Origin of the sequence: Micromonospora sp. NPDC048842 (assembly GCF_040649935.1) — a bacterium.
GTDB lineage: Bacteria > Actinomycetota > Actinomycetes > Mycobacteriales > Micromonosporaceae > Micromonospora > Micromonospora hortensis.
On sequence record NZ_JBEZGK010000031.1, the window covers coordinates 1 to 54,683 of the forward strand.

At 72.0% G+C, this 54,683-nt stretch carries 61 protein-coding genes and 2 pseudogenes; 30 read left to right on the forward strand and 33 right to left on the reverse strand.

The window, feature by feature from the left end; translation table 11 throughout:
- Positions 1-321: 321 nt before the first annotated feature.
- Positions 322-1,662, forward strand: coding sequence for an MFS transporter (locus AB0C19_RS29450; RefSeq protein ID WP_357190543.1), 1,341 nt, complete (start codon positions 322-324; stop codon positions 1,660-1,662).
- Positions 1,663-1,708: 46 nt separating this feature from the next.
- On the opposite strand, the gene AB0C19_RS29455 is transcribed toward AB0C19_RS29450, so the two are convergent.
- From AB0C19_RS29455 to AB0C19_RS29470, 4 genes are all read right to left on the reverse strand, one after another.
- A complete protein-coding gene (locus AB0C19_RS29455; RefSeq protein WP_357190545.1) occupies positions 1,709-2,095 on the reverse strand; it encodes a VOC family protein in 387 nt (128 codons plus the stop codon).
- A complete protein-coding gene (locus AB0C19_RS29460) occupies positions 2,092-2,817 on the reverse strand; it encodes a DUF4287 domain-containing protein (protein WP_357190547.1) in 726 nt (241 codons plus the stop codon). The genes AB0C19_RS29455 and AB0C19_RS29460 overlap by 4 nt, the downstream gene beginning before the upstream one ends.
- A 188-nt stretch (positions 2,818-3,005) precedes the next feature.
- Entirely contained in the window at positions 3,006-3,422 is a 417-nt protein-coding gene (locus tag AB0C19_RS29465) for a YchJ family protein (protein ID WP_357190548.1), read from the reverse strand.
- Positions 3,423-3,446: 24 nt separating this feature from the next.
- Positions 3,447-4,214, reverse strand: a complete 768-nt coding sequence (locus tag AB0C19_RS29470) for an SGNH/GDSL hydrolase family protein (protein ID WP_357190681.1) — start codon at positions 4,212-4,214, stop codon at positions 3,447-3,449.
- A gap of 89 nt (positions 4,215-4,303) precedes the next feature.
- Here AB0C19_RS29470 and AB0C19_RS29475 point away from each other — a divergent pair, with 89 nt between their 5' ends.
- Entirely contained in the window at positions 4,304-5,014 is a 711-nt protein-coding gene (locus AB0C19_RS29475; protein WP_357190550.1) for an MBL fold metallo-hydrolase, read from the forward strand.
- 18 nt (positions 5,015-5,032) lie between these two features.
- Here the strand turns inward: AB0C19_RS29475 and AB0C19_RS29480 are convergent, their stop codons facing one another.
- The 4 genes from AB0C19_RS29480 to AB0C19_RS29495 all read right to left on the reverse strand — a co-directional run bounded on the left by AB0C19_RS29480 (position 5,033) and on the right by AB0C19_RS29495 (position 8,663).
- Positions 5,033-6,133 carry a magnesium and cobalt transport protein CorA gene (locus AB0C19_RS29480; protein ID WP_357190552.1) on the reverse strand — a complete coding sequence of 367 codons (1,101 nt, stop codon included), beginning with the start codon at positions 6,131-6,133 and terminating at the stop codon, positions 5,033-5,035.
- Positions 6,134-6,235: 102 nt separating this feature from the next.
- Positions 6,236-6,847, reverse strand: coding sequence for a class F sortase (locus tag AB0C19_RS29485; RefSeq protein WP_357190554.1), 612 nt, complete (start codon positions 6,845-6,847; stop codon positions 6,236-6,238).
- Positions 6,848-6,933: 86 nt separating this feature from the next.
- Positions 6,934-7,419: a hypothetical protein gene (locus AB0C19_RS29490; protein ID WP_091406610.1), complete on the reverse strand. Its 486-nt coding sequence runs from the start codon at positions 7,417-7,419 to the stop codon at positions 6,934-6,936.
- A 416-nt stretch (positions 7,420-7,835) separates the two neighbouring features.
- Complete coding sequence (locus tag AB0C19_RS29495; protein ID WP_357190557.1) at positions 7,836-8,663, reverse strand: metalloregulator ArsR/SmtB family transcription factor; 828 nt, start codon at positions 8,661-8,663, stop codon at positions 7,836-7,838.
- A 124-nt stretch (positions 8,664-8,787) separates the two neighbouring features.
- Between AB0C19_RS29495 and AB0C19_RS29500 the strand changes: the two genes are divergently transcribed.
- Positions 8,788-10,068, forward strand: a complete 1,281-nt coding sequence (locus AB0C19_RS29500) for a lycopene cyclase family protein (protein ID WP_357190559.1) — start codon at positions 8,788-8,790, stop codon at positions 10,066-10,068.
- Positions 10,069-10,078: 10 nt separating this feature from the next.
- Positions 10,079-10,552, forward strand: a complete 474-nt coding sequence (gene rnhA / locus AB0C19_RS29505) for a ribonuclease HI (RefSeq protein WP_091406604.1) — start codon at positions 10,079-10,081, stop codon at positions 10,550-10,552.
- Positions 10,553-10,559: 7 nt separating this feature from the next.
- On the opposite strand, the gene AB0C19_RS29510 is transcribed toward rnhA, so the two are convergent.
- The 3 genes from AB0C19_RS29510 to AB0C19_RS29520 all read right to left on the reverse strand — a co-directional run bounded on the left by AB0C19_RS29510 (position 10,560) and on the right by AB0C19_RS29520 (position 12,920).
- Positions 10,560-10,796, reverse strand: a complete 237-nt coding sequence (locus AB0C19_RS29510; protein ID WP_357190561.1) for a preprotein translocase YidC — start codon at positions 10,794-10,796, stop codon at positions 10,560-10,562.
- A 72-nt stretch (positions 10,797-10,868) separates the two neighbouring features.
- The gene (locus AB0C19_RS29515; RefSeq protein ID WP_357190563.1) at positions 10,869-11,750 is read right to left on the reverse strand and encodes a pentapeptide repeat-containing protein; all 882 of its coding nucleotides are present in this window, start codon (positions 11,748-11,750) and stop codon (positions 10,869-10,871) included.
- A gap of 72 nt (positions 11,751-11,822) precedes the next feature.
- Positions 11,823-12,920: a DUF5919 domain-containing protein gene (locus AB0C19_RS29520; protein WP_357190565.1), complete on the reverse strand. Its 1,098-nt coding sequence runs from the start codon at positions 12,918-12,920 to the stop codon at positions 11,823-11,825.
- Positions 12,921-13,101: 181 nt separating this feature from the next.
- On the opposite strand from AB0C19_RS29520, the gene AB0C19_RS29525 reads away from it, so the two are divergent.
- Positions 13,102-13,710, forward strand: coding sequence for a hypothetical protein (locus tag AB0C19_RS29525; protein ID WP_357190567.1), 609 nt, complete (start codon positions 13,102-13,104; stop codon positions 13,708-13,710).
- Between the two features lie 19 nt (positions 13,711-13,729).
- Here the strand turns inward: AB0C19_RS29525 and AB0C19_RS29530 are convergent, their stop codons facing one another.
- Entirely contained in the window at positions 13,730-14,536 is an 807-nt protein-coding gene (locus AB0C19_RS29530) for an SDR family oxidoreductase (protein WP_357190569.1), read from the reverse strand.
- 78 nt (positions 14,537-14,614) lie between these two features.
- Between AB0C19_RS29530 and AB0C19_RS29535 the strand changes: the two genes are divergently transcribed.
- Positions 14,615-15,217 carry an MBL fold metallo-hydrolase gene (locus tag AB0C19_RS29535; RefSeq protein WP_357190571.1) on the forward strand — a complete coding sequence of 201 codons (603 nt, stop codon included), beginning with the start codon at positions 14,615-14,617 and terminating at the stop codon, positions 15,215-15,217.
- Here the strand turns inward: AB0C19_RS29535 and AB0C19_RS29540 are convergent.
- Together AB0C19_RS29540 and AB0C19_RS29545 are read right to left on the reverse strand one after the other, a co-directional pair.
- Entirely contained in the window at positions 15,190-15,924 is a 735-nt protein-coding gene (locus tag AB0C19_RS29540) for a phenylalanine--tRNA ligase beta subunit-related protein (protein WP_357190573.1), read from the reverse strand. The genes AB0C19_RS29535 and AB0C19_RS29540 overlap by 28 nt on opposite strands.
- Before the next feature lie 7 nt (positions 15,925-15,931).
- A complete protein-coding gene (locus AB0C19_RS29545; RefSeq protein WP_357190575.1) occupies positions 15,932-16,543 on the reverse strand; it encodes a LysE family translocator in 612 nt (203 codons plus the stop codon).
- Positions 16,544-16,605: 62 nt separating this feature from the next.
- Between AB0C19_RS29545 and AB0C19_RS29550 the strand changes: the two genes are divergently transcribed.
- Complete coding sequence (locus AB0C19_RS29550; RefSeq protein WP_357190577.1) at positions 16,606-18,078, forward strand: PLP-dependent aminotransferase family protein; 1,473 nt, start codon at positions 16,606-16,608, stop codon at positions 18,076-18,078.
- A 24-nt stretch (positions 18,079-18,102) separates the two neighbouring features.
- On the opposite strand, the gene AB0C19_RS29555 is transcribed toward AB0C19_RS29550, so the two are convergent.
- From AB0C19_RS29555 to AB0C19_RS29600, 10 genes and pseudogenes are all read right to left on the reverse strand, one after another.
- Entirely contained in the window at positions 18,103-19,524 is a 1,422-nt protein-coding gene (locus AB0C19_RS29555; protein WP_357190579.1) for a DUF6297 family protein, read from the reverse strand.
- Positions 19,521-20,144 carry an ABC transporter ATP-binding protein gene (locus AB0C19_RS29560; RefSeq protein WP_112602474.1) on the reverse strand — a complete coding sequence of 208 codons (624 nt, stop codon included), beginning with the start codon at positions 20,142-20,144 and terminating at the stop codon, positions 19,521-19,523. Before AB0C19_RS29560 ends, AB0C19_RS29555 begins: the two co-directional genes overlap by 4 nt.
- Before the next feature lie 23 nt (positions 20,145-20,167).
- The gene (locus AB0C19_RS29565) at positions 20,168-21,577 is read right to left on the reverse strand and encodes a transposase (protein ID WP_357190581.1); all 1,410 of its coding nucleotides are present in this window, start codon (positions 21,575-21,577) and stop codon (positions 20,168-20,170) included.
- A gap of 44 nt (positions 21,578-21,621) precedes the next feature.
- Positions 21,622-22,198: pseudogene (locus tag AB0C19_RS29570) on the reverse strand (IS607 family transposase); the annotation flags it as partial.
- A gap of 76 nt (positions 22,199-22,274) precedes the next feature.
- Complete coding sequence (locus tag AB0C19_RS29575; protein WP_357190691.1) at positions 22,275-22,712, reverse strand: hypothetical protein; 438 nt, start codon at positions 22,710-22,712, stop codon at positions 22,275-22,277.
- 63 nt (positions 22,713-22,775) lie between these two features.
- Positions 22,776-22,916: pseudogene (locus AB0C19_RS29580) on the reverse strand (hypothetical protein); the annotation flags it as partial.
- 1,740 nt (positions 22,917-24,656) lie between these two features.
- Positions 24,657-26,423, reverse strand: a complete 1,767-nt coding sequence (locus AB0C19_RS29585) for a hypothetical protein (RefSeq protein WP_357190583.1) — start codon at positions 26,421-26,423, stop codon at positions 24,657-24,659.
- Positions 26,420-27,700, reverse strand: coding sequence for an extracellular solute-binding protein (locus tag AB0C19_RS29590; protein ID WP_357190585.1), 1,281 nt, complete (start codon positions 27,698-27,700; stop codon positions 26,420-26,422). Before AB0C19_RS29590 ends, AB0C19_RS29585 begins: the two co-directional genes overlap by 4 nt.
- Positions 27,697-28,329, reverse strand: a complete 633-nt coding sequence (locus AB0C19_RS29595) for an ATP-binding cassette domain-containing protein (protein ID WP_355009060.1) — start codon at positions 28,327-28,329, stop codon at positions 27,697-27,699. The genes AB0C19_RS29590 and AB0C19_RS29595 overlap by 4 nt, the downstream gene beginning before the upstream one ends.
- A 92-nt stretch (positions 28,330-28,421) precedes the next feature.
- The gene (locus tag AB0C19_RS29600) at positions 28,422-29,399 is read right to left on the reverse strand and encodes a WYL domain-containing protein (protein ID WP_357190588.1); all 978 of its coding nucleotides are present in this window, start codon (positions 29,397-29,399) and stop codon (positions 28,422-28,424) included.
- A gap of 44 nt (positions 29,400-29,443) precedes the next feature.
- Here AB0C19_RS29600 and AB0C19_RS29605 point away from each other — a divergent pair, with 44 nt between their 5' ends.
- Genes AB0C19_RS29605 through AB0C19_RS29625 form a run of 5 tightly spaced genes read left to right on the forward strand, consistent with a single transcriptional unit; the run spans position 29,444 to position 33,442 of the window.
- On the forward strand, positions 29,444-29,923 hold the full coding sequence (locus AB0C19_RS29605) for a hypothetical protein (protein WP_357190590.1): 480 nt from the start codon (positions 29,444-29,446) through the stop codon (positions 29,921-29,923).
- Positions 29,923-30,384, forward strand: a complete 462-nt coding sequence (locus AB0C19_RS29610) for a hypothetical protein (RefSeq protein WP_357190592.1) — start codon at positions 29,923-29,925, stop codon at positions 30,382-30,384. Before AB0C19_RS29605 ends, AB0C19_RS29610 begins: the two co-directional genes overlap by 1 nt.
- A gap of 10 nt (positions 30,385-30,394) precedes the next feature.
- Positions 30,395-30,940: a PH domain-containing protein gene (locus AB0C19_RS29615; RefSeq protein WP_357190594.1), complete on the forward strand. Its 546-nt coding sequence runs from the start codon at positions 30,395-30,397 to the stop codon at positions 30,938-30,940.
- A 59-nt stretch (positions 30,941-30,999) separates the two neighbouring features.
- Complete coding sequence (locus tag AB0C19_RS29620) at positions 31,000-32,508, forward strand: NAD(P)/FAD-dependent oxidoreductase (RefSeq protein ID WP_357190596.1); 1,509 nt, start codon at positions 31,000-31,002, stop codon at positions 32,506-32,508.
- A 22-nt stretch (positions 32,509-32,530) separates the two neighbouring features.
- Positions 32,531-33,442 carry an SDR family NAD(P)-dependent oxidoreductase gene (locus AB0C19_RS29625; RefSeq protein WP_357190598.1) on the forward strand — a complete coding sequence of 304 codons (912 nt, stop codon included), beginning with the start codon at positions 32,531-32,533 and terminating at the stop codon, positions 33,440-33,442.
- A 7-nt stretch (positions 33,443-33,449) separates the two neighbouring features.
- On the opposite strand, the gene AB0C19_RS29630 is transcribed toward AB0C19_RS29625, so the two are convergent.
- A complete protein-coding gene (locus AB0C19_RS29630; RefSeq protein ID WP_357190600.1) occupies positions 33,450-34,631 on the reverse strand; it encodes a low temperature requirement protein A in 1,182 nt (393 codons plus the stop codon).
- Between the two features lie 26 nt (positions 34,632-34,657).
- Positions 34,658-35,077: a hypothetical protein gene (locus tag AB0C19_RS29635; protein WP_355009055.1), complete on the reverse strand. Its 420-nt coding sequence runs from the start codon at positions 35,075-35,077 to the stop codon at positions 34,658-34,660.
- A gap of 185 nt (positions 35,078-35,262) precedes the next feature.
- Here AB0C19_RS29635 and AB0C19_RS29640 point away from each other — a divergent pair, with 185 nt between their 5' ends.
- Positions 35,263-36,351, forward strand: coding sequence for an S-(hydroxymethyl)mycothiol dehydrogenase (locus tag AB0C19_RS29640; RefSeq protein ID WP_203117359.1), 1,089 nt, complete (start codon positions 35,263-35,265; stop codon positions 36,349-36,351).
- Positions 36,348-36,977, forward strand: a complete 630-nt coding sequence (locus AB0C19_RS29645; protein ID WP_357190603.1) for an MBL fold metallo-hydrolase — start codon at positions 36,348-36,350, stop codon at positions 36,975-36,977. The genes AB0C19_RS29640 and AB0C19_RS29645 overlap by 4 nt, the downstream gene beginning before the upstream one ends.
- Before the next feature lie 53 nt (positions 36,978-37,030).
- Here AB0C19_RS29645 and tsaA read toward each other — a convergent pair whose 3' ends face one another.
- Positions 37,031-37,459: a tRNA (N6-threonylcarbamoyladenosine(37)-N6)-methyltransferase TrmO gene (gene tsaA, locus AB0C19_RS29650; protein WP_357190605.1), complete on the reverse strand. Its 429-nt coding sequence runs from the start codon at positions 37,457-37,459 to the stop codon at positions 37,031-37,033.
- Positions 37,460-37,517: 58 nt separating this feature from the next.
- On the opposite strand from tsaA, the gene AB0C19_RS29655 reads away from it, so the two are divergent.
- From AB0C19_RS29655 to AB0C19_RS29665, 3 genes are all read left to right on the forward strand, one after another.
- Entirely contained in the window at positions 37,518-37,973 is a 456-nt protein-coding gene (locus tag AB0C19_RS29655) for a VOC family protein (protein ID WP_357190607.1), read from the forward strand.
- Complete coding sequence (locus AB0C19_RS29660) at positions 37,957-38,136, forward strand: hypothetical protein (RefSeq protein ID WP_357190609.1); 180 nt, start codon at positions 37,957-37,959, stop codon at positions 38,134-38,136. The genes AB0C19_RS29655 and AB0C19_RS29660 overlap by 17 nt, the downstream gene beginning before the upstream one ends.
- A gap of 248 nt (positions 38,137-38,384) precedes the next feature.
- Positions 38,385-39,098, forward strand: coding sequence for a hypothetical protein (locus AB0C19_RS29665; RefSeq protein WP_357190611.1), 714 nt, complete (start codon positions 38,385-38,387; stop codon positions 39,096-39,098).
- Positions 39,099-39,164: 66 nt separating this feature from the next.
- Here the strand turns inward: AB0C19_RS29665 and AB0C19_RS29670 are convergent, their stop codons facing one another.
- On the reverse strand, positions 39,165-40,535 hold the full coding sequence (locus tag AB0C19_RS29670) for a DUF6351 family protein (protein ID WP_357190613.1): 1,371 nt from the start codon (positions 40,533-40,535) through the stop codon (positions 39,165-39,167).
- Positions 40,536-40,724: 189 nt separating this feature from the next.
- Between AB0C19_RS29670 and AB0C19_RS29675 the strand changes: the two genes are divergently transcribed.
- The 5 genes from AB0C19_RS29675 (at position 40,725) to AB0C19_RS29695 (ending at position 45,919) form a co-directional block, all read left to right on the forward strand.
- Positions 40,725-41,039 (forward strand): MazG-like family protein, encoded by a 315-nt coding sequence (locus AB0C19_RS29675; protein ID WP_357190615.1) that lies wholly within the window; start codon positions 40,725-40,727, stop codon positions 41,037-41,039.
- Positions 41,040-41,793: 754 nt separating this feature from the next.
- Positions 41,794-42,378: a hypothetical protein gene (locus tag AB0C19_RS29680; RefSeq protein ID WP_357190617.1), complete on the forward strand. Its 585-nt coding sequence runs from the start codon at positions 41,794-41,796 to the stop codon at positions 42,376-42,378.
- 605 nt (positions 42,379-42,983) lie between these two features.
- The gene (locus AB0C19_RS29685; protein WP_357190619.1) at positions 42,984-43,898 is read left to right on the forward strand and encodes a hypothetical protein; all 915 of its coding nucleotides are present in this window, start codon (positions 42,984-42,986) and stop codon (positions 43,896-43,898) included.
- Between the two features lie 325 nt (positions 43,899-44,223).
- Positions 44,224-45,198 (forward strand): pirin family protein, encoded by a 975-nt coding sequence (locus AB0C19_RS29690; protein WP_238682771.1) that lies wholly within the window; start codon positions 44,224-44,226, stop codon positions 45,196-45,198.
- A 52-nt stretch (positions 45,199-45,250) separates the two neighbouring features.
- Positions 45,251-45,919, forward strand: a complete 669-nt coding sequence (locus tag AB0C19_RS29695; RefSeq protein WP_357190683.1) for a hypothetical protein — start codon at positions 45,251-45,253, stop codon at positions 45,917-45,919.
- A 271-nt stretch (positions 45,920-46,190) separates the two neighbouring features.
- Here AB0C19_RS29695 and AB0C19_RS29700 read toward each other — a convergent pair whose 3' ends face one another.
- Together AB0C19_RS29700 and AB0C19_RS29705 are read right to left on the reverse strand one after the other, a co-directional pair.
- Positions 46,191-46,856, reverse strand: a complete 666-nt coding sequence (locus tag AB0C19_RS29700) for a DUF1345 domain-containing protein (protein ID WP_357190621.1) — start codon at positions 46,854-46,856, stop codon at positions 46,191-46,193.
- 42 nt (positions 46,857-46,898) lie between these two features.
- A complete protein-coding gene (locus AB0C19_RS29705; protein ID WP_030332551.1) occupies positions 46,899-47,171 on the reverse strand; it encodes a DUF2795 domain-containing protein in 273 nt (90 codons plus the stop codon).
- A 155-nt stretch (positions 47,172-47,326) separates the two neighbouring features.
- On the opposite strand from AB0C19_RS29705, the gene AB0C19_RS29710 reads away from it, so the two are divergent.
- The 5 genes from AB0C19_RS29710 (at position 47,327) to AB0C19_RS29730 (ending at position 50,757) form a co-directional block, all read left to right on the forward strand.
- The gene (locus AB0C19_RS29710; RefSeq protein WP_238660011.1) at positions 47,327-47,737 is read left to right on the forward strand and encodes a DUF2267 domain-containing protein; all 411 of its coding nucleotides are present in this window, start codon (positions 47,327-47,329) and stop codon (positions 47,735-47,737) included.
- Positions 47,738-47,954: 217 nt separating this feature from the next.
- The gene (locus AB0C19_RS29715) at positions 47,955-48,980 is read left to right on the forward strand and encodes a TerC/Alx family metal homeostasis membrane protein (protein ID WP_357190624.1); all 1,026 of its coding nucleotides are present in this window, start codon (positions 47,955-47,957) and stop codon (positions 48,978-48,980) included.
- 75 nt (positions 48,981-49,055) lie between these two features.
- On the forward strand, positions 49,056-49,655 hold the full coding sequence (locus AB0C19_RS29720) for a sulfite oxidase-like oxidoreductase (protein ID WP_357190626.1): 600 nt from the start codon (positions 49,056-49,058) through the stop codon (positions 49,653-49,655).
- A 7-nt stretch (positions 49,656-49,662) separates the two neighbouring features.
- The gene (locus AB0C19_RS29725; RefSeq protein WP_357190685.1) at positions 49,663-50,427 is read left to right on the forward strand and encodes a ferredoxin reductase; all 765 of its coding nucleotides are present in this window, start codon (positions 49,663-49,665) and stop codon (positions 50,425-50,427) included.
- A gap of 36 nt (positions 50,428-50,463) precedes the next feature.
- Positions 50,464-50,757: a DUF6510 family protein gene (locus tag AB0C19_RS29730; protein WP_357190628.1), complete on the forward strand. Its 294-nt coding sequence runs from the start codon at positions 50,464-50,466 to the stop codon at positions 50,755-50,757.
- A 57-nt stretch (positions 50,758-50,814) separates the two neighbouring features.
- On the opposite strand, the gene AB0C19_RS29735 is transcribed toward AB0C19_RS29730, so the two are convergent.
- The 3 genes from AB0C19_RS29735 to AB0C19_RS29745 all read right to left on the reverse strand — a co-directional run bounded on the left by AB0C19_RS29735 (position 50,815) and on the right by AB0C19_RS29745 (position 52,312).
- A complete protein-coding gene (locus tag AB0C19_RS29735) occupies positions 50,815-51,459 on the reverse strand; it encodes a hypothetical protein (protein WP_357190630.1) in 645 nt (214 codons plus the stop codon).
- A 23-nt stretch (positions 51,460-51,482) separates the two neighbouring features.
- On the reverse strand, positions 51,483-51,890 hold the full coding sequence (locus AB0C19_RS29740) for a pyridoxamine 5'-phosphate oxidase family protein (RefSeq protein ID WP_357190632.1): 408 nt from the start codon (positions 51,888-51,890) through the stop codon (positions 51,483-51,485).
- Between the two features lie 134 nt (positions 51,891-52,024).
- Entirely contained in the window at positions 52,025-52,312 is a 288-nt protein-coding gene (locus tag AB0C19_RS29745; protein WP_357190634.1) for a helix-turn-helix domain-containing protein, read from the reverse strand.
- A gap of 71 nt (positions 52,313-52,383) precedes the next feature.
- Here AB0C19_RS29745 and AB0C19_RS29750 point away from each other — a divergent pair, with 71 nt between their 5' ends.
- From AB0C19_RS29750 to AB0C19_RS29760, 3 genes are all read left to right on the forward strand, one after another.
- The gene (locus tag AB0C19_RS29750) at positions 52,384-53,151 is read left to right on the forward strand and encodes an antibiotic biosynthesis monooxygenase (protein ID WP_357190636.1); all 768 of its coding nucleotides are present in this window, start codon (positions 52,384-52,386) and stop codon (positions 53,149-53,151) included.
- Positions 53,152-53,244: 93 nt separating this feature from the next.
- On the forward strand, positions 53,245-53,967 hold the full coding sequence (locus tag AB0C19_RS29755) for a VOC family protein (RefSeq protein WP_357190638.1): 723 nt from the start codon (positions 53,245-53,247) through the stop codon (positions 53,965-53,967).
- Between the two features lie 162 nt (positions 53,968-54,129).
- Entirely contained in the window at positions 54,130-54,657 is a 528-nt protein-coding gene (locus AB0C19_RS29760; RefSeq protein ID WP_357190640.1) for a GNAT family protein, read from the forward strand.
- Positions 54,658-54,683: the final 26 nt, after the last annotated feature.

The window sequence follows — 54,683 nt, forward strand, 5'->3', positions numbered from 1 at the left end:
GGCGGGCCGGGGCGCCCCCCCCCGCGCCTCGGTTCTCCCCACCAGTTTTCCCCGCCGGCCCCCGGCGCCCTCCCCGCGGGGGTCGGGGGGGGGGGCGGGATCGATCTGATCCCGCCCCGCCTCTCGCTGTCCGCCTCCGCCTTGCCCACCTGGCACGGTTCGCGCTGCTCGGCACGCCGAAAGCGCTGGCCGCGGCCGCGCCGGTTGTCTAGCATCGCGGGCATGACCTGGCGACATTGATCCAGCAGCGTCGGCCGATCCCGTGGGCCACCACGGGCACCGCACGTCCGGTGTCCGTCTCCACTCCCACGGGAAGGCCCTATGACCCCCACCGCTTCGCGCGTGCCCGAGCCGGCGGTCCGTCGGCTGACGGCGACCCTCTACGGGTACGCGTTCCTCAGTGACCTCGTCCTGCTCTATCCGCTGTACGTGGTGTTCTTCGCCGACGCCGGGCTGTCGGTGGGGCAGATCGCGTCGCTCTTCGTCATCTGGTCCGCCGCAGGCATCCTGTTCGAGGTGCCCTCCGGCGCCTGGGCCGACGTGCTGTCCCGCCGGCTGCTGCTGTGCCTCGCCCCGCTCGTGGCCGCCGCCGGTTTTGCGCTCTGGGTGCTGCTGCCGTCGTACCCGGCCTTCGCTGTCGGTTTCCTGCTCTGGGGCGCTGGTGGCGCACTGGTCTCCGGTGCGCTGGAGGCGTTGGTCTGGACCGAGTTGGACCGGCTCGGCGCTGTCGGCCGGTACGCCCGGGTGCTTGGACGGGCGCGGACAGCGGGTGTGCTGGGCGTGGTGGTCTCCGGAGTGCTCGCCGGCCCGGTGCTCGCCGTCGGCGGGTACCCGGTGGTCGGCGCGGCCAGCGTGCTCGCCTGCCTGCTCGCCACGATCGTCGCTACCCGCTTCCCGGAACACCGCGCGCCGGCCGCCGCAGCCGCCCCGGTCGCCGAGCCGGCGATGGCCGCCCGGCCGGTGGGCGCCGCACCACAGGGGCCGGACGAGCCGGACACCGCCCTGCCCGCGAGCCCGGACGACGATGGTGACCTGGGGTGGTGGGACACGCTGCGGGCCGGGGTGTCGCAGGTCCGCACCCGTCCGCCGGTACGGGCCGCCGTGCTGCTGGTGGCAGTGGTCGCCGCCGACTGGGGTGCCCTGGACGAGTACACCCCGCTGCTGGCCCTGGACACCGGCGTCGGGGCGCAGGCCGTACCCCTGCTGCTCCTGCTGCTCTGGGCCGGAGTGACAGTCGGCGGGCTGCTCGCCCCGGCGGGGGAGCGGCTGGGCGGCCGAGGCTACGCCGCGCTGCTGGGGCTGGTCGGCGTCGCGCTGGCTGCGGGTGCCCTGCTCCGGCATCCGGCGGGGTTCGTGCTGCTCGCGGTGGCCTTCGGTGCCGCGCAGTTGGCCACCGTGCTGGCCGACGCGCGGCTCCAGGCCCGGATCACCGGCACCAGCCGCGCCACAGTCACGTCCCTGGCCGGGATGGCCACCGACGTGCTGATCATCGTGACGTACGCCGGCTACGGTCTGCTCGCCACGGCGGCCGGCAACGCGGTGGCGTTCGCGCTGACCGCCGGGGCGTACCTCGTGGTGGCGCTGGTGCTGCTGACCCGCCGTCGGCGCCGGACGGCAGTGCCCACCGGCGTGGCCGCGGCTGTGCCGAGCGGCCCGGACTGACCGGGGCCCGGCGGCGGCCTCCTCGGGCCGCCGCCGGGCCGCACTGTCAGCCGGCCATGTGCAGGAACGACCACTGGTGGCCGTCGAGGTCGCGGAAGCCGCGCATGTACATCGGCCCGTTGGCCATCCCCGGCCCCAGCGACTCCCCACCGGCGACCGCCGCCTGGTCGACCAGTTCGTCGACCTGCCCTCGGCTCGACGCCGACAGCCCGATGATGACCTCGCGGCTGGTCGCCGTGTCCGGCGTGGCGACCCCGGTGTACGCCTCGAAGCCCGAGCGCAGGTGCAGCACCAGCCGGGTGGTGTCGGAGATGGTGAGCACCGTGCTGTCGCCGTCCGGCTCGGCCTGGTCGCCGGTGAAGCCGATCGCCCGGTAGAACTCGGTAGCGGTGGTCAGGTCGCGCACCGGCAGGTTGATGAATGTCATGGTCATCGGTGGTCTCCGTCCGTTTCGAGCAACACCTTCAGCGCGGCGAGCCGGTCCCGCCAGTACGCCTTCAGCTCCGCGGCCTGCTCGGCTCCGGTCAGCTTCTCGTGCAGAACGCTGACCCGGGCCTTTGACTCGCCGATAGCGTCGATGCCGACGACGATCCTGGTGGGGCCACCGGCCCAGTCGGCGCGGAAGCTGCGCGGCGCGGTGGCGGTGCGGACGCGTACCTCGACGTCGGGCAGCCAACGGGCGCGTGCCGTCTCGTCGGCGAATGCCTCGAACAGTCGCAGTGCCGGCACGGCCACCGTCCGGCTCGCGCTGGCCTCGAAGCCACCGCCGCGCCGTTGACCCGGCGCGCGCAGACCGCGTGCCTGCTCGTACCCGACGGTGATGGTCTGTGCCCACCAGCCCGGCACCTCATGTTCGGTGGCGAGGTGACTGGCGATCCGGGTGTGCGTCCACTCGGTGGCGGACGCGGCGTCGAGCACTGCGAACCACTCGTTCCAGCCGCGGCCGGTCCGGGCGCGGATCAGGTCGTCGGCGATCCGCTCGGTCTGCGCGGCGGTAGCCGTGACGGTCGGTTCGGTAGGTGCTGGAGGGGACGCGGCGGTGGACGCCGGCTCGACGGTCCGACTAATCAGGTGCCGGCGGGCGGTGGTGTAACTCTCGCCGGTCTTCTCCATCCGGGCCCGGACCCGGGCCTTGAACGATCTCTGGGTGGTCATCACATGCTCCCGGTCAACGGCACGGTCACCGGGACTCACGCTCCCGCCGACCCCGCCGGAGTGGGGCATGTGGCACCACGTCCCGAGGGCTCAAGGCCCCCTTTGCCTCCGCGTTGCCGGCGGCGTGAGCGCCGGGAGGGAGGTGCGGCGCAGGACTACGCCGACGTCATCCTACGCCCAAACAGCCGTCAGGGTTGGTCACCGTCGAGGTAGACCCACCGGCCGTCCTCGCGGACGAACCGGCTGTGTTCGGTCAACGTGCCGGGCTGGCCCGCGTCCCGGTAGTGGGCCTGGAAGGTCACAGTGCCGGCGGTGTCGAGCAGGCCGCCCCGCTCGGTCTCCACGATCTCCAGTCGGGTCCACCGCTGCCCCGGGTCGAGCTCCAGGGAGGCGGGCCGGGTCGAGGAGTGCCAGCTGCGCAGCAGGTAACCGGAGTCGCCGAGGGCGAAGGCGCTGAACCGGGAGCGCATCAACGCCTCGGCCGTCGCCGGGGAGTCGCCGCCGTGCGCCGGCGCGCAGCAGTCCGCGTACGCCCGGCCGGAGCCGCACGGGCACACCCGTCCCGTTGTCGCGTTCGCCCGCCGACGTCCCGCACCCTTACCCACGTCGCCAATCCTGCCGCATCCGCCCTAGTCGAGCGGCACCGGCAGCGGCACCGGCCGCTTGGCCACCCGGTCGTCACCCGACGACTGGCCGCGTAGGTGCCGGACCAGCCAGGGCATCAGGTGCCGGCGGGTCCAGGCCAGCTCGGCGCCGAACACCTCGCCGCGGCGTCGCCGGGGTGCCGGCGGCAACGGCTGTGTCCATGAGTCGTCGAACCCGGGCAGACCCGCCGTGTACGCCAGTGCGGCGGCGATCCGCTCGTGCCCGGCGCTGTTGGCGTGCAGCCGGTCGTCGCTCCACAGCCGGGGATCGGAGGAGACCGGATGAGCGCCCAGGTCGAGGAGGGTGGCCCCGGTCCGTGCGGTGGCGGCCCGCAGCGCCTCGTTGAGCGCCAGCATGCGACCACGCAGCGGCCGGGCCAACGGCATCACGGGCGCCGGATCCGGCATCGTGAAGGTCAGCACTGTGGCCCCCTGCTCGACCAGTGCCTGCTGCATCGCCGCGACATCCCCGGCGACCTGGTCCGCGTCGAAGGAGGGGCGCAGCACGTCGTTCATGCCGGCTACCACCGTGGCCAGGTCGGGTGCCAGGTCGAGGGCGGGCTGGAGTTGCTCGGCCCGGATCAGCGCGGTGGTCCGGCCACGGATGGCCAGATTCGCGTATTCCAGACCGCCCTGGGCACGGGCTACCGCCAGGGCGAACCGGTCGGCCCAGCCCCGGTAGCCGCCGACGCCGTCCGGGTCGTCGAGCCCTTCGGTGGTGCTGTCGCCGATCGCCACGTACCTCTGCCACATCACCCGCGCGAGGTTAGCCCTCCGTCAGCTCAGGCCGGACCGCCGGTGGGTCGAGAACGACAGTTGACGATCCTTCCTAGACTCGCGACATGACGCGTGCCCCTGCGGTGCCACTGGCCCCGAACGTCTGGCGTATCCCCACTGTGGGCCGCGCGGCCGTCAACTCGTACGCCTTCGTCGACGACGACGGCAGCGTCACGCTGGTCGACTGCGGGCTGGCCAAGGCGCCGGCTCGGATCGTGCTCGGGCTCGCTGCGATGGGCAAGGTGCCGGCGGACGTCACCCGTATCGTGCTCACCCACGCGCACCCCGATCACGCTGGCGGCGCGGCGGAGCTGGCCCGCCGCACCGGCGCTCCGGTCGCGGCGCACGCCGCCGACGTGCCGTACGCGGAGGCGGGTCGCGCGCCGGTCAGCGACCCGACAGTGACCGGCGGGCGGCTGTTCGCCCGGCTCAACAGTGGCCGGTTTCCGGCGGTCGAGGTGGCCCAGCCGCTGGCCGACGGGGACCTGCTCGACGTCGGTGGTGGCCTGCGGGTGGTGCACACCCCCGGGCACTCGCCCGGGCATGTGTCGCTCCTGCACGAGCCGACTCGCCTTCTCATCACCGGGGACGCGTTGTTCAACGTGCTCGGCGTCCGGTGGCCGATGAAGTGGCTGTGCAGCGACTTCCAGATGACCCGGGAGACCGCACACGTCCTCGGCGAGTTGGATTACGACCTCGCGGCCTTCACCCACGGCCCCGAGCTGACCGACAAACCCCGCGACCGCATCCGCGCCTTCCTCTCCGCGTACCGTTGAGCGGCCCGTCGGCGGGCCTCACAGCCAGCCGGAGCGCCGGAACAGTCGGTACAGGAACAGGGCCGCCGCCGCCATCAGGGTGAGGGCCCCGGCGTAGCCGTAGCGCCAGGCCAGCTCGGGCATGTGGTTGAAGTTCATGCCGTAGATGCCGGCGATGCCGGTCTGGGTGGCCGCGATGGCCGCCCAGGCAGCGATCTTGCGCATGTCGTTGTTCTGCTCGACGGCGAGCTGCGCGAGTCGCGACTGGACGATCGAGGTGAGCAGGTCGTCGTACGCGGCCACCCGATCCACCGCCCGGCTCAGCCGGCCGTCGACGTCGACGAACCAGCGGTGCAGGGCACGCGGTGGGCCGTCGGGTTCGAGGAGCGTACGCATCGGCGCCTGCAACGGCAGGACCGCCCGTTTGAACTCCACCACCTCCCGTTTGAGCTGGTAGATGTGCTGGATGTCGGCGCTGCGGTCGCGGGCGAACACCGCCTCCTCGACCCGCTCCAGGTCCCGTTCCACGTGCCCGGCCACCTCCAGGTAGGAGTCGACCATGCGGGCGCAGACCGCGTACGCCACCGCCCACGGGCCGGCGGCCAGCAGCGCGGGGCGGCGCTCGATGTCGGCGCGGACGCTGCGCAGCGCCCCGGCGGCGCCGTGCCGCACAGTGATGGCGAAGCGGTCACCGAGCAGCACCATGACGTCCCCGGTGTCGATCACCTCGGAGGTGTCGGTCAGCTCGTCGTGCTCCACGTAGCCGGCGGTGCGCAGGACCAGCAGCGTGACCGGACCGTGGCGCTGCACTGTGGGCCGGTGCCCGTCGGCGAGCGCCTGTTCGACTGTCAGCTCGTCGAGGCCGAAGGTCTGGCCGACCGCGGCGAGCACCGCCGGGCCGGGATCGTGCAGTCCCAGCCACACGAAGGCGTCGCGGCCGTGCCGCGCCCGGGCGTACGCGTCGGCGTAGTGCGGTTGACCGGGTTCCCGGCGGCCGTTGACGTAGACGGCGCAGTCGACCACCGCGTCCGGGTTGGACCGGCGGGGGGTGGGGGAGTCGCCCTCGACCCGTCCGAGCAGTCGACGGGCCAGGGCGCGTACGCCCCGACCGGTCCGGTCCCGTACCGGTCGCTGATCCACCGCGTGCCTCCCCGTCGCCGGCGCACCGTCCCGATCAGGGGATGGTGCCACCGCATTCTGCCGACCAGGGTCCGGCTCCCGACAGCGGGGAGGCGGCGCGGTTCAGCCGGTGCGGGTGGCGAAGACGACGACGTTGTCGACGTAGTTGCCGGTGGCCGCGTCGAACCGGCCGCCGCAGGTGATCAGGCGCAGCCCGGCGGCGTCCGCCGGGCCGTAGACCAGGTTGGTGGGGAAGTGCTCCTTGGGGTACGCGCGGACGTCGTCGATTGTGAACGTGGCGACCCGTGCGTCGGCGCGGGTGACCTGTACCTGCTGCCCCGCGCGGAGCCGACCGAGGTCGAAGAAGACCGCCGGGCCGGACGGCGCGTCGACGTGTCCCACCAGGACGGCGTTGCCGGTCTCACCGGGGCTGACCCCGTGCCGGTACCAGCCGGCGAGTGTGGGCCGGTCCAGTGGCGGCACCTCCAGCACCCCGGCGGCGTCGGCGCCGACGGGCACGATGTCGGCGCGTACGTCGATGGCGGGGATCTGCACCCGGACCGGCGCGGCGGGTGGCAGCGGCGCCAGGTCCGGTGCGGGGTGGGTGCGGGTCGGCGCGTCGGCCGACGGTCGTGGTGGCCGCGCCGGGTCGGCGGTGAGGCCGACGGTGATCAGCCCGAGCCCGGTCACGCCGAGCAGGGCGACCACTGCCGGTAGGGTCCGCCGCCACCACACGTGTGCACCTCCGTACCGGATCGTCGGGGTGCCCGCGCCGGTGTTCCCGGCGCGGGCACCCGTCTCAGGGATGGAACGGCCGCCGATCAGGCGACAGTGGACACCGGGCGGCGCCGGCGGATCAGGATCACCGCGCCGGCGAGGGCGGTGCCGAGCAGCGTGCCGCCGGCGGCGAGAGCGCCGGTGTCACGGTTGTCGCCGCCGGAGCCGGCCGGCGCGCCGCCGATCGGGGTGACGGCGAAGGTTGCGGTGCCGGCCGAGCTGCCGTCGCCGCAGGTCGCCGCCACCGTGTACGTGCCCAGGGTGAACCCGGCGGTGAAGAGCTCGGCGCTCAGCCCGCCGCCGGCGGCGGCCGTGGTGGATCGGACGTTCTGGTCGCGGTTGGGGCCGGTGACCCGGAAGAGGGCGTCACCCGACTTCGGGTTGCAGGTCGTCGCGGTGAGCACGACGGTCCCACCGACCGGTGTGGTGGCCGGTGACACAGTGGTGTCGGCCAGTGCGGCGCCTGGCAGCAGGAGCGTGCCGAGGCCCACGCCGAGCGCCGCCGAGCAGAGTGCTGTTGAGACCTTCATACGCGTCTTCCCTCACTTTTCGTCCGCTGACTGCGTGGGACGTCGTTCGGGTGGCCAACTCCGTGACTAGCACCGGTGTGCCCAACACTAGGTGGGTTGGGTCCTCGATCAGGTGAAAATGAGAAATCCTCGTTGCCGTCACGTGTCCACCCGAAGGCGGGGAGAGCTGCGGAAAGGCCCGGACGGCCCGACCGGCACCGGTGCTCCGATCGATGTCCATCCGGTCGGGCTGTCGTCGCTGTGTCGATGGCGAGGTATTGCCGGTGTCGGCGGAAATGCACCGCCTGGCCCGCCGAGATCGACCGTCCGGGCCGGTCCAAGATCCGCACAAGAACAGGGATGTAGGTGCCTCGCGCGGTCCGGGGGCCACTACATCCCGGAAGTTGTTCGGATCTTGGACCAGGGAGCGTCTCGGGTCAGCGGGTCGGGGTCGGCTCGGGCATCGGCTCGCCGGTCTCCAGCAGGGTCTTGAGGCTGGCCAGCAGCTCCGGCCAGCCGCCGCTGCCGTCGAGTTGGCCGCTGATCGCCCGGTGCATCTCACTGTCGGGGGAGAAGTCGTCGTGGATGACGGTCAGCCGGACGGTCGACCCGCTGTGCGGCTCGATCTCGAAGGTCACCGTCGACCGGCGCTCACCGAGCCGGGCGGCCAGCTCCTCGGCGGACCAGCCGAAGTGCTCGGCGTGCTCGGGTTGGAAGCCGTGCCAGCTGTAGGAGAGGCGACGGTACGGCTCGGCGACGAGCACCCGCTGGCCGAGGTCGCGTGGCTCGCCGTCCGGTGCGTCCTGCCACAGCACTGGTGACCCGACCTGCCAGTCCGAAACCAGCGCGACTCCACCCCAGTAGCGACGGGTGAACGCCGGTTCGGTGAGCGCGGACCACAGCCTCTGCGCGGTGGTGGTGACGTAGGTGGTGTAGACGAAGGTCGGGCTCTCCATGGGTTGTCGCTCCAATGCGGTGGTCAGGTCGGCCAGGGTGGCGGCGCGCTCGCGGTCGTAGCGGCTGAGCCACCGGTCGGCGATGGCGTTGATCGGGGCGGCGTTGAGGTAGTGCAGCTTCTCTCGGCCGCGCCGCGCGGTCGTGACGAGGTGGGCCGCCTCCAGCACCGAGAGGTGCTTGCTGACGGCCTGTCGGGTGCCGGCCAGCCCGTCGCACAGCTCCCGCAGGGTCTGGCCGTTGCGCTCGTTGAGTCGGTCCAGCAGTCGACGTCTGCTGGGGTCGGCCAGCGCCCGGAACGCGTCGTCCATCGACCCTCCCGCGACAGGCAACCATGTGGTTGCCTGCCAAGTTAGGCAACCAATGGGTTGCCTGTCAATCTGGGCGTCGGTGGCGGCAGGCGACCGGGTGCGATCGTGTGGCAGCGTGGTGCGGGTGACCGACTCCGCGCCGCTCGACGTCGACCTCGCGCTGCTCGGTGGCGGCGGCGCCGCGTCGTTGCTGCTCGCCGCACTGGACCGCCACGGTGTCCGGGATCTGCGGATCGCCATCGTCGACCCGGTGCGCCGGCGCGGTCAGGACCGCACCTGGGCGTTCTGGGGTCACCCCGACAGCGACCTGGACCCGCTGCTCAGCGCGAGCTGGCAGCAGGTCGAGGTGGCGACGGCGGCGCGACGCCGCGTCCTGGACCTCACCCCGCTGCGGTACGCCATGCTCCGCTCCGGCCCGGTCTACGACCGGGCTGCCGACGCCGAGCGTCGCCTCGACGCCACCCGGATCGTCGCGCCCGCCGAGACGGTGCGCGACGACGGTGACCGGGTGCTGGTGGGCACCGGCGACGGGCGCGGCGTACGGGCCGGCTGGGTGCTCGACTCCCGTCCCCGCCCGCCGGCGCGAGCGGGGCGTACCACCTGGTTGCAGCACTTCCGGGGGTGGTGGCTGGAGGCGGACCGGCCGGTGTTCGACCCGACGCGTGCGGTGCTGATGGACTTTCGTACCCCGCAGCCGCCCCGGGGCGTCTCCTTCGGGTACGTGCTGCCGGTGAGCGACCGCTACGCCCTTGTCGAGTACACCGAGTTCTCGCCGGACCTGCTGACCGACGCCGGGTACGACGCGGCGCTGGCCGGCTACCGGGATCTGCTCGGGCTGGATCCGACCGGGCTGCGGGTGCGCGAGGTGGAGAACGGGGTGATCCCGATGACCGACGCGCCGTTCCCGGCCCGGCCCACCCCCCGCGTGGTCCGGCTCGGCACGGCCGGTGGCGCGACCCGCCCTTCCACCGGCTTCACCTTCTCCGCCATGTACCGCCAGGCCGATCAGGTGGCCCGCGCCCTCGCCGCGGGTCGCGCGCCGGTGCCCGAGCCGGCGTACCCGCGCCGGCACCGCTGGATGGACGCGGTGGCACTGCGGGCGCTGGACCGGGGCGGGGTGGGCGGCCCCGAGTTCTTCGACAGGCTCTTCGACCGCAACCCGGCCGAGCGGGTGCTGCGCTTCCTCGACGGCGGCACCACTCCGGCCGAGGAGGTCGCGATCATGAATTCGACCCGGCTGATGCCGATGATCGCCGCGACCGCCGGTGACGCCGCACACCGGGTCCGCGACCGGCTGCGCCCCACCCGGCCCGCGCCGGCCATCCCACCCGCTGTGGTGGGTTCGACGCCGACGGCTCGGCGCGGCGGCCCCCCGAGCGGGGAGGACGACGTCCGCGCCCGGTAGGTTGCCGGGCATGGTGGACGCGGCGGCCGGCAGGGGCGTGCAGATCTGGACCGACGGGGCGTGCAGTGGCAACCCCGGTCCGGGTGGTTGGGGTGCGCTGCTGCGCTACGGCGATCACGAGCGGGAGCTGTGCGGCGGTGAGGCCACGCCCACCACCAACAACCGGATGGAGCTGATGGCGGCCATCCAGGCGTTGGAGAGCCTGAACCGGCCGGTCACCGTGGAGCTGCACACCGACAGCACGTACGTGCGCAACGGCATCACCAGTTGGCTGGCGTCGTGGAAGCGCAACGGTTGGCGGACCGCCGCGAAGCAGCCGGTGAAGAACGCCGACCTGTGGCAGCGGCTGGAGGCGGCCTGCGAGCGGCACGAGGTCACCTGGCTGTGGGTCAAGGGGCACAACGGCCACCCGGAGAACGAGCGGGCCGACGGGCTCGCCAACAAGGGCATGACCGAGGCCCGGGGCGCGCTGACCAGCCGCTGATCCCGGGTCAGCGAGTCGCGTCCGGGTGCCCCGGCATGCTGGAACCGCCGCCGCTGCTGCCGGACGAACCACCGGCGACGCCCGAGTTGTCGGGCTCGGTCACGATGTCGGGCCGGACGTCGGTGTCCGCCGGTGCGGGGACCTCGGTGTCCGCGTCGACCTGCACCAGTGGCGCCTGGCCGGCCTCGTCCTCGCTGTGCTGCGGGTCGCCCGGCTGCTCACCTTGGCGATTTCGGTAGCCCACGCCGTGCCCCCCGTCGATGCCGGTCCGCGTCGGCGCTGGCTACCCGGCGTCGTCAGGGCCGAAACCTCGCGGTCAGCGGCGACGACCCCGACGGGCGGGGGAGCGGGACGGCTGACGGACCGGGGTGAGCGGCAGCGCCGTCCAGTGCGCCGGCCGGGTGAGCGTCTGCGGCAGCCAGGTGTGGGTGTCACCCCGGGCGGCGTCCAGCTGGGTCTGGTGCAGGAAGAGCGTGCGCCGCAGGTCCGCGCCCCGCAGGTCGGCTCCGCGCAGGTCCGCGCCGGTGACGTCGGCCAGGCCGAGGTCCGCCCCGCGCAGGTCGGCGCCGATGAGCAGCGCCCCACGCAGGTTGGCCCGGCGGAGGTCGACGCGGCGCAGGTCCACCCCGAGCAGGTGCGCGCCCCGCCGGTCGGCGCCGCCGGGAGCGCGGGCCGCGTCGCTGGCCCGGGACAGCAGCGGGTTGACCCGGTTCCGGTGGTCGGCGACGTCCACCGCGCGAAGCTGCGCCGGGTCACCCTCGGTGAACGTCAGCGTCTCGGCGCGGGCGCGTTCCAGCTCGGCGAGCAGGTCGGCCGGCGGGTCCAGCGCCACCGCCTCGGTGAGGTACCAGAGCAGTTCGTGCAGCGGTCGCAGCACCGCGAACGCCTCGGCCATCGCCGGCAAGGTCTCCGGTGCGTCCCGCCAGTCCCGCCCGCCGAAGGTCACCTGGGCGACCTGCTGCCCGGCACCGAAGCAGTCGAACACCGTACAGCCGGGAAACCCGCGCTCCCGCAGCTCGGTGTGGATGCCGCAGCGGTGGTCGGGGCGCAGATTCGGGCACGGCGAGCCGGCCGGCTTGTCGATGGCGAAGTCCGCCGACGCGGCGAAGGCGGGCACCACGCAGCACAGCCCGAAGCAGCGTCCGCAGTCGGCGCGTAGCTGCGCCGCCCCGGACGGCGGTGCGGTGTGGTGCGACACGCCGACGGTCCTCCTGGCGATCAGGGTGGACCACCATTGTTTCCTGTGCCGCGCCCACGGGTCGGTCGGGGGTCACCGTGCGTGCGTGTCACCGGCCGTCGCGGGGCGGGGCGCTGGCGTACGGGCATCGCCCGGTGGCGGCACCAGACGGCGGACGTCCCGCTCGCCGTCGTCGTGCCCGTACTTCTGGTCGAAGTGCCGTTTCACGACGGCGACCGGCGTGCGGTCCCCGTCGGCGGGCTCGGCCAGCGCGAACACGCCGGGCGCCGCCCCGGGCGCGCGGGGCGGCAGCACGGCTCGCACCGTCAGCGGCCCGGTGACCCGGAACCCCCGGCAGTCGACGTAGTGCTGCCCGTCCACAGTCACGAACGGCACGCGTACCTCGACCACGTCCGACTCGTCGTGGCGCAGCGTGACAGTGACCGACCAGTACCGCTCCAGGTCGAGGGTGGCCTGCTCGTGCTCCCACAGCTCCTCGAACCGGGCGTGCACGAACCCGCCCCACGGGCTGTCCATGTCCACCTCGAGCTGCGGCACGTTGAACGACAACTTCCCGATCGGGAAGAACGAGATCAGCGCCCGCCCGTCCCACTGGTAGAGCTGGATCGACGGGGACGCGTCGTAGAGCCGGACCTGGAGGCGGTGGCGCAGCCGCGCGTCGAGCGCGTCGGCGAACGCGGCCAGGTGGCGCAGGTTGGTGCGGATCTGTCGGGGCACGTCCACCCGTTGCCGTTCCAGCTCCTCGGAGCGTTGCTGCGCGGCGGTGCAGTCGGGGTCGAGCAGAAGCAACTGCACCTGGGCGCCGTTGGCGAGCGCCGCTCGTACCGCGCTCAGGGTCTCCTCGCGGTGCCGTTGCTCCAGCAGGATCGTCCAGGTGTCGAGAATGCGCACCCGACGCCCAGAGCGGTGCAGCCGCGCCACGAACGCCTGCTGGTCGAAGCTGAGGTGCTCCTGCACCCGCGCCTTGCGGGCCTCCTCGAACAACGGGTCGAAGATGACGTACGAGATGGCCGCGAGGACGACGCTGGCCCCGAGGTTGAGCAGGAGGTCGCTGAGGAAGCCGGTGCTGCGCCAGGCGGCCAGCAGCATGACGACGGCGATCGCGAAGAGCGCCCCGCCGACGACGAAGGCCCGTCGTTGCCGCCCGCCCCGACCAGCCCACCCGGGCATCCGGTCCCCTTCCGCCGTCGGTCGGCACCACCGCCGCTTGCTGATCACCGGAGTTCGGAGGATACGTGCCCGCTTTGCTGGGCGCTGTCCCGTTCTCCGAGCGGCTGGTTCACCGCTCGGACCGGCTCCACCGCTCATAGGGTGACGGTAACGGAGTCGTGCGACCACGGAGGGTGTCGGGGTGGACGAGAGCGAACGCGAGCAGGCGCTTCTCACCGTGCTGACCACCGAGCACTACGCGTTGCAGACGTCCCGCGCCGGCACCATCGCCGAGGCCACCGGCCGCGCCACCATCTTCCTGTCCGTCCTGTCGGCGGCGCTGATCGGCCTCGGCTTCGTCGCCAGCAACGACAAGCTGGTCCGCCCGTACCTGGCAGCGGTGCTGCCGACGCTGGTCATCCTCGGGGTGCTGACGTTCCTGCGGTTGGTGGAGACCACAGTGGAGAACTCGTTGGACCTGCGGCGGATCCAACGCATCCGGGCCTACTACCAACACAAGCTAGCCGGCGAGCACGACTTCTTCGCCGACGCGGTGGTGGCCGACGACGCCATGAGCACCGCCTGGAACCTGGTCGGCACGCGCCCGGGGCGGTGGGAGTTCATGTTGACCACTGCCGCACTCGTGGGAGCGGTCAACGCCGTGCTGAGCGGGCTCGGCATCGCCCTGGTGGCCACGACCGTCGGGGCCGGGGGCGCGTTGACGGTAGTGGTCGGGGTGCTGGTCGCGGTGGTGGCGTTCGGTGTGCAGTTCGCCTACATCGTCCGGGCGTCGGCCGCGCCGATGCGCTGACGGCACCCGCCGGTGTCGCTCAGACCGATCGCCAGTCGTCGTTCGTCAACGCCGTGGCCTGGGGACCCATCAGCGACATGCCCCCGTCGACCGGCCAGGACGCGCCGGTGACGTAGCTGGCGGCGGGGGAGGCGAGCAGCGCGACCACGGCGGCCACCTCCCGGGCGTCGCCGGGCCGCCCCACCGGCACGCCGGGCCGTTCCTGGGTGAACGGGTCGACATCCTCCTGGCCGGTCATCGGCGTGGCGATCTCGCCCGGGGCGACGGCGTTGACGGTGATCCCGTCGGCGGCCAACTCCTGGGCCATCACGCGGGTCAGCAGCCCGAGCCCGCCCTTCGCGGCGCAGTACGCGGCGGAGCCGACCCGGGGCGCGTGTTCGTGCACGCTGGTGATGTTGATGATCCGACCGCCGGCGCCGGTGGCCCGCATCCGTCGCGCGGCCCGCTGGGCGCACAGGAAGGGCGCGTCCAGGTCGACGGCGAGCACCTCGCGCCACTGCTCCCACCCGGTGTCGACGAACGGCGCCGAGGCCCCGATGCCGGCGTTGTTGACCAGCACCCCGATGCCGCCCAGCCGGTCGGCCAACTCGTCCACCACCGCCGCCGCGTCCGGCAGTTGGGTCAGGTCGACCTCGGCGACCTCGCAACGCCGCCCGGTGGCGCGGACCTCGGTGGCCGTCCGTTCCGCGCCGTCGGGGTCGCCGTACCAGGTGATGCCGATCTCGAAGCCGGCAGTGGCCAGCGTCACCGCGCAGGCCTTGCCGATGCCGGAGTCCGCGCCGGTGACGATGGCGATTCTGGGGTAGTTGTCGTATCGCTGTGGCATGCTGCCGCACTACCCCGGCGGGGCCGGTCCAACCGCCACGGGGACCACTACTCATCGCCGGCGGCGTACCGTCGCCTGATGCGGATCACCCGGTTCACGCACGCCTGTGTGCGCGTCGAACACGACGGCGGCGTGCTGGTCGTCGACCCGGGGACGTGGAGCGAGCCGCAAGCCCTGGTCGGCGCGGACGCCGTCCTGGTCACCCACGAGCACACCGACCACATCGACGTGTTGCGGCTCGCCGGTCTCGGTGTCCCCGTGTACGCGCCGGAGGGCGCCCGACTGCCGGATCTCGCCCCGCTGCCGGTGACCCGAGTCCGTGCGGGCGAGCTGTTCACGGCGGCCGGCATTCCGGTCAGCGCGCACGGCGGCCGGCACGCCGCGATCCACCAGGGGCAGCCCGACTGCCCGAACCTCGGCTACCTGATCGGCGGCGAGCTCTATCACCCGGGCGACGCCCTGCATGTGCCGGACGAGCCGGTGCGCACCCTGCTCGTCCCGGCCCAGGGGTCCTGGCTGCGCCTCGACGAGGCGATCCGGTTCGCCGGCGCCGTGGGCGCGGCGGCGGCGTACCCGATCCACGACGCGCAACTCAACGACCGCGGCCTGGCCAGTGTCGCGGGCTGGTTCGCCGAGACGATCCCCGGCTACCGTCACCTGCTGCCCGGCGACACCGGCTGACCATCTGCCGTCGAGGTGCGGAAACGGGGCGCGGCGGCGGTGAGCACCGCGGCGGCCGTCGGGGCGGACCAGCCGTCGGTCAGCTCCGTTACCAGGTCGGCCACCAGCCGGGTCACGGCCGGCCCGCCATCCGGGTGCAGCGCCTCGGCGACGATCAGCACCGACGAGGTCCCCGCCCGCACTGCCGACCAGCCGCTCTGCCGGTTCGTCCACCGTCGGGCGTGTGCCCGGCCGGCGGAGTCGACGAAGGTCACCTCGCCCGGCTCTGGATGCTCGGTGTCGCCAGCGAAACTCAGGTACGCCTCGTCGCCGTGTGCCGGCCGGACCACCAGGTCGCCGTCGACGCGGTCCAGGTCGAGCGCCGCGACCGGGATGGCGTATGCGGCCGAGATGGCGTTGCAGAGGTCGACGAGCGGGTGCACCCGGGGCAGATCGCCGTCCAGGCGCAGCCGACGCAGCAGCGCCTCGGCGGCGCACCGGTACTTGGTGGGTCGAAGCCCCATCGCCGTGTACGCCCGCCGCCACGCCTGGATCTCCGGGAACCCGCTCTCGGCCCCGCCGGCGGTCAACCGCCGTCGGGCCTCGGTGAGATAGTCGGCCGTGCGTCCCGCGACGTCGGCGGTGGCGGTGATTCCGGCGGCCTGCACCACACCGGCGACCAGGTCGGGGTACGCGTCGCGAAGCCGCGGAGAATGTTCGAAGTGCACTGTGGTCCTATCGTTCGGTGAGGGCGAGGGTCACGCCGAGCGCGACGAACGTGCCGGCGGCCGTTCGCCGCAGCCAGTCGGTGACCCGGGGTCGGGTCAGCACCCGGTCGCGTACCCGGGCCGCGAAGATGCCGTAGCCGCTGAACACCACGAAGGTGAGCAGCATGAACACCGCGCCGCAACCGAGCATCGCTCGGGTCGAGCCCGGTGCCGTGGTGTCCACGAACTGCGGCAGGAACGCGACGAAGAACATCGTCGGCTTCGGGTTGAGCAGGTTGACCAGCACCCCGGAGACGATCACCCGGATCGCCGAGCGGGGCGGGGCGTCGGTGGTCACCGCGAAGGCGTCACGGTCCCGTGCCATGGACCAGGCCAGGTAGAGCAGGTAGCCGACGCCGAGGTAGCGGACGGTCTCGAACGCCACGGCGCTGGTCTGCATCAGCGCGGCCAGCCCGGTCATCGCGGCCAGCAGATGCGGCAACGTCCCCAGCGTGCAGGCGAACGCGGCCAGCACCCCGGCCCGTGCACCCCGCGAAAGACCGGCGGAGAGCGTGAAGATCACCCCGGTGCCGGGGGTGACCACCACGATCAGCGTGGTGATCAGGAACGGGATGGTCACGATCGTCCTCCGGCGGAGTTGGTGGGTCTGGCTCCTGCTCACTCTGCTGCCACAATGGTCCGATGGGCAGAGCCAAAGCGACTGCATCCGAGAGGTCCATATCGGCCGGGTCCGACTTCCTGCACCTGACCATCACCGACGCGACGCCGGGCGGGCGCGCCGACTGGCTGACCGACCGGCTTCGGCAGGCCATCGCCGAAGGGCGGGTGCCGGTCGGCGACCGGCTGCCCCCGACCCGGGTGCTCGCCGCCGACCTCGGTGTCTCCCGGGGCGTGGTCACCGAGGCGTACCAGCGCCTGACCGAGGAGGGGCACATCGCCGGTCGGGGCCGGGCCGGCACTGTCGTCGTCGCCGCGCCGGCCCCGCCCACACCCACAGCGGCCGCCGCGCCGGCGCCGGTCACGACCTTTCCGCCGGCACCGGGCACCCACATCTTCGAGGCGCTACGCGCGGCGCACGCGACAATCGACCTGACGCCCGGCGTACCCGATCTGGCCGCCTTTCCGCGCGCGGACTGGCTGCGTGCCGAACGGAGCGTGCTGCGCCGCCTCGCCGCGGCCGACCTCGGCTACGGCGACCCCTGTGGCACGCCCGTGCTGCGACAGGCCGTCGCCGCCTGGCTGGCCCGTAACCGCGGCATCAGCGTCGATCCCGCTGAGGTGATCATCGTGGCCGGGGTCTCCCAGGCGCTCGGGCTGCTCGCCCAGGCACTCAGCGCCGCCGGCGTCGATCGGATCGCCGTCGAGGACCCGGGCTCGCTCGGGGTGCGCCAGCACCTGAACAACTGGCGGATGGACACCCCGCCGATCAGTGTCGACGACGCCGGGCTGCGGGTCGACGAGTTGACCGCCAGCGGCGTACCGGCCGTGATGCTCACCCCCGCGCACCAGTTCCCGACCGGCGTGGTGCTCGACGGTGACCGCCGCCGCCACCTCGTCGCCTGGGCGCGGGCCGGCGGTCTGATCATCGAGGACGACTACGACGCCGAGCACCGCTACGACCGTCCTCCGGTGCCGGCGCTGCGTGGTCTGCTGCCCGAGCAGGTCTGCTACGCCGGCAGCGTCTCCAAACTGCTCGCCCCCGCCCTGCGGGTCGGCTGGCTGCTCGTGCCGGCGCGGCTGCGGGAGGCCGTGGTCGCCGCCAAGCGCAACGCCGACCTGGGCAACGCCGTGCTACCGCAACTGGTGCTGGCGGAGATGATGACCTCCGGCGCCTTCGAGCGGCATCTGCGGCTGCTGCGCCGCCGACACATCCGCCGGCGGGACGCCATGATCGCCGCGCTGGCCCGCGCGTTGCCGTCGGCGACGGTGCACGGCGCCGCCGCCGGTCTGCACCTGATGATCACGCTGGACGATGCAGTGGTCGACACCGAGCTGGCGGCGGCGACCCTGGCGCGCGGGGTGAAGGTGCAACCGCTGTCCTGGCACTGCCAGCGGCCGTACCGGCCCGGCCTCGTGCTCGGCTACGCGGCTCGTACGACCACCGAGATCGAGGACGGCGTCGCCGCTGTCGCCGCAGCGCTCGGCCACCGTTGACCATCGGCAGCGGCATGCTGGGAATCAGCCCAGGAACAGCTGGACGAGGACCAGCACGGCGAGCAGCGCCGGCCCCCGTGACCCCTGCCGCATCAGGTCGACCGGGATCATCCCGAACGGTGTGTTTACCGTCGCGCCGCCGTAGTCGATCGGCGGGCGGGTGCCGGCCCGGAACGCGGCGGCCACCACCCCCAGCGCCAGCGTCGGCGCCAGCCAGGCCGGCCCCGGGTCGACGGTCGGCACTGTCAGCAACCACCACACGCCCGCACCGACAGCCGGCACCACGACATGGATCCCGCGCAGCAGGTTGTCGCTGCCACCGAGCGCCCGGCGTAGCCCGGGTGAGCGGCTGACCGACCGCAGACCACCGGTCAGCCGGTTGGCGGCGAGGTACGCGAACACCACCTGCGCGGCCCCGGCCAACCCGGGCAGGGCGAGCGCGGCAGCGTACTGCACCCCGATCAGCGCCGCCCAGATCAGCACGGCGCTCGGGTGGCGGCGCAGCCGGCGTACGTCGGCCTGGAGCAGCGCCCACCAGCCGGGGCCGGGCCGGAACCGGCGGCTGCGAACCCGGCCGATCCGGCGCCAGCGGCGGCTCTCCACCAGGCTGGCGAGCAGGCTCGGGTCCAGCAGGATCGTGGCCGTGGCGGCGGCGTTGGCGAACTGCGCGCCGGTGGTCAGGGTGGCCCGGTCGACCCGCGGCAGCGCGCGTACCGCGAGGATCATGCCCAGGCCCGCGAGGGGCACCGAGGCGGAGAACAACGCGACGGTCGGTGTCGTCGCCGGCCGGGACAGCCCGTCGCCGAGGCGACCGACGAGCACCACGAGGGCGGTGATCACGGCCGCCGTCACCATCGGCACGGCCCCGACCACTGTCGGCCAGCGTCGCCCCGACCGGCTGCTCTGGGCGACGACGCTCAGCGCCAGCGCGGCCGCGCCCCAGCCCGCGCCCGCCGCCGCCGCCCAGCCCAGGGCTGACGGTTCGCTGACCCCACCGAGCGCCGCCACTGCCACTCCGAGCGCCGCGGTGCCGCACGCCGCTCCCAGCAGCAACAGGACGAAACGCGGCGCCAACCAGGCCCGCCGGTCGATGGGCGCGCTGGTCGCCCAGCTCTGCGTCGCCGGGGTCACCAGCAGTGGGCCGAGCGCGCGCAGACCACGCCAGGCGAGCCCCGCGCCGGCCAGCAGCGCGGCGACCGCGAGCCACCACCGCACGCCCGGCTCGGCCTGCCCCACCGTTGGGGAGTCCAGCAGGTCGCGGCTGGCGCTGATCGCGAACCAGCCGTACATGCCCACGAACAGGACCATGACGTACGCGTCGCCGAGCACGTCACCGAGGGAATGGTCGTGGTGCCGGCTGCGGGCCTTGCGCAGGTGCGTCCGCACCTGCCGGGCGGTCGGCACCGCTGCCGGCGTGTCGGCGATCGTGGCCGGCGCGGCGGTCACTTGCCGATCTCGATGCGCTCGTCGACCACCGCGTCGATCAGCTCCGGGTCGTGCGAGGCCAACAGCACGGCCGTGCCCGCCGCCCGTTCCCGCAGGAGTCGGTCGGCGAGCCACTGTCGCCCGCGGACGTCCAGCCGCTGCTCGGGCTCGTCCAGGATCAGCACCCGACGGGGCCGGACGAAACAGGACGCCAGCGCCAACCGGCGGCGCTGCCCGCTGGACAGCGTCACAGGCAGTTGGTCGCGGGCCGGCTCCAGACCCAGCTCGGCGAGGACCTCCTCGACCGGCTCGGCGTCACCCCCGTGGGCGTACGCGACCAACTCCAGGTGCTCGACGACCGACAGGTCGGGGAAGAAGTCGATGTCGTCCAGGGCGGCCGCCACCAGCGCCCGCACCTGAGGATCGGTCTCGTCGGCCCGGCGGCCCTGGACCAGCACCTCACCCGCGTCCGGCCGGTCAGCGCCGACGACACAGCGCAGCAGAGTCGTCTTGCCGCTGCCATTCGGGCCCAGCACCACAGCGATCCGGCCCGCCGGGAGCGTGAAGCTCACCTCGTCGAGCACGACCAGGTTGCCGAAGTTGCGACTGAGTCCCCGTACCGAGAGCGCGTCCACGATCACAGAGTCTGCTTCCTTCTTGTTGCTCACACCTGATCGGGGTGAGACTTCCGGATGATTCGCTCTTCGCGCAGCAGGGCTGGGCTGAAGTCCGGGAGCGGCAGTCTGCTCCGGTGGCGATCGGCCCGTGTCTGCACGATCTGCTTCACCAAGTTATGCGGGGTGCGCAGGGTGATGTCGGGGTCACCGTGTCGTTGCAGGACGTTGATCGCGGCGTTCACGTCGGCCTGCCACACCACCCCGCACACTGTGCAGTGAAGCCGGTCCCCGGCGCGGCGGCCGAGGCAGCCGCAGCGGTGACAGACTTGTGAGGTGTAGGCGGCGTTGACGTGCACGAGCGCAGAACCTCTGCGCTCCGACACGCTGGCCAGTGCCTCGGCGGTGACTCCTTTGGTCCACGCGGCGAGGCGTCGGTTGGTGTCCCTGCCGAGCGGTTTACGCCCGGCGAAGGTCTTGGTGAGGTTTTCGGCCACGACGACGGTGGCCTTGTCGACGACTCGATGTACAGCGGTGAAGATCTCCGTGCGGACCTGTGCCCGGTGGCGGGCGGCCTGACGGTCACGCTTGACGGTTCCCAGGTTGTTCTGGCTGATCCGGTCCGCCTTGGCCTGGTCGCCGCGTCGGGCGGCGTTGTTGGCGATCGAACGCAGCTTCGCCCGGCGGCGGTTGCGTTCCTTGGTCCGATCCGACTCTGTTGTCAGTAACCGACCGAGGCGTGCGCCGTGGTGGTTGCCGTCGGAGTCGGTCAGTACCTCCGTGTAGCCTTTGTCCACGCCGATCGTCGCTCCGCCGCACGGACGCTGTGAGGTCTTCATGGTGGCGGCGTCGATCTGGTAGTGGACCTCGACCCGGTCGCCGCGCAGGATCAGCCGCAGCGTGCCCCTCGGCGCGACGGTGGTATTCAGCGGGATACGCACGAGCTGACGCCGCACGAGCCCCGGCACGGCCAGCCACAGAAGGCCGTTGCCGTCGACATGGGTGTGGTGCTTGTCGGCGCGCACCACGATTTGGTTGTGGGTGTGGTTTTGCCCGCGCCGCCAGTGCTTGCGCATCTGCCGGGCCAGGTATGCGTCGCCGGACCATTTGTTGGTCTTGAGCAGCCCCAACAGCCGTCTGCGCGCGGCGGGGTCTGAGGTATGATGCCCAACCGCCCGACGTACCACCGCCTTCGCCGACTCCCGGCTGGCGGTGATGTCGGCCATCGCGTCACGGACGGTCTCTTTCCACGCGTTGGCCAGCACCTCGAACCGTCGGTGTGTGCCCTCGGCTAACCACTGGTCGCGGACCTGCCGGTCCGTCAGCCCTGCCCCGGCCACGGAGCCGTAGCGGCGCCATACCTCACTGCGTACCCGCCCGAGTCGCCGGGCCTGCTCGGCCAGCGCAAGATACTTGCCGACGTTGAGTCGCTGCGAGTAAGCGATCCGGGTGGTCTTCACCGGGCACCCCCGTTCAAGTCGTCGGTCTTCATCGGCTTCTCTTATCGGCGCAGGCCATGGAGCCGACCTGAGAAACTGTGCACGATCGACAGCAGGTCGGCCACCATCTCTTCCCGCGGTGACAGCGATTCCTGGTTGGTCACCAACAGCTCACATCCGGCCACCTCAGCCTCGTAGGAGAGATAGTCGAAGCCGAACCGGCCCAGCCGGTCCTCGTGGGCGATGACCAGCGTCGACACCTGCCCGGCGTTGACTCGGCTCATGACGTTGAGAAGCTTGGGCCGCAGCAAATCCATACCACCGCCGATCTCACTGACCCACTCGTGCACGGCCAGCCCTCGGGCTAGGCAGAACGTCTTCATGGCGGTGCGCTGCGACGCAAGGTCGTCGCACTGTCCGGCGGAAGACACCCGACAGTAAACGATCACCTTCCGGTCGTCTCGCGAAAAACCGGGAGTGAGCACGGGCGCACACATCGGACTCGTCGAAGTACCGCTGGCCGGTGGGGGTGCGTCCGGCGACAATCCGGCCTTCAGCCTCCCATCGGCGCACCGTGCTCGCGGAGCGATCAATGCGTTCCGCGAACTCCGAAACGCGACAAAACCCCCCATAATTGCTCAGTCTGGGAAACAATGAGTAGCGAAGCAAATTTAGAGTCCAGTCTCCCAGACCTGTGCCAGCGGCTACAGTGGGCGACCTACGTCACTCGGGTGTCGGCGTCGTCCTCCAGTCGGGCGTCGGCGGCGGCCAGCCCCTGGGCGTCGGCGACCTCCTCGGCCACCGCCGCCGCGTCCGCCCAGTGCCGCCGCGCGTCGGCCTGGTCGCCTAGCGCGGCGCAGGCGTCACCCAGGTAGAGCAGGGTACGTGCCAGCCCGGCGGTCGGCCGGGTCTCCTCGCGCAGCCGGCGGCTCTCGGCCAGCAGCTCGTACGCCGTCCGCGCCTGCCCCGGAGTGCTGCTCAGCAGCGTCGCCCCGGCGTTGAGCAGCGCCGTCGCCCGGCTCGTCGGGTCGTTTACCGACTCGTACTCGCGCAGTGCGGCCCGCCACGCCTGGGCGGCGTCCAGGTGCTCGCCGAGCGCCGCGTGCACCAGCACCAGGTTCGTCAGCGCCGCCGCGTACCCCCGCGCGTCACCCACCGACCGGAACGTGTTGGCCGCCCGAACCAGGTGGTGGTGCGCGGTGTCCGGTTCGCCCCGGGCCAACTGGGCCGCGCCCAGGCCCAGCTCGGTGAGGGCGTGCCCGGCCCGGTCGGCGCCGGAGCGGTGTCGGCGGGACATCTCCAGGTGCTCCACCGCGTCGTCGAGCTGCCCCAGGTCGAGCAGGGCCAGGCCGAGGTTCATCCGCGCCTGGGCGTTGCCCCGCCGCCCCCGCTCGTTGACCGCGAGGGTGAGCGCGGCCGCCGCCCCCTGCGGGTCGTGCCGGCGTCGACGCAGCACCCCCAACTCGTTGTGCGCCCACCCGGCGATCTCCGGACGGTCGTCGGCGGTCGGGGGTGGCCAGCACGGTGCGACAGACCTGCTCCCACTCGTCGAGCCGCTCGGCGTACGCCAGCCACCCACACAGCGCCACTGCCAACCGGAACCACCACCGACGGACCCGGCGGGGCAGTGTCTCCTTGGCGCCGGCCGGCACCCGCACCACCGCCAGCAGCAGCTCCTGGTGCAGGTCGAACCAGCCGTACGGGTCGTCGTCCAGCGGCAGCGACCACTCCCGGTCTCCCGGTGAGCCGAGCACCGCCAGGTTGGCCGCGTGCCGTTCGGCCCGGCGGGCCAGGTGCCGGGTCAGTCGGGCCTGCGCGGCGACCCGGGCCCGGACCGGATCCGCGTCCCGCAGGTGCAGTCGGGCGCTGCCGGCCAGCAGAGGGCGGATCTCGTACCGGTCGCCGGGCGCGCCGACCACGAACGCCGCCGCTGCCAACCGGTCGAGCAGTGCGGTCACCAGCTCGGGGTGCCGCCCGGCCAGCGCGGCGATGGTGGGCCGGTCCACCGGGGCGGGGACCAGCGACATCAGCCGGTACAACCGTCGGGCCTGGCGGGGCAACACCCGGTACGCGATGTCCCGTTCGGTGACCAGGCGGGCCGCCGGTGAGACGGCGAGCCGCTGGTGCGGTGGCGTCTGCACCGCGCGGCGCAGCGCGTCCAGCACGTCGGAGTGCCGCCAGCCGTGCTGAGCGGTGCGATAACCGAGCGCGCGGACGGTACGCGGTTGCCGCCCGCACAGGTCGACGATCTCGCGTACCGCAGGATCGGTGCGCGGATCGGCGCGACGGACCCGGGCGGCGGGCGCGGCCCCGCCCGCCGTCGCGAACAGCTCCACCGCCTCGGACGTGCCCGGTTCGGCGATCCAGTGCGCGACCACACCCTCCAGACCGACCAGCGCCGGACCACCGGCGAGCAACAGGCGGCAGGTGCGCGCGGTGGGCGGTAACAGTGGCCGGACCTGGTCGGGACGGTCGACGTTGTCCAGCACCAGCACGATCTTGCGACCGTCGAGCTGACGGCGCAGCGCGTCGGCGGCGGCGGCGAGCGCATCCGGCCGGCCGGATGTCGGCGGGGCGGTGCCCAGGATCCGGGCCAGTGCGGTGAGCACCTGCCGGGCCGAGCGGGGTCGGCCGCGCCGCCGCAGGTCGAGGTAGTACTGCCCGTCGGGGAAGTCCTCCCGGCACTCGTTCGCGGCCTGCACCGCGCACGCGGAGGTGCCCACCGCGCGTCGGCCCAGAACCGCCACGGCGTGCTCCCGGGTGAGCAGACCGACCAGTGCGTCGACGTGCTCCTCACGACCGGTGAACTCGGCCGTGTAGGGCAGATTGGGCGCCCCGGCGGCGGGGGTGGTGAGCACCTCCGTCGGCTCGGGGTCGACCTCCCGGCCACCTCGGCGGCGGCGCACCTCGTACACCACGTAACCGACGACGCCGCCGGAGGCCAGCACGATGGTCACCGGCCCGAGCACGCTGGCCGCCAGCTCGGAGAGGACGTTGCCGGCCAGGTTGCTGGCCACGTTGGCGAGGACGCTGCCGACCACGCCGCCGATCGCGATCAGCGCCGGCCACCGCGAGCCGCCACGCGAACCACCCGGCCCGGTCACCGCACACCTCCGGAGACGAGCCCGGCGACCAGGTGCCGCCGCGAGAGGACCACCAGCACCACCGGCAGCACCGAGGCGAGCACCGAGCTGGCGGCCAGCGCCCCACTGTTGCTCACGAAGCTGCGGGTCTGCTCGGCCAGGAACGGCCCGAGCGGCGACGACCCCGGCCCACCGAACAGTCGTCCCACCACCAGGTCGTTCCAAACCTGGACGAACTCCAGTACGGAGACCGCCACCACCGCCGACAGGTTGTGCCGGGCCAACCGGCGCAGGGTGTGCCACCACCGACGCCCGCCCAACCGGGCGTCGCGGACCTGCTCCACCGGCAGGTCGGCGAACGCGTTGCGCAGCACCAGCACCGCGAACGGCACACCCAGCGCGATGTGCACCAGGGCCAGGCCCTGTGCCGTGCCGGAGGAGAGGACCAGGCCCAGCACCTCGTTGACCGGCCCGGCGATGACCTGGATCGGCACGACGCTGGCCGCCAGCAGCAGCAGCCCGGTGGCCTGCGCGGCCGGCCCGGTCAGCCAGGCCAACGGGTACGCGGCCAGCAGCGCGACCACCAGCACCGTGGCGGTCACCGCGGTGGCCAGCAGCAGGGTGAAGCCCAGCGTGCGCCACAGCTCGGTGCCGGTGACCAGGTCGCGGTAGGACTCGCCACTCGGCGGCGTTGACCACCAGCCGCGCGCGGCGGCGTCCACCCGGCCGTGCGCCGACGTGGCGACCAGCACCGCCAGCGGCACCAGCCAGGCGATGGCGGCACCCGCCGCGAGCAGCCGGAACACCCGCCGAGGCGGGGCGACCGGGGTGGGCTCCGGTGCCGCCTCGACGCGCGGCGGGGGCCAGGCCTGCCGGACGAAGAGCGCGGCCACCATGATCCCGCCGATCACCGCCACCAGCCACACCACGCCGAGCGCGGCGCCGTCGCCGGTGGTGGTGCCCCCGGACGTCTGCCAGATCCGCAGCGCCAGCACCGAGGCCTCGTCGCGGACCGAACCTGGGGTCATCACCAGGATGAGGTCGAACGTGCGGCTGGTGCCGACCGCCACCAACGCGAAAACCACGGCGGTCGTCCGCAGCAGCAGTGGCCGCCACTGCGCGTCCCACAGCACGTGGCGACGCGTACCGCCGTAGGCGCGGACCGCGTCGGCGAGGCTCGGCGGCACCGCGTCCAGCGCGGAGCGGAAGACCAGCACCGCCAACCCGACCCAGGCCCAGACGAACGCCGACATCAACGCGACGGTGACCATTCCCGGCCCGAGCAACTGCGGCGCGTCCTCGACCGAGCGGCCGGCCAGTCGGGTCGCGACCAGTGTGGCCAGCCCCCGGCTCGGGTCCGGGTCGTACATCAGCCGGAAGGTGACCCCGGTGACCACCAGCGGCAACGCCACCGGCACCAGGAGGATCAACCGGACCAGGCCGCCCTCCTCGGAACGGCGGGACGCGGCGGCGAGCAGATAGCCCAGTGCCGTCACCACCGCCGGCACCAGCAGCGCCCAGAGGACCGTCCGACCGACCACCGCGCCGGTGCCCGGGGCGGCGAGCGCGTTCCGGAAGTGCGCCGCGCCGACCCAGCGACCGTCGGTGGTGACGCTGGCGTGCATGGTCCGCAGCACCGGCCACAGCACCAGCCCGCCGAGCAGCACCGCGGCCGGCAGCAGCAGGGCCGACGTGGCCCCCGCCGCCGGATAGGCCCGACCGCGCCGAGCTGGACCGACGTCGTCGAGGACCGCCAGCTCGCCGAGGACCCGCACCTGGCTCATCGGCCGCCCCCCGCGCTGCGGGCCGCCGCGGCGAGCAGGCCGGTGGCCCGGCGGATCGCCTCGCTGGCGCGGACCCCGTCGGTGACGTCGGCGAAGAAGCCCTGCATGATCCGCCAGATGCCGACCCCGTCCGAGCCGGTGAACGCGCCGGGCAACTGGTCGGAGAGATCGAAACGCAGGGTGCCGGGGGCCCGCATCTCCTCGGCGAGACCCTGGCCGACGCGATCCCGGTAGCTGCCGATCGCGACGTTGGTGTTGGGCGAGAGGTAGCCGCCGTCGCGCAGCCACGGCTGGAACGAGTCGGCCCTGGTGAGCCACTCGACCAGCTCGACTCCACCCCGGGCGTCGGCGAACGCCACCGCCGCGTCCCCGCCGACGATCAGCGGGCCGCCGCCCGGCTGGGCGCCCGGGAACCGGAACGTGACAGGTGCCTCCGGGCCGCGCTGGAACGGGTCGGCGACGTCGGCGGTGAAGTCGGCTCCGACGAGCATCACCGCCCGCTTCGTGTGCACCACCTGGATCACCGACTCCTCGTACTGGGTGAGCAGGGCGCGGCGACCGCCGCCGACGAACGCCCCGTTGATGCTCCACAACCCGGCGAGCCGGTCCAGCGCCTCGCGCACCGGTCTGCCCTGCCAGTCGGCGTCCGGCCGGCCCAGGGCGTTGTAACTCTCGGGTGCCATGTCGGCCAGCACGTTCTCGAACCAGTCGGTGAGCACCCAGCCGTCGGCGGCGCCGATGGCCAGGGGCGCCGGCCCGCCGTCGCGCCTGGCGAGCGCACCGAGCTCCCGGGTCCGCCGGACCAGCGCGTCCCAGTTGGCCGGCTGCACGGGCAGCATCGAGGGCAGGTGCCAGACCAGCGACTTGTGCGCCGCCTTGACCCAGACGCCGTAGCGCTGGCCCTCGGCCGTCAGCAGCTCGCCCAGACCGGCGGGCACGGCGTACTCGGTGGACGCGCGCACCGGGCTCAGCCAGCCGCGCTGGGCGTACTCGGTGACCAGGCCGGGGCGCGGCAGGATCGCCACGTCCGGGCTGGTGCCGGCGAGGTGTCGGGCACGCAGGAACGCGTCGATGTCGTTGCCGGCGCTGATCACCTGCACCGGGGCGGGGTAGCCGGCGACGACCTCGCGGAACCGGTCCAGTTCGCTGGTGCTCCAGACCACGGCGACCTGCACCGACCGGCTACCGCCGGAGCAGCCGGCCGCCAGGGCGGTGGCGCCCGTGGCGGCGGCGGCGCGCAGCAGCGTACGCCGACTCACCCGGGCGGCCGGCCTCATCGGGCCGCCTCGCTCGGCTCGGTGACCAGCTCGTGCCGCACCGGTATCTCCGCCAGGGTGGCCGGGTCGGCGGTGCAGACCAGCACCGCCACGCCGGGGGCGTCCGGCGGCGAGAGGCGAGGCATCAGGTCACCGAGGCGGCTGTCGCCCGCCGAACCGGCCGGCAGGTCGACCACCAGCACCTCGGGCAGGCAGGCCGCCGCTCGGGCGAGCGCCACCCGGAACCGCTGGGCGTCGGAGATCTGATGTGGCAGCAGGGCCAGGGAGAGCGCCAACTCGAGCCGGTCGACCACTGTGGCCGTCCAGTCGTTGGCCACCTCGTGCACACGTTCGCGTTTGCGCTGGCCGTACTCGATGTTGCGCCGCACTGTGAGCTGTGGCAGCAGCGCGCCACCGGCGGGCACGTAGCCGATCTGCCGGCGGGGCGGCGGCAGGCTGGTGACGTCCCGGTCGCCGACGAGGACGCGACCGGTCACCGGCGGGGCCAGCCCGGCCAGCACCCGGGCGACCGCAGTGCCGAACCGGGGCGGCGCCACCAGGGCGGCGAGCGTGCCGGCGGGAACGTCGAGGGTCACCGGCCCGGTGCCGGGGACGGCGACCAGTGCGCGTAGCCGTAACGTGGCCCTCACCTCCGGTGACCATTGATGACCGTCCCAGGGTGGCACACCGTGACGACAATCGACGCCCCCGACGCTTCCACTGTGGAGACGGTCGGGGCTGTTCAGGTGGGGGAGTAGAGCGCCGCGAGCCCGGCCGCCGTGGCGGCCAGCCGTTCGCGAAGCGCCGCCGGGGCCAGCACCTCGACGTCGGCGCCGAGGCGCAGCAGCTCACCGTGGGCGTGGGTGAGCGACTCGATCGGCAGGACCGCTGTCACCCAGCCCCGCGCGTCCGGTGGCCCGGCGCTGGTGTCCATCGCTGTCACCACCGGATCGCTGCCGACCTCGCGCAACCGCTCCCGCCCGGCGGGGGAGAGCCGGACGTGGGCCTCGTCGCGGTGCAGCCGGGCCCGGAACTGCACCACGTGCGCCCGCCACCAGGACGGCAGGTCGAAGTCGGCCGGTCGGTCGAACCCCTCCGCCAGTGGGGTCAACGCGAGGATCTGGTTGACCCGGTAGGTCGCCGGCGCGCCCCGGCCGGGCTGGTCGGCCACCACGTACCAACGGCCGCCCTTGAGCACCAGGCCGTACGGCTCCAGGACCCGGGTCACCTCGCCGTTCCAGCCGCGGTAGCGCACCTCGACGCGGTGTTGCCGCCAGACCGCCTCCGCAGTGCGGGCCAGCTCGGGGGAGGCGTCGCCATCGGCGTACCACCCGGGAGTGTCCAGGTGGAAGCGTTGTTGCAGTCGGGTCGCCCGGTCGCGCAGCGGCGCGGGGAGCGCGGCGTGCAGCTTGAGTTGCAGCGCCGCCACCGCGTCGCCGTAGCCCAACTCGTCGGCGGGGCCGGGCAGCCCGGCGAGGAACAGCCGGTCGGCCTCCTCGGCGGTCAGCCCGGTCAGTCGGGTCCGCCAGCCGTCGACCAGTTGGTAGCCGCCGGCGTGCCCGGCCTCGCCGTAGAGCGGGATGCCGGCGGCGTGCAGCGACTCGACGTCCCGGTAGATGGTGCGGGGAGAGACGGCCAACCGCTCGGCGAGCTGCGTGGCGGTCAACCGCCCGTGCGACTGGAGCAGCAGCAGGACGGAGAGAAGTCGAGAAGCCCGCACTCCACTGACACTAGTTGTCAGGGGACCCGTCCTACCGTCCCGGCATGGCATTTCGCGACAAGGAACTACGAACGCCCGGACCAGTGCTGATCGGCGGCCGGCAATTCAAGCGCTACCACATAGACCAGCCAGAGCGACCTATCGAACCCGAGGTGGAGAAGGCCGCGTACGACCTGCTCCCCGACCTGCTGGCCGACGTCGTCGACGACGGCACCCCGGCCGCCGGGTGGGTGGTGCTGCACCGGGGCGCGGACACCGGCGCCTATCTGCTGGCGTACAGCTGGGTGTGGGACAACGCGGTGGAGGTCCGTGTCGCCGCTGCCGGGCAGCCGGCACTGGACTGTCCCGACGACGACCCGGCACACTTCGTCCACCTACGCCGCCCGGCGGTGGGCTGCGTCTGGGAGTTGGCGGTCCTGGAACACGAGCGGGCCGCCTGGGTCCGGCACATGCTGCTGCCGGAGGGTCCGAATCTGACCGATTATCTGCGTGACACGCGAGCGGAAGGGCCGGTGGGCCGCTGATGGGCGACTTCGACTTCTTTGTGGGCACCTGGAACGTGGTCAACCGGCGGCTGCGCAAGCGGCTGGTCGGTTCCGACGAGTGGGAGGAGTTCCCCGGGGTGTCGGTGGCGCACGGCTTCTTCGCCGGCGGCGGTCACTTCGACGAGATCACGTTCCCCACCAAGGGCTCCGCTGGCGCCACGATCCGGGTCTTCGACCCGGCTCGCGAGGAGTGGTCGATCTACTGGGTGAGCAGCGTCGACGGCGTGCTGGGGCTGCCGCCGATGGTGGGCCGCTTCGTCGACGGGGTCGGCCACTTCTACGCCGACGACCAGCACGAGGGGCGCCCGGTCCGGTGCCGGTTCATCTGGTCGGGCATCAGCGCGACCACCGCCCGCTGGGAGCAGGCGTTCTCGGTCGACGGCGAGCAGACCTGGGAGACCAACTGGGTCATGGACTTCACCCGAGCATCGGAGGACTAGCCTCCAGGCCATGCGGAAATGGCAGCGGATGGACCCGTGGGGCGCCCGCCAGGTGTTCACCGGGTTCATGCTGCTGGTGGGGTGCACCGCGGCCGCGACGACGTCGCTCTTCGTCGGGCGGGCGCTGATCCAGGGCGAGATCGACGCGCGGACCGCCCTGGGCATGGCCGGCGCGTTCTTTTTCATGGGGGTGTGGCTGACCTTCGTCTTCCGGTTGCACCTGACCGGGATCTACGTCAACGACCGGGGCGTCCGGCTCCGGCACGTGTTCTCCACCCGCACCCTGCCCTGGTCACAGGTGACCCGGTTCGAGGCGAGTCCAGCGCTGTTCCTCGGCGGGCCCACGGCCCGCCTCGCCTGCTGGGTACACACGACCGACGGGGCGTTCGAGTCGGCCGTGCAGCGGCGGTCCAAGAGCGGGACACTGCGGAAGAACAACGGGCCGGTACTTACCGTGGCGGACTTCGACCAACTGCTCGTCCGGCTGGCCGAGCAGCGTGCCGCCCGGGGACGTCCCGGAGGTCAGCTGGACGGCCGGGGCGTGGTCTCGCGGTAGTTTCCGGCCAAACGGGTGCGGTGTTAGGGTCCGGACACCGCCCCGGATGGAGGAACGCGATGGCCTCCGACCACGTCGACGTGCTGATCATCGGCGCCGGCCTGTCCGGCATCGGCGCCGCCTGCCACCTTCGCCGGAACTGCCCCGACAAGACGTACGCGGTGCTGGAGGCGCGCGACGCGATCGGCGGCACCTGGGACCTGTTCCGCTACCCGGGCATCCGCTCCGACTCGGACATGTTCACCCTCGGCTACTCGTTCAAGCCGTGGACCGCGCCGAAGGCCATCGCCGACGGCACGACCATCCGGGAGTACGTGCGCGAGACCGCCGGGGAGTACGACGTGCCGCGGCACGTCCGCTTCCGCCACCGGGTGCTGCGTGCCGAGTGGGACAGCGACACCGCCCGCTGGACGGTGCACGCCCAGCGCACCGACACCGCCGAGATCGTGGTGCTGACCTGCTCGTTCCTCTTCGCCTGCGCCGGCTACTACCGCTACGACGAGGGTTACACCCCGCCCCTGCCCGGTGTCGACGCGTACGCCGGGAGGCTGGTGCACCCGCAGCACTGGCCCGACGACCTCGACCACACCGGCAAGCGGGTGGTCGTGATCGGCAGCGGCGCCACGGCGGTCACACTGGTGCCGGCGATGGCGCAGCGGGCCGCGCACGTGACCATGATCCAGCGCTCACCGACGTACGTTCTGGCGCTGCCCGCCCGCGACCGGCTGGCCGACGCGTTGCGGCGTTGGCTGCCGGCGAAGGCCGCGTATCCGGTGGTGCGCTGGAAGAACGTGCTGCTGTCCACAGTCAACTTCCAACTCAGCCGGCGTGCGCCCGGCCTGGTGAAGCGGGTGCTGCGCCGGGCCGCGCGGAGTCGGCTGCCGGTGGGGTACGACGTCGACAGGCACTTCTCGCCCCGCTACGACCCCTGGGACCAGCGGCTCTGCGTGGCACCCGACGGCGACCTGTTCACGGCCGTGCGTGAGGGCACCGCGTCGGTGGTCACCGACTCCATCGACACCTTCACCGCGAACGGTGTCCGACTGGCCTCCGGCGCGGAGGTGCCCGCCGACGTCGTGGTCACCGCGACCGGGCTCAACCTGCTCGCCCTCGGTGGCCTGACGCTGCGGGTGGACGGTGTCGGCGTAGACCTGCCGAACACGGTGGCCTACAAGGGCATGATGCTCTCCGGTGTGCCGAACTTCGCGCTGACCCTCGGCTACACCAATGCGTCGTGGACGCTCAAGGCCGACCTGGTCGCCGGTTACGTCTGCCGACTGCTGCGGCACCTCGACCGCACCGGCCAGCAGGTCGTCACCCCGCTCCCGCCGCCCGACGACGAGCGGGTGCCGTTGATCGACCTGCGCTCCGGCTACGTGCTGCGCGCTGTCGACACGCTGCCCAAACAGGGTGCGACAGCGCCGTGGCGGCTGCACCAGAACTACGCCCGCGACGTGTTGCTGATGCGGCACGGCCGGCTCACCGACGAGGGTGTGCGGTTCTCCCGCGTCGGCGGGGTGACAGAACCTGACCGCATCGGACGTCCCGTCGCGTCCGAGCGTCGGTAACCGCCAGCAGAGGAGCACGATCGTGCAGAGGTTCGACTTCACCGGCGCGACCGCAGTGGTCACCGGGGCGGCCAGCGGCATCGGCGCCGCGCTCGCCCACGCGCTGGCCCGCCGAGGCAGCGATCTGGTCCTGCTGGACCGCGACGCCGAGCGACTGGACGCGGTCACGACAGCGATCCGCGCCGACCACCCGGATCGTCAGCTCGCCACGTACCTGGTGGATCTCGCCGACCAGACCGCCACCGCCCAGCTGGCCGCGGAGATCGGCCAGCGGCACCCGCGGATACGCCTGCTGATAAACAACGCCGGCGTGGGCCTCGGCGGCCGGTTCGACCAGGTGACGTTCGACGAGTTCAGCTGGGTGATCGACGTCAACTTCCGGGCCGTGGCGCAGCTGACCCACGCCCTGCTGCCCACCCTCCGGGCCGAGCCGGGCGCGCACCTGGTCAACATCTCCAGCCTGTTCGGGCTGATCGCGCCGGCCGGGCAGACCGCGTACGCGGCGAGCAAGTTCGCCGTACGCGGCTTCACCGAGGCGTTGCGCCACGAGCTTGTCGACGACGGGATCGGAGTGACCTCGGTGCACCCCGGCGGCATCCGCACCCGGATCACCGAGAACGCCCGGATCGGCAGTGGCGTCTCCCACGACGAGTACGCGGCCGGCCGGGCGCAGTTCGAGAAGCTGCTGACCATCGCGCCGGAACGGGCCGCCGAGGTGATCCTGCGCGGCGTCGAGCGACGTCGGGGCCGGGTGTTGATCGGCTGGTCGGCGAAGCTGCCCGACCTGCTGGCCCGGGTCCTGCCGGCCTCGTACAACAGGCTTCTGGTCACCGGCCTGAACCGGGGCGTGGTCCGCCCGGCGCCGCCCGCTTCCGACATTCCCACGCAACGCCCCGCCGAGACCCTCGCCGACCCGGCCCGTGAGGTGGCGTGACAGCGGTTCAGGCCGGGTCGGCCACCGTCGCGCTCGGGGCCACCTCGCGGGTGCGCATGACCACTGTCAGTGCCACGAGAGCGACAAGCAGCGCCGCCACCGCGTACACCGGCGCCGGACCGAGCGGCGCGAGCAGTGCCAGCAGCGCGACGGCCGGGAAGGCGACGACCACAGCGCCGTGCTGCTGCCGGCGTACGTGCAGCACCCAGACAGTGAGCAGGAAGACGGCGACCGGGACGGCCACCGCGTACCCGGCGGTCCTCTCCGAGACGTGCGCGAGGTGCCGCTCGTAGTCCACCGACACGCTCAGGCCCGCGCCGGCTGCGGCGATCGCCGCGAAGATCAGGTAGTGGCCATAACCCCAGATCAGGGAGTACGGCTGCCGGTCGGGAGCCTTGTTCGGCCGATCGAAGTAGAGCCACCAGAGCGCGAACACGATGACAGCGCCGGCCGCCGCGAGCGACCAGAGGTCGTGTTCCCCGGCGTCGAGCCCGTCCTGGATCGCCAACGACACGGCCGTCACCGCCTCACCGAGCACGATCAGGGTGAACAGCCCGTACCGCTCGGTGATGTGCGCGGGGTGCCACGGGGTCATCCCGGGGCGTTCGGCCACCGCCGGCACCAGCAGGTCGGCCAGCGCCAGCAGCACGAACGCCGCGATGCCCCACTCGCCGGGCAGCACCAACCGCAGCAGCCACCCGAGCTGCACCACCGTCACGCCGATCGCGTAGCGGCGCGCCGCCGCCCGGTGCGCGGGGTCGCCGATCGCCGCTCGACTCCAGTGCACGACGGCGGCCAGCCGCATCACCACGTACCCGTAGGTGATCACAGCGAAATCGCCGTCGGTGAATGCCGGGGTCACCCCGGCGGCGATGATCAACGCTCCGGCGATCTGTACCAGCGTGGTGATCCGGTAGAGATCGTCGTCGGTGTCGTAGGCCGAGGCGAACCAGGTGAAGTTCATCCACGACCACCAGATCGCGAAGAAGACCATCAGGTACCTGGCCAGCGCGTGTCCGATCTGGTCCTCGGAGACGGCGTGGTGCAGGTTGCCGGCGGCCTGCGCCACGGCCACCACGAAGCACAGGTCGAAGAAGAGCTCCAGCGGCGTGGCCGTGCGGTGCGGCTCGTCGCGACGATGTGGCCGCATCGGCCGGTAGAACGGCCGCACCGGCCGAGGTTGGGTCACCGCAGTTCCTCAGACCACCCGCCGGGTCAGCCGCGCCGACGGCCGTGGGTCAGCCCCTCCAGCACCAGGGTCAGCCCCGCGCCGACCAGCCAGACGTCCTTGGCAAGCCCCGCACCCTGCTGGGTCGGGCGGATGCTGCCGGGTTCGCGCATCCCGGGCGTCTTCAGGTAAAGCTGCACCAGGCCCGCGCCGAACGCGGTCAGGCCGAGCCCGGCCAGGGGCGCCGGGACGAACGGCGCGATCAGCGCGGCCCCCAGGGCTATCTCCGAGTACGACAGGAGCTTGGCGAAACGCGCCGGCTCCAGTTGACCGAGCTGGGGCATGGCGGCGACCGCCATCCCGTGCAGGCCCTCCGCGGCGGTGCCCTCCAGGGTGCGCTTGCCCAGACCCGAGTTGAGGAAGTACGCGCCGATGCTGACCCGCAGCGGCAGGTGCGCGAATTTCATTGTCACTCCCGTTGGCCGTGGTCGAATGCGGCCCGCGTACCCCGCACCGCCCGCGATAACCCGCCGGGCCGGCTGGGCTGGCCGTGGTGGTCGCGGTAGGTTCGCCGGGGGCCCACCGCCGAGCCCGTGGCACACCCGCCCACCCCGGCACCCGGCCCCGCCGCAGACCACCAGCAGGAGGCGAAGTGAGCCAGGAAGTCCGGGGAGTCATCTCCCGCAGCAAGGGCGCGCCGGTCGAGGTCACCACCATCGTGGTGCCCGATCCCGGGCCCGGTGAGGCGATCGTCCGGATTCAGTCGTGCGGGGTCTGCCACACCGACCTGCACTACCGCGAGGGTGGCATCAACGACGACTACCCGTTCCTGCTCGGCCACGAGGCGGCGGGCATCGTGGAGCAGGTCGGCGAGGGCGTCACCGACGTCGCCCCGGGTGATTTCGTGGTGCTGAACTGGCGGGCGGTCTGCGGGGTGTGCCGCGCCTGCCGCCGGGGGCGGCCCTGGTACTGCTTCAACACCCACAACGCCACCCAGCGGATGACCCTCACCGACGGCACCGAACTGGCCCCGGCGCTGGGCATCGGGGCGTTCGCCGAGAAGACCCTGGTGCACGCCGGGCAGTGCACGAAGGTCGACCCGGCGGCCCGACCCGCAGCAGTGGGTCTGCTCGGCTGCGGGGTGATGGCCGGGCTGGGCGCGGCGATGAACACCGGAAACGTCACCCGGGGCGACTCGGTCGCGGTGATCGGCTGCGGCGGCGTCGGGGACGCGGCGGTCGCCGGTGCTGTTCTCGCCGGCGCCACCACGATCGTCGCGGTGGACACCGACAGCCGCAAGCTCGACTGGGCCCGCAAGTTCGGCGCCACGCACACAGTTAACGCCTCCGAGACCGACCCGGTCGAGGCGATCCGTGCCGCCACCGGTGGCTTCGGCGCCGACGTGGTGATCGACGCGGTGGGCCGACCGGAGACGTGGAAGCAGGCGTTCTACGCCCGTGACCTGGCCGGCACCGTGGTGCTGGTCGGCGTACCGACCCCGCAGATGCAGATCGAGCTGCCGCTGCTGGACGTCTTCGGACGTGGCGGCGCCCTCAAGTCCAGTTGGTACGGCGACTGCCTGCCCAGCCGGGACTTCCCGATGCTCACCGAGCTGTACCTGCAGGGCCGGCTCGACCTCGACGCGTTCGTCACCGAGGAGATCGCGCTCGACCAGGTCGAGAACGCTTTCGACCGGATGCACCACGGCGACGTGCTCCGCTCGGTGGTGGTGTTCCCGTGACCGCCCGCGTCGACCACGCGGTCACCTCGGGCACGTTCTCCCTGGACGGGCAGACCTTCGACGTGGACAACAACGTCTGGGTGATCGGTGACGACCGCGAGTGCGTCGTCCTGGACGCACCGCACGACGTGGCGGCGATCCTCGCCCTGGTGGGCGACCGGCAGGTCCGGGCGATCCTGGCCACCCACGCCCACGACGATCACGTCCGGGTGGTGCCCGAACTGGCCGAGGCAACCGGCGCGCCGGTGCTCCTGCACGCCGCCGACCGGGTCCTCTGGGACATGGTCCACCCGCACCTGCCGCCCAACGGCGAGCTGCACGACGGGCAGAGCATCGAGGTGGGAGGCACCACGCTGCGGGTGCTGCACACCCCCGGACACAGCCCCGGGGCGTGCAGCTTCCACGCGCCGGAGCTGGGCGCCGTGTTCACCGGCGACACGCTCTTCGCCGGCGGCCCGGGCGCGACGGGCCGCTCGTACAGCGACTTCGACACCATCGTCCGGTCGATCCGCACCCGCCTCCTGACCCTTCCCGCGGAGACTGTCGTGCACACCGGTCACGGCGACGACACGACGATCGGCGCGGAGTCGCCGCACCTGCAGGAGTGGCTGGACCGCGGTCACTGACGCCGGCGGGCGTCTCAGGTCGGAGCTGACGTGTTGGCGCGCGGTCGACGGGCTCAGCGTTCGTCGGCCGCGCCCAGCAGCGGTTTGACGTCGAGGATCGGGGTGCCGTCGAGGGCCTCCAGGTCGGCCACCTCGACGCGCAGCCCGTCCACCGCCAGGACCCGCACCCGGTGCAGCCCGATCGGGTTGGGCCGGTGCGGTGAGCGGGTGCTGAACACCCCGGTCTCCGGACGGTTCGCGTCGCCGCGTGGGTGCACAGCGAGCACGTCGCGTCGGGCACGGTCCAACCAGGTCAGCACCAGCATTTCCGTGCCGACCCGCAGGTCACGCACGGCTCGCTCGACCTGTCTGTCGAAGACCAGCCACGCCGGCGGCGCACCCTCGTCGCCCTGCCGTGGTGCGCTCGCCGCCTCGGTCAGCGACGAGGCGACCCGACCAACCGGGCGCAGGAGGTACGCGTCGTCACTCACTGCCTCGACCATCGTCGCTCCCTCCTGGACGGTCCCAACCTAGCCCCGCCGCGACGCTAGGATCCCGGTCATGGCCGCCGACTCGCCCGCCCCCGTCGTCCGTCAGCTGCGACTCGTGGTGGAGGCCGCCGACCACGACGCTGCTGTCGCGTTCTTCCGCGACGCACTCGGCCTGCCCGAGGAGGCGGCGTTCAGCGGCGACGGCGACGCCCGGGTGGTGATCCTGGACGCCGGCCGCGCCACCCTGGAGATCGCCAACCCGGCGCAGAAGCGCATGATCGACGAGGTCGAGGTGGGTCGGCAGGTCGCTCCCCGCATCCGGGTGGCCTTCGAGGTGGACGACGCGGCGGCGACCACCACCCGGTTGGTCGCCGCCGGGGCCAGCGAGGTCGCCCCGCCCACCCGCACACCGTGGCAGTCGCTCAACTCCCGCCTCGACGCTCCGGCCGACCTGCACATCACCATCTTCCAAGAGCTGGGCACCGGGATGGACGACGATGACCCCGGACATGACGGCGACATCTGAACGGGACGACCTGCGCGCCGTTGCTCTCACCCCGGCGCGGACGGCTGCCGTCGCGTGCGCGCGGTCGATGGCCGTGGTCGAGCGCCCGATCGCGGACACCCTTCAACACCTCAAGCAGCTCTGGCACGTGCTGGTCCGCCTCGGCACGCCGTACGGCACCTGATCTGCCGGCTCGTCACGGCTTGCGCCGACCGTCCGTTTCCCGCCGTGACCGTCCGGCGGTGGCGTCGACCGTCCCATTTCCTCGGGTGACCGGGACCGCACCCCACCCGAACCCCGGCATTTCCGGAATGACCGACACGTGAACCTGGTTGTGTCCCCCGTACCGCCGGAGCCCAAACCCTTTTCCGCGGTCATCTCCCGAGGAGTGTTCACCCCGGAGCGCTCCGCACGATCGAAAGGGCAACCATCGTGAAGGTCGACTTCACTCGATGGCTCCCCGCCATCGCTAAGGACTCGTACCGCAAGACCGCGCTGAGCGTGGCGGGTGTGGCTGCTCTCGGTGGTCTGGCCCTCGCGCCGACCGCGGTCGCCGCACCGGTCACCTCCGGACCGCACCAGGGCGCCGTCGCCGCCATCGACCGCGCCACCGGAAAGGCCCCCACCACGGCCCGTCAGGACGAGCAGCCCGTCGAGTCGGGCCTGACCACCGGCTCCGCCACCGGCAAGCCGCCGGCCGGCAAGCCGAGCCGAGCCCAGCTGATCCCGCACGGCATCGAGGGCGCGCAGTCACGCGTACCGCTCGACGACGCGCAACTGGCCAACGCCCGGGCCATCGTCGACGCCGCCAAGAAGACCGGCGTCGGTGACCGGGGCGCGGTGATCGGCATCGCCACCTCGCTGCAGGAGTCGAAGCTGTACAACCTCGGCCACCTCGGCGCGTACAACGACCACGACTCGCAGGGCCTGTTCCAGCAGCGTCCGTCGTCCGGTTGGGGCACGCCCGACCAGATCACCGACCCGGAGTACGCCGCCACGGCGTTCTTCAGCGCACTCAAGAACGTCGGCGGCTGGCAGGACCTGCCGCTGACCACCGCCGCGCAGACCGTCCAGGTCTCCGCCTTCCCCTACGCGTACGCGCAGTGGGAGGAGCAGGCGGCGGACATCGTCCAGCAGATGTGGTGACACCCGCACACGAGACCGGCCGGCTCCCTTCGACGGGAGCCGGCCGGTTCTTCGTGTCCGCGTACCTCAGCAGGCCGGGTAGAGGCGGCGGGTGCCGACACCGGCCGCGTACGCGTCCCGGTCGCTGAACCGGCAGCCGTAGTCGGGTCGGGCCACCACCGCCGGGTCGGTCACTGTGTCGCCGGCCGGGCGCTTGCCGGTGCGTACCCAGGACACCAGGTCGTCCCAGGCGGCGCCGGCCTCCGCCGGGGTGAACTCGCAGTGCTGCGTGGCCCGGATCGCCCGCTGAACCACCAGCTTGCTGCGACCGTTGCGCGCCACGTCGGCGGCGTACGCCTGCTCCATGCTGAACGGGACGAACAGGTCACCGAGGCCGTGCAGGCTGAGCACCGGCGCGGTGGGCCGACCGGCGATTCGCGGCACTTCGGTCAGCGTCGGCAGGAGGCGCTGCACGACGTTCTCCGGGGCGACCCGCTGCACTGTCGCGTTGACGTTCACCGGGCTGTTCGGGGTGTAGCGGGTGAGCAGGTTGGTGGACAGCTGACCGGGCCGCTGGGCGGGGGAGTTGCCGCTCCCGGTGGGCACGCTGATCGAGAAGAGGAAGTCCTTCCAGACCGCGAACGCGGCGTCGGCGCCCGGACGCGGCCCACCGGAACGGTTCACAGTGATCGCCCGCAGCTGCTTGCCCCGGTCCGTCGTGGTGTCCGGCCCGGTGGGGGTCAGTCCGGCCAGGCCGAGCGCCACCTGGATGCGGGGCACCGCGTTGGTCAGATAGTCAGCCGGCGTGGGATAGGCCGGCACCCCGGCGAGTGTCTGCGCGACCAGGTTGTAGTCCAGGTAGAAGTCGAGCAACGTCTGATCACCGAGGACACCGCACATCGGCATCGCGCCGTCGTAGAAGCCGGGGTACTGCTCCAGCGAACGACCGATGACGTACCCACCCATCGACACCCCGGCGACGTAGGTGTGCTGCGGCCGGCGGACCGTCCGCCCGAAGTGGTCGGCGAGATCCTTCGTCCCCAGCACCCCGGAGCGGATGTCGAAGCCGTTCCGGTCGTACGAGGACGACGCCCAGGCGTACCCCTGCTCCAGCAGGCGCTGGCGCAGCCCGAAGGTCGGCGTTTCCGGCGAGAGCACTGTGCCCTGGCCGCGGTAGCCGTGCGCCCACAACACCAGGTCGCCGTTCCACCGGGCGGGGACCTCGATGATGTACCCGGCGTGGCGGTGCACACCCTGGCGTACGGTCGTCGGCTTGCCGCCCACGACCAGCGGCGCCAACGGCGGATTCTCGATGGTGTAGCCGGGCAGCGGCTCGCCGCCCCTCGCGCCGCGACCTGTGGCGCTCGCCGGCGCGGCACCGGCCAGCCCGACCGCGAGGGTCAGCGTGGCGGCGGCGGCGAGCAGGCGGCGGAGGGTACGAACGGGTGTGGACAGCATCGATGCTCCCCATCGGACGGTTGTCGCCCGGGGGCGACCAGCGGGACGGTTGCCTACCGGCCGGTAGCGTCCTGAACCTAGAACCGCCGTCGACCAGTGTCAATGGGTTCGCTGATCCGCAGGTCAACAGGATGGTCCAGCCGTACCCGGTCGTTCGGGCCGGTGGGCCGATCGGGTTGACTGGTCGTCGTGAACGAGTCGATCTGGGAGGCGGCCCGAGCGTCACGCGGCTGGCTGGACAAGGCGAACGGCACCGGGCAGACCGAGCTGACCTGCCGCATCCTGAAGCTCACCGAGGAAGCGGGGGAGGCTTCGGCTGCCTGGATCGGTCTGCTCGGGCAGAATCCGCGCAAGGGTGTCACCCACACCCGCGAGGACGTCGCTGCGGAGTTGGCCGACGTCGCCTTCACCGCGTTGGTGGCCATCGAGAGCCTCGGGCTGGACGCGCAGACAGCTCTGGACGCCTGCGCCGCAAAGGTGCGCTCCCGCCTGACGGGCCAATGACCGCCCCTGGCGTCCGGCTGTTGCCGTCCCCTTACCGGCGGTCGCCTGCCGGGCCTCTCTGAGAAATTTGCCCGACATTGGGTGGTACGTGCCGGTCGCTTTCATTGGTGATCGACTCGGGTTCAGGAAGTCGCGGTGTCCGGGAGTCCGGGATGCCCCGACTTCCGTGAAGGCGAGTGGATCACCCGGTGCGGGCCGGTTGGGCGCCATGGGCCGGCTGCCGTGTGGGTCGTTTGGCCGCCGGTGGGTGTTTGTGGCGTGTGGCCGGGCGCACTCGTGGGCCGGAATCATGGCCGGGCCGGGGTCGTTACATACCCTGACGATCGCAGCACCACCGACCGCCCGCCCGATCCCTGAGGGCTGGTCGCGCAGGTTGGAATGCCGACCCGCGCTCGGTCGTTGCGACCCCCACGAACGACCGCAGGCACCGCCACGACGGGGTGCCCACGGGCGGGCCGACCCCGGAATGACCTAGGCCCGCCGGTCGTTACGGTCACCACGAACGACCGACGGGCATCGCCACGATGAGGGTGCCGATGAACGGGCCGACCCCGGAATGACCCTGGCCCCCCGGTCGTTACACAGGGTCCCGGCGCCACGAGCCCCGCTCGCAGGTCGCCGACTCCGACACCCCACCGGGTGTCACCCCCTCAGACTTTCCCCCTTGTTAGTGCAGCGCCGGACGAGGTGCTCACACCCTGCCGCCGTCCCCCTTGGCGGTGTGGGTGTCCTACCCCCGAAGGAGCTACCCCCCATGAACACGATCTTCCGTAAGAGCATGCTGTCTGTTGCTGGTCTCGCGTTCGCCGGTGGTGTCTTCGCCGGCCCCATCGCCCACGTGGCCAACCCGGTCGATGCCAAGCCCGTCGCAGTTGCGGTGCAGGCCGACAAGCCCGACACCAGCAAGCTGATCCCGCACGGCACCCAGGGCGACCAGTCCCGGATCAGCCTGAACGATGAGCAGACCGCGAACGTGAAGGCGATCATCGCCGCCACGAAGAAGGCCGGCCTCCCGGAGCGGGCCGCGGTCATCTCGATCGCGACGAGCCTGCAGGAGTCGAAGCTGGAGAACCTGGGTCACCTGGGCGACATGAACGACCACGACTCGCTGGGCCTGTTCCAGCAGCGCCCGTCCAGTGGTTGGGGTACCCCGGAGCAGATCACCGACCCCGCCTACTCCACCACCGCGTTCCTCAAGGGCCTCAAGCAGGTCGACGGGTGGCAGGACATGCCCCTGACCGACGCCGCGCAGACGGTGCAGGTGTCGGCCTACCCGGACGCCTACGCCCAGTGGGAGCAGCAGGCCGCTGACCTGGTCGGTCAGTACTGGAACAGCTGACCCGCGTCACAGCACCACAGAAGCACTGCGCCTCAGCAGCACCACCGCACGACACCGACCGCTGGCCGGCACCCGCAAACCCGGGGTGCCGGCCAGCGGCCTGTCTGCTCTAGTCGGTCCGCCGTTCACCAGTCGCCGCCAACGTTCACCGACCGCGTCGCCGACCGCCGACCGCCGACCGCGTCGCCGACCGTCGACCGCCGACCGCGTCGCCGACCGCCGACCGCCGACCGCCGACCGCGTCGCCGACCGCGACCGCTGGCCACGGGGCCGTTGGTCGTTGGTCATCGGGCTGGGGACGCCGCCTTGCACACTCTGGGGGGCAGATGACGTCGTCTGAATTGGCGGGTGTCCGTAGATCTTGGACAGTTTCCGTTCCGCGCTAACGGAAACTGTCCAAGATCTACGTTGGCGACGTAGCGGAGTGACGTGATCGGCGCCGAGTGATCCGCTCGGCCGGCGGGTACGTACCCCTGGGCGGGGACCGGCGGAGGGACACAGGCATGGCCGCAGTGGGGTACGGCGCGGATCGCGAACCGAAGTCAGGGCCGGAACCGTCCGGTGAGGCCGCACCGCGACGGTGGTCCACTGGTGCTCGCCTGTTGGTGGCTGCTGCCGCCGTCGTGTTGCTCCTGGGTGCGGCAGCGGTGGCCGTGATCGTCGCCGATCCCGACCACCTCGGCATGACCTACTCCAGCCAACGCGACGGCACTCGCCCCGACGGCACTCGCCCCGACGGCACTCGCCCCGACGGCACTCGCCCGGATGGCACTGGCCCCGGTGACGGCGGCCGTCCGGGGGGCGTCGTCGACCCGGACGCGGCTGAGGGCCGCCGCGGTGGTGCGGGTGCTGCTGCCGAGCAACCGTTGACAGCGCCGCTGGCGGGTCGGCGGGAGGGCACCTTCGTGCTCGCGGATGGGCTGTCTTCGTTCGAGCTGCGAGTCGCCGAGTTGGGCGATGACCTGTACCGGATCAGCACCCCGGCGGGCTCGGGCGTGGCGGGCCGACCGGCGGTGCGGGGGGAGACCGTGCGGCTCGACCTCGTGGAGTCCGGGACGCGCGGGCCGCGGGCCGTGCGGGTGTTGCTCAACGAGCGGGTCGCCTGGCGTATCCACCTCGTCGGCGGGGTGAGCAGTCAGGTGTTGGACCTGGTCCGGGCCCGGCTGCTGGGGGTGGAACTCGCCGGTGGTTCCAGCCGTACCGAGATTCTCCTGCCACCGATCACCGCCGCAGGCCCCGGCAATCCCACCGGCCCGCGCTCAGAGCAGCCCGCCAGCATCCTGGCCGTACGACTCACCGGTGGGACCAGCCAGCTCGACGTCCGGGTCCCGAGGGAGACCTCGGTACGGGTTCGGGCGGGAGCCGGTGCCGGCTCGGTGGTGGTACGTGACGACCGCTGGGACGGGGTGGCCGCGGGCTCGGTGCTGGGTACGCCGGGTTGGGACCGGTCGGCGGAGCGCCTGTACCTGGACCTGGTCGCCGGTGCCAACAGCGTGCTGGTCTCCTCCAGCAACCGCTGACCCACGCCAGGCCAACCCAACAGACGGGCCAGCCCACGCCAGGCCAGCCCAGGCCAGCCCACGCCAGGCCAGCCCAGGCCAGCCCACGCCAGGCCAGCCCAGGCCAGGCCAGCCCAGGCCAGGCCAGCCCAGCCCAGGCCAGCCCAGGCCAGGCCAGCCCACGCCAGGCCAGCCCACGCCAGCCCACGCCAGGCCAGGCCAGCCCAACCCAACAGACGGGCGAGCCCGCGCCGGCCCCCGCCCTGACAACCACGCCCTGGTGAACCCCGCCCGCCCTGAACAGAAGCGCCGCGGTCGCGAATGGGCGTGCGCGTACAGTCGGGCGGTGGAGCGTACTGAATCAATGCTGGCGCAGACCCGACCGCCTGGCGTGGCCGACGTCGATCCCGGCAGTGTGTTGTTGCCTGGCCACGACGTGCCGTTGGGTCGGTACACCACTGTGCGGCGGCTGCTTCCGCAGCGCGCCCGCCGGATGGTCGGCGCGTGGTGTTTCGTTGATCATTTCGGCCCGGACGATGTGGCGCAGCGGCCCGGTATGGAGGTGCCGCCGCACCCGCACACCGGGTTGCAGACGGTGACCTGGCTGCTCGACGGGGAGATTCTGCACCGGGACAGCCTCGGTAACGTGCAGCCGATCGTGCCCGGCCAACTGAACGTGATGACCTCCGGGAACGGTATCGCCCACTCGGAGCGCTCGCCGGCCACCCATCCGCCGGTGATGCACGGTGTGCAGCTCTGGGTGGCGCTGCCGGACCCGGCGCGGGCCGGAGCGGCCGACTTCGCGCACCACGCCGACCTGCCGCGCTGGCGGGACGGCGATCTGGACGTCACGGTGCTGGTCGGTGAGTTCGCCGGGGAGCGGTCACCGGCGGTGGTGCACACCCCGCTGGTGGGGGTGCAGTTGGAGCTGCGCGGCGAGGCGCCGGCGACGATGGCGTTGCGGCCCGATTTCGAGTACGCAGTGCTGGCGATGTCCGGGTCCGCGGAGGCGGCCGGGGTCGGGTTCGAGCCGGGGGCGCTGCTCTATCTGGGTTCGGGCCGCCGGGAGCTGACAGTGCGGGGCGGGGCCGGGGCCCGGTTGCTGCTGCTGGGTGGTACGCCGTTCGAGGAGCCGTTGGTGATGTGGTGGAACTTCGTGGGGCGGTCGCACGAGGAGATCGCCGCCGCCCGGGAGGACTGGATGGCCGGCGACGGGCGCTTCGGTGTGGTCGCCGACGATTCGGCGCCGCCGCTGCCGGCGCCCGCCCTGCCCACTACCCGCCTCAAGGCCCGCGACCGCACCGGCGGCCTACACGGCTGACGGGCATGTACGGCCGGTGTGTGGTCGGCAGGTGGCGCGGGTAGTCGCCGCCATGGCGGCGAGTTTGATCACTCCAATGGCGGACCGTAAACGTCTGGCGCGCCGGCTCGCCGGTGGCGGGCGGGGCTTCGCCGAGCAGTACGGGTTCCGGGTGACCAACAACCCGGCGAGCCTGTTCCAGGTGCTGTACCTGTCGGTGCTGCTGGCCCGTCGTGGTGACTTCCGGCGGGCGTTGGACGGGGCGCGGGCGTTGCGTGACGAGGGGTGGGACAGCGCGGCCCGGCTGGCGCGTTCCCTGCACGAGGAACGGGTCCGGGTGCTGCGCGCCAGCGGCCAACGCGGTGACGTGGACGCGTTGGCCGCTGTGCTGGGTGACCTGGCCCGGACGGTGATCGAGCGGTGCCGGGGTGATCTGCGCCGGCTGCGGGCGGTGGCGCACCACGACCCGGTCCGGGAGCGCGCGTTGCTGGCCGAGCTTCCGGGCGTGGATGATCAGGTCGTCGTCCTGTTTCTCCGCGAGGCGCAGGCGTTGTGGCGGGAGGTGGCCCCGGTCGCCGATCGGCGGGCGCTGGCCGCCGCGCGTCGGCTCGGGCTGGGCAGGTCGGCGGACGACCTGGCCGGCCTGGCCACTGGCGAGTCCGAGCAGTTGGCCTGGCTGGTGGGGGCGTTGGCCCGGGTCGACCTGGAGCATCGGTACGCGGAGGTGACCGGTCGGCAGTGACGTGCCCTGGCCCACACTTCCCCAAATTCTGACCAAACGGAGGATGTTCTGCCGTATGGTTGGACCCGGCAGTGCTGGCCGCTCGGTTCGAGCGGACCTCCACCGCCTGGTGACCGCGACCGGTTCGGATGCGGTTCACCGCCTGGGCAGGCTTGCGTGGCGCCCTAGGTCGCGGTTCGTGACCAGGGGCGCCCGCCTGTCCCGGCCCTTCGATCGGCCCCGCCCCGTGTCGTGCTCCGGGGGACTGCGCGGCCTACCGCGTCAACAGCCGTCACCGCGCCAGACCCGCCAGCAGGTTCACGGTCACAGCGATGATGAACGCGCCGAACAGGTACGACACCATCGAGTGGCGCAGCACCGTACGACGCATCTCGTTGCTGGTCAGGTTGGTGTCGGAGATCTGGAACGTCGTCCCGATGGTGAACGCGACGTACGCGAAGTCGGAGTAGCGCGGCGGTTCGGGCTGGTTGAAGTTCACCCCGCCGTCCGGGCCGGTGTAGTAGATCCGGGCGTACCGGGCGGCGAACACGGTGTGCACCACGAACCAGGAGAGCACCACGCTGAGCACGCCCACGCCGCTGTGCAGCTCCCGGGCCATCCCGGGGGGCGCGCTCTGCGCGCTGGCCACCACCAACCCGACGGCCAGCAGGCTGGCCAGGCAGGCGACGAGCAGCAGGGCGTCCCGGATCGCCCGGTTCGGATCCTCGTGGACGGCCAGTTGGGCGGTCCGCTCGGCGTCCATCGGCCAGATCTTGTGCCAGACGAGCACGAGCCAGCTCAGCGCGCCCACGTCCCAGCCGGCCAGCGCGGCGAGCGGCAGGGGCAGCAGCAGCGCGAAGACGCAGCCGGCGATGATGCCGACCACCGCCACGACGGCGAGCTGCTTCGCAGCCGGGAAACGTACGTCCGCTGGCCGGTCGGGGCCGGTCTGGGTCATTCGGGACGCTCCCGGGTCGGGGTGGTGGGCGCCACCGCCGGGTCAGATGCCGCGCAGGTGTTGCGAGACCCGGTTGTGCTTCTTGTCCCGGGCCTGCTCGGCCCGCTGGGCGGGACCGACCTCGGGCGCCGCCTCGATCCCGGCCGACCGGGCCACCTCGGTCCCGTTGGCGTAGTCGACCGGCGGCAGGGCGCGCAGCGCCTTCAGCACGTCCGGCGGGGCACCCTCCCGTTCGGCCTCTCGGACCACGTCGTCCTTCTCGGCCGGGTAGTCCAGGCTCGACAGGTACTGCAGGACGTCGGCGTAGCTCGCCATGGCGTGGGCTCCCTCGGGCATCGATGTGGTGACGACCGGCGGCGGTTACCCGCCCGCCGGCCTGTCACGCCCGCCCGGCACAGGAAACCGGCGCCGTTTCTCCTCGGCCGCCGCGGGTACCCGCAGGCGCCGACGCGAGTCCAAGGGAGTACGCGATGAACTACGACACCTTCATCGACCAGGTTTCCCAGCGCACCGCCACGTCGTCCGAACGGGCGGTCGAGCTGACCCGGGCCGTGTTGGAGACGTTCGCCGAGCGGTTGACCGGCGGTGAGGTCCTGGACCTGGCTGCCCAGTTGCCCCAACCGCTGCAACTGGTGCTCAAACCCAGCCCGAGCACCGAGCAGGCGGACCGGTTCGGCGCGGCGGAGTTCGTCGCCCGGGTCGCGTTGCGTGCCGGTGTGCCGGAGCCCGCCGCCGAGGACGCCAGTCGGGCGGTCTTCACCACCCTGCGCGAGGCGATCACCGGCGGTGAGTTCGATGATGTGGTGACCCAACTGCCACGTGACTATCGGGGCCTGGTCGAGCAGGCGATGGCCCCGGGCGCGACGTTGCGCCGCGGCTGACAGCGCTCGTACCGGGCACACACAGCGGTTTACCAGGGCAACCATCGATGTCCCGCTTGGCGTGGCGATTCCGCCTGGCCTAACCTTGTCGTGCGAGGGGAGTACTTCCCACGAACCATTCCGGTCAGTACGGCGCGCCCGGCGCGCCTCGGGTGGTTGCCCACTAGGTGGTGGGTGAAGGAGACCTCGAACATGACGGTGTTCGAGGAGACCCCACATGAGCCAAGTGTCGTATCTGTCCGCCGCCAGTGACCTGTCGTCGGTGGGCACGCCCACGCTGTGGGCGGTCACCATCATCGGGGTCCTCCTGCTGTTGGTGCTGGACTTCCTGGTCACCCGTCGCCCGCACGAGGTGTCAATGCGGGAGGCCATCGGCTGGTCGGCCTTCTACATAGCGCTGCCGCTGGCGTTCGGCGGCTGGCTCTGGTGGCGATTCGGCTCCCAGCAGGGCGTTGAATACCTGACCGGTTACCTGGTGGAGAAGTCGCTATCGGTCGACAACCTCTTCGTCTTCATGCTGCTGTTGGCGGCGTTCGCGGTGCCGGCGGTGCTCGCCCAGCGGGTGCTGCTCTACGGCATCGCCGGCGCGCTGGTGCTGCGGGCCGTCTTCATTGCCCTCGGCGCGGCGGCGTTGCAGACCCTCGACTTCGCCTTCCTGCTCTTCGCGATCATCCTCATCGCCACCGCTGTGAAGCTGCTGCGTGATGCCATGTCCGGGCATCAGCAGGAAGTCGACATCAACAAGATGCGGTCGGTGAAGCTGCTGCGCAAGGTCATGCCGGTGGTCGACGACTACCACGGCACCAAGATGACCGTCCGGCAGGGCGCGAAGCGGGCACTCACGCCGTTCGCCCTGGTGGTGGTTGCGGTGCTGGCCACCGACATCGTCTTCGCTGTCGACTCGGTACCGGCGGTCTACGGCATCACCGAGGACCCGTACCTGGTGTTCGCCACCAACGCGTTCGCCCTGCTCGGCCTGCGGGCGCTCTACTTCGTCCTGCACGCGGCGCTGAGTCGGCTGGTGCACCTCAGCTACGGGCTGGCCATCATCCTGGCGTTCATCGGCCTCAAGCTGGGTCTGCACTGGGCGCACGGCATCTGGGACAGCGTGCCGCAGATTCCCACCCTGGCCTCGCTCGGCGTGATCATCGGTGTGCTGGTGGTGGTCACCCTGACCAGTCTGCGCGCCACCCGGGGCGGCGACCTGCCCGAGGACCGCAAGGTGGTCGCGGAACGGCACTGACCGCGCCGCGCCGGCTGACGACGGCGTACGCGGGAAAGCTCCCGCTCCCACCGGCGCGGGTGGTACGACTGTGCAATGGGAATCGTGTCACCGGGCTTTCAGGGTCGGCCTCGAACACAGGAGCCGGCCCTGCCACCCGGTCAGTATCTGACCGAGGACTTTCCGGTGCTCTCGGCCGGCCCGACGCCCCGGGTGTCACTGGACACCTGGGAGTTCGTCATCTCCGCCGAGAACGGCAGCGAACACCGGTGGTCGTGGCAGGAGTTGATGGCCCTGCCGCAGGAGACGCCGATGGTGGACATCCACTGCGTCACCCGCTGGTCCAAACTCGGCACCAACTGGCAGGGCGTCTCACTGGACACGCTGCTGGCCAACGTCGACACGGGCGCGCACTTCGCGCTGGCGCACTCCTACGGCGGGTACACCACCAACCTGCCGCTCGACGACCTGCGCGGCGGCCAGGCCTGGGTGGTGCACACCTTCGACGGTGCCCCGCTGCCCGCTGAGCACGGCGGGCCGGCCCGACTCCTGGTCCCGCACCTGTACTTCTGGAAGTCCGCCAAGTGGGTGCGCGGCCTCCGACTCAAGACGATGGACGAGCCAGGGTTCTGGGAGACCGCCGGGTACCACGACTACGGCGACCCGTGGCGCGAACAGCGGTACCAGGGTGACTGAGCGCGCCGTGGCGACGAGCACCCAGCGCCGTACGCCCAACCGTTGGCAGGTCGGCCGGCTGGTGGAGCGCCGGGTGGAGACGCCGACCGCGCAGACCCTGGTGCTGGAGGTGCCGGACTGGCCGGGGCACCTGCCCGGGCAGCACGTCGACCTGCGGCTCACCGCCCCGGACGGTTACCAGGCGGCACGGTCGTACTCGATCGCCGGGCCGGCCGTGGACGGGCCGGGAGGGCCGCGCATCGAGGTGACGGTGCAGCGGGTGCACGACGGCGAGGTGTCGCCGTACCTCATTGATGTCTTTGGTGGCGGCGACCCGGTGGAGGTGCGCGGACCGCTCGGTGGCTGGTTCATCTGGCGGCCCGAGGAGACCGCGCCGGTGCAGCTCGTCGCGGGTGGGTCGGGAATCGTGCCGCTGATGGCGATGATCCGGGCGCGGCGGGCGGTGGGCAGCAAGGCGCCGTTCCGGCTGATCTACTCGGTGCGCACCCCCGGCGACGTGATCTACGCCGACGAGCTGCGCCGCCGGATCCGCGACGACTTCGGGCTGGACGTCGCGTACGTCTACACCCGGGAGGCGCCCGAGGGCTGGCGCGGCGAGCCGCACCGGATCGGGCTGGCCGACGTCAACACGCACGGGTGGCCACCGGACCTGGAACCTCTCACCTACGTCTGTGGCCCGACCGCGTTCGTGGAGACCGTGGCCGACCTGCTGGTGGGGCTGGGTCACCCGTCGCGTCGGGTCAAGACCGAACGTTTCGGCCCCACCGGCTGACCATCCGCTCACTCACGCAGTGTCGAGGAGATTTCGATGACCGAGATGTCGTACGTGGACGGCAACATGCTCGACGGCCCGATGCGTGAGCTGTTCACCGTCGACCTGAGCAGCGCGATGGGCCGCTGTGAGAACTGCGGGACGACCGGCTCGATGGCCAGCCTGCACGTCTACTCGCACGCCCCGGGTCTCGTCGCCCGCTGCCCGTCCTGCGAGGAGGTGATGGTGCGCCTGGTGCGCGGGCCGGACCGGGCCTGGCTGGACATGCGCGGCACCACCTACCTCCAGGTGCCGATGCCGATGGAACAGACGTTCCCCGGCCCGCTCTGACGGAACGCTTGCCCGGCTGAGGCAACATGGCCGGATGAGCACCCGTCGACGGGCCCCTTAGTGGCGGAGGAGGTCGTAGGCCCGGGCGAGGTCGTCGGCCCACGGTGAGTCGTAGTCACGTTCCCACGCGCGGTGCAGACGGTCGCGGGTCGCCGCTCGGCGTAACCAGTCACCGAGGACGCTGGGCTTCTGACTCGTGAAGTTCAGTTTGCCGACCAGCTCGGCCAGGTGACGGTCCGCCGACGGGTTGAGCGTGGCGTCCCAGACGTCGAGGAATCGTTCGAGGCGCTCGCCGGCCGCGTGAGCCGCGTCGAGGAAGTCCGTCGGATCGGTGAACGACCCGAGCCGCGACGGGTGATCCGCCAACAATGCCCGCCACACCGCGTCGAGGTACGCGTCGACGGCCTCCTGCTCGACGTGCGGCCAGGTGCGCCACTCCTGACGGGGGAGTTTGCCCAGGACGATGACCGGTTCCAGGTCGTCGGACTCGAGCAGGCGCTCAAGGAGGACGGGGAGCAGGGCCTTCACGTCCGCACGGCTGCCGACAGTGTTGCCGAGGCTGATGGTCAGTGAGAACAGGTCGTGCTCGTCGACCAGCACCGGGCCCTCGCAGTGTGGGCAGCCGTCGAGCGTCGCACGGCGCGGATATCGGGCGAACGCGTCCCGTACGCCCGCCAGGGCAGACGTCAGCTCGTCCTCCACCGGCCGATTCTCGCATCGACGGCTTACTGCGCGGTGCCCGCGAGTAGCCACCGGCGGACGGGGATCTCCAGCAGCGCCCGCTCACCGTCCGGACCGACCTGCCGGCCGACGTCCCAGCCGTCGTACTTGCGCGCGAACGCCTCGACGACGGTGCTGGGGAATCCACTTTGGTGCACGTGGGCGGCGCCCTCCGCCACCACTGGCGCGTCGCCGCTCTCCAGAGCCACTGACACCCGTGGGTCGGCCACGACGTTGCGGGCCTTGACGCTGCGGCTCTCGCAACCGACCCAGAACGTCGCCGAGAGGTAGACGAACCAGACCGGCGTCAGGTGTGGGGACCCGTCGCGCCGCACCGTGCACAGCCAGACGTTCAGCTCCCGCGACAGTCGCTCTTCGACGTCGGCCGGGGGGATCGAGGGGGTTCGGCTCACCGGGCCAGTGGATCACAACGTCGCACGTCCCGACGACGATCTTTCCACTGCTGCCGGGCCGCGTGCGGCGCGTCGAATCAGGCAGCGGAGGGTTCGTCGATGGCGGTACCGGTACGTGCGGCCCGCGCGGCGCCTCAGTCGTACAGGGCCTGCAACACCGGGGCCAGGCTGAGGCCTTCCTCGGTGAGCCGGTACTCGACGTGGGGTGGTGTGGTCTCGTGGTCGTGCCGCAGGACGAGCCCGTCGGCCTCCAACTCGCGCAGACGCTGCGTCAGCATCTTCTCGCTGACCCCTGGCATCCGGCGGCGCAGCTCGCCATAGCGGTGTACGCCCTCCTTGAGATGGGCCAGGATCACCGGTCGCCATTTTCCGCCGACAACGTCGACGGCGAGTTCCACCGGGCAGTGGTATCGCTTGGGCATCGTGGCCTCCCTCGGCACGTACCAAAAGGTGCGTACTTGATCATCACCGATGCGGGTGTTCAGCTGTAGCCATGGTGATCGAGTACATCAGGTACCGCGTCCCGCAGGAACGGCTGGACGGTTTCGAGGCGGCGTACGAGCGGGCCGCTGTCGCGTTACGTGCCGCGCCGCAGTGTGTGGACTACGAGTTGAGCCGCTGCCTGGACGACCCCGCCTGCTACCTGCTGCGCATCACCTGGACGTCGGCGGACGAGCACCGGAAAGGGTTCCGGGGTGGCCCGGTGTTCGGGCAGTTCTTCGCCGCGATCAAGCCGTACGTCGAGGACATCCAGGAGATGCGGCACTACGCCCGAACGTCGGTTGCCGGCCCCGGTGGCGCCGCGCCGCCGAGCTTGTACGAGTGGGCCGGCGGCTCCGACGCGTTCATGAGGCTCTGCGAGGCCTTCTACCGCCTGGTCCGCTCCGACGACCTGCTCGCGCCGATGTTCGCGCAGATGGACCCCGACCACGCCCGGCATGTAGCGGTATGGCTTGCCGAGGTCTTCGGTGGACCGGCCACCTACACGACGCAGCGCGGCGGCTACCGCCACATGCTCGGCCAGCACCTGGGCAGGGCGATCAGCGAGGCGCAGCGTCGGCGGTGGGTCAACCTGATGATGGACGCCGCCGACGAGGTTGGCCTACCCGGCGATCCGGAGTTTCGCGCCGCCTTCGCGAGCTACCTGGAGTGGGGCACCCGCTTGGCGGTGGGCAATTCTCAGCCGGACGCGGACCCGATCCGGCAGGCGTCGATCCCACGCTGGGGTTGGGGTGTGGCCCCGCCGTACCTCACCGCGTGACCCGAAACTCGGGTGCGGTCGACCTGGCACATCCCTAGGCTCCCGCTTCGACGGCCGGCAGGGCGTCCGGCCCGACGGGAGATGAGCGCAGCGATGACCGCACACCTGTTCGCGATCAGTTTCGACGCGAGCGAGCCTCTGCGGCTCGCGCAGTTCTGGGCCGGGCTCCTGGGGCGGAACATCGCCGACGATCCGCACGAGGGCGTCCTGCTCCTACCCACCAACGACAACGAGTTCCACATCCGCTTCGCCCCGAACCAGCAGCCGAAGGTGGTCCAGAATCGGATGCACTTCGATCTGACCAGCAGTTCGCTGGAGGACCAGCGGCAGACGGTGGCCAGGGCACTGGAACTCGGCGCGCGGCACGCGGACATCGGCCAGGGCCCGGAGATCGATCATGTGGTGCTGGCCGACCCGGAGGGCAACGAGTTCGACGTCATCGCACCGGGTAACAAGTTCCTCGCCGGCTGCGGCTTCGTCGGTGCGCTGGCCAGCGACGGGTCACAGAAGGTTGGCTATTTCTGGAGCCGGGCGCTGGGCTGGCCGCTGGTCTGGGACCAGGACGAGGAGACCGCGATCCAGTCGCCGCTCGGAGGCACGAAAATTTCCTGGGGCGGCCCGCCGTACATGCCGAACGGAGGCAGGGATCGGGTGCGTCTCGACCTCGCCCCGGCTGTCGGCGTCGATTGGCAGGCCGAGGTCGACCGTCTGCTCTCGCTCGGGGCGACCCGGGTCGACACCGACCAGGAGGGGACAGGCCGACTGGTGCTGGCCGACCCCGACGGTCAGGAGTTCAGCGTCCTGACGTCCCGCTAGCCCGGCCAACGCCCGCATGATCGTGCTCGATCAGTGATGTAGTGGCCATGTGCGCCGCCGGAAGCCACTCCATCCTTGTTCGAGCCCGATCATGGCCCGCCGCGACGCGCACGCGGCGGCCGGTTGGACAACAGCGGCACCGGTCGGTCAGAGTGATCCGCCGTGAGATACCTGCGTACCGGTGGTCCCGCCGCGATCCGGCGACCCCGGCCCACCGACTCGGACGAGTTCGTCGCTGCCTCGCGGCGCAGTCGGGACCTGCACCACCCCTGGTTGGCCGCGCCGGCCAGCCCGGAGGAGTACGAGCTCTATCTGCGCCGGATCCGTCGCCGCGACAGCGCCGGCTACCTGATCTGCGACCGGGCCAGCGGCGAGATCGCCGGCTACGTGAACATCAGCGGAATCGTGCTCGGTGCGCTGCGTGGTGGCTACCTGGGGTACGCGGCGTTCCTGCCGTACAGCGGGACCGGGCACGCCTCGGCGGGCGTCGCCCTGGTGATCGACCACGCGTTCACCTCGGTCGGGTTGCACCGGCTGGAGGCGAACATCCAACCGGGCAACGAGCCGTCGCGGCGGGTCGCCCGCAAGCTGGGTTTCCGGTTGGAGGGTTTCTCCCCGGACTACCTGTTCATCGACGGCGCCTGGCGCGACCACGAGCGCTGGGCGATCACCGCACCAACCCCCGCCTGACCGTCGGCCCGCCGCGACCGGCCCGA

Excerpts from the sequence above, each read along its gene's own strand:
- AB0C19_RS29450 (WP_357190543.1), top strand. The coding sequence starts at position 322 with ATGACCCCCACCGCTTCGCGCGTGCCCGAGCCGGCGGTCCGTCGGCTG.
- AB0C19_RS29455 (WP_357190545.1), bottom strand. The coding sequence starts at position 2,095 with ATGACCATGACATTCATCAACCTGCCGGTGCGCGACCTGACCACCGCT.
- AB0C19_RS29460 (WP_357190547.1), bottom strand. The coding sequence starts at position 2,817 with ATGACCACCCAGAGATCGTTCAAGGCCCGGGTCCGGGCCCGGATGGAG.
- AB0C19_RS29470 (WP_357190681.1), bottom strand. The coding sequence starts at position 4,214 with ATGTGGCAGAGGTACGTGGCGATCGGCGACAGCACCACCGAAGGGCTC.
- AB0C19_RS29475 (WP_357190550.1), top strand. The coding sequence starts at position 4,304 with ATGACGCGTGCCCCTGCGGTGCCACTGGCCCCGAACGTCTGGCGTATC.
- AB0C19_RS29490 (WP_091406610.1), bottom strand. The coding sequence starts at position 7,419 with ATGAAGGTCTCAACAGCACTCTGCTCGGCGGCGCTCGGCGTGGGCCTC.
- AB0C19_RS29495 (WP_357190557.1), bottom strand. The coding sequence starts at position 8,663 with ATGGACGACGCGTTCCGGGCGCTGGCCGACCCCAGCAGACGTCGACTG.
- rnhA (WP_091406604.1), top strand. The coding sequence starts at position 10,079 with ATGGTGGACGCGGCGGCCGGCAGGGGCGTGCAGATCTGGACCGACGGG.
- AB0C19_RS29520 (WP_357190565.1), bottom strand. The coding sequence starts at position 12,920 with ATGCCCGGGTGGGCTGGTCGGGGCGGGCGGCAACGACGGGCCTTCGTC.
- AB0C19_RS29530 (WP_357190569.1), bottom strand. The coding sequence starts at position 14,536 with ATGCCACAGCGATACGACAACTACCCCAGAATCGCCATCGTCACCGGC.
- AB0C19_RS29535 (WP_357190571.1), top strand. The coding sequence starts at position 14,615 with ATGCGGATCACCCGGTTCACGCACGCCTGTGTGCGCGTCGAACACGAC.
- AB0C19_RS29550 (WP_357190577.1), top strand. The coding sequence starts at position 16,606 with ATGGGCAGAGCCAAAGCGACTGCATCCGAGAGGTCCATATCGGCCGGG.
- AB0C19_RS29585 (WP_357190583.1), bottom strand. The coding sequence starts at position 26,423 with ATGAGCCAGGTGCGGGTCCTCGGCGAGCTGGCGGTCCTCGACGACGTC.
- AB0C19_RS29590 (WP_357190585.1), bottom strand. The coding sequence starts at position 27,700 with ATGAGGCCGGCCGCCCGGGTGAGTCGGCGTACGCTGCTGCGCGCCGCC.
- AB0C19_RS29605 (WP_357190590.1), top strand. The coding sequence starts at position 29,444 with ATGGCATTTCGCGACAAGGAACTACGAACGCCCGGACCAGTGCTGATC.
- AB0C19_RS29610 (WP_357190592.1), top strand. The coding sequence starts at position 29,923 with ATGGGCGACTTCGACTTCTTTGTGGGCACCTGGAACGTGGTCAACCGG.
- AB0C19_RS29615 (WP_357190594.1), top strand. The coding sequence starts at position 30,395 with ATGCGGAAATGGCAGCGGATGGACCCGTGGGGCGCCCGCCAGGTGTTC.
- AB0C19_RS29620 (WP_357190596.1), top strand. The coding sequence starts at position 31,000 with ATGGCCTCCGACCACGTCGACGTGCTGATCATCGGCGCCGGCCTGTCC.
- AB0C19_RS29635 (WP_355009055.1), bottom strand. The coding sequence starts at position 35,077 with ATGAAATTCGCGCACCTGCCGCTGCGGGTCAGCATCGGCGCGTACTTC.
- tsaA (WP_357190605.1), bottom strand. The coding sequence starts at position 37,459 with ATGGTCGAGGCAGTGAGTGACGACGCGTACCTCCTGCGCCCGGTTGGT.
- AB0C19_RS29655 (WP_357190607.1), top strand. The coding sequence starts at position 37,518 with ATGGCCGCCGACTCGCCCGCCCCCGTCGTCCGTCAGCTGCGACTCGTG.
- AB0C19_RS29660 (WP_357190609.1), top strand. The coding sequence starts at position 37,957 with ATGACGGCGACATCTGAACGGGACGACCTGCGCGCCGTTGCTCTCACC.
- AB0C19_RS29670 (WP_357190613.1), bottom strand. The coding sequence starts at position 40,535 with ATGCTGTCCACACCCGTTCGTACCCTCCGCCGCCTGCTCGCCGCCGCC.
- AB0C19_RS29680 (WP_357190617.1), top strand. The coding sequence starts at position 41,794 with ATGAACACGATCTTCCGTAAGAGCATGCTGTCTGTTGCTGGTCTCGCG.
- AB0C19_RS29695 (WP_357190683.1), top strand. The coding sequence starts at position 45,251 with ATGGCGGCGAGTTTGATCACTCCAATGGCGGACCGTAAACGTCTGGCG.
- AB0C19_RS29700 (WP_357190621.1), bottom strand. The coding sequence starts at position 46,856 with ATGACCCAGACCGGCCCCGACCGGCCAGCGGACGTACGTTTCCCGGCT.
- AB0C19_RS29705 (WP_030332551.1), bottom strand. The coding sequence starts at position 47,171 with ATGGCGAGCTACGCCGACGTCCTGCAGTACCTGTCGAGCCTGGACTAC.
- AB0C19_RS29710 (WP_238660011.1), top strand. The coding sequence starts at position 47,327 with ATGAACTACGACACCTTCATCGACCAGGTTTCCCAGCGCACCGCCACG.
- AB0C19_RS29715 (WP_357190624.1), top strand. The coding sequence starts at position 47,955 with ATGAGCCAAGTGTCGTATCTGTCCGCCGCCAGTGACCTGTCGTCGGTG.
- AB0C19_RS29720 (WP_357190626.1), top strand. The coding sequence starts at position 49,056 with ATGGGAATCGTGTCACCGGGCTTTCAGGGTCGGCCTCGAACACAGGAG.
- AB0C19_RS29730 (WP_357190628.1), top strand. The coding sequence starts at position 50,464 with ATGACCGAGATGTCGTACGTGGACGGCAACATGCTCGACGGCCCGATG.
- AB0C19_RS29745 (WP_357190634.1), bottom strand. The coding sequence starts at position 52,312 with ATGCCCAAGCGATACCACTGCCCGGTGGAACTCGCCGTCGACGTTGTC.
- AB0C19_RS29750 (WP_357190636.1), top strand. The coding sequence starts at position 52,384 with ATGGTGATCGAGTACATCAGGTACCGCGTCCCGCAGGAACGGCTGGAC.
- AB0C19_RS29755 (WP_357190638.1), top strand. The coding sequence starts at position 53,245 with ATGACCGCACACCTGTTCGCGATCAGTTTCGACGCGAGCGAGCCTCTG.